The following is a 57,671-nucleotide window of genomic DNA, read 5'->3' as shown; positions in this document are numbered from 1 at the left end:
CGCTGTTTACCATCGGTAGAATCGATGTAAGCAGTAGCCTTTGTTTTACTGAACGCAACTTCCGTACTTTCGATCAAATGTGCTTTTGCAAAATCGAGAATAGGCTTTGCAAGATCAATACCATTCTGTTTTCCCTCTTCGCCAGACAGCTGCTCATTTCCATTGTACGCATAGTTCAGCGCAAATGTAGTTCGAATAATGGCTTCTTCCTGTCCCATACCAGCAAGAGGACCTTTGCTGAATCCCTGACCGCTCTCTCCATAGTAGAGAACTGTACGGGCAAGGTTGTTATCAAATGGATTAGCAACACCGGAGTTGGTATATCCATTATGATCCGGCGTATGTTTTTCCTGCTGCATACAGAAAGCTCTCTTATTATCGATGATAAAAATCGGAACCGATCTACCACCGTAATGTGCAAATCCCATTGTGCTGATTGTTACTTCTTTGCTTTCAGCTCTGGATCTTGACAGATCAAACAGTGCAATTTCGGATACATCCGGAAGTTTATAGGCTTCTGGACCAGCCGCAGGCTCGTCGGCACCTGGGTCGGTGGATAAAATTGAATTATCAACCGTATCCGTTGTCTCTGCTGCATTTTCCGAAGGATTCGATGTTACTTCGCCTGCCGCATTCGACGCAGATTCATTATCCGCACTCCTCTGGAATGCGATTTCAAGAATCTTGTCTCCTTCCACAGCAATATCATTTGAATACTCCTGTGTTTTTTCCGGCAGATCAACATCATCTGCTCCTGCATCTGTAGTTACTCGATACGTTGCGATATAATTTCCGTCATCGCTCGTGACTTTGGTTTTAACAACAGTACCTTTATCGGCTTCAAGGACAAGATCATAACTATTTTCCGGTTCTGCAGTCGTCACATTGCCGTTTGCATCGGTAATTGTTGTTTTGTCGTTCTCTTTTCGGATTGTCTGCGTATTTTCTTTTCCATCACTACTCTGTGTTGTGACTACAATACTTCCGCCGGCATTATCAATCTGGATTGATAATGTACCACGTTCCACTGCTTCCGGAATAATATCCGTAGTTGTGGATGGATCGTTGTCATCATCTGTTGCGGCGCTGACGGTATTTACGCCAACCGAACCGCTACTCATTGCTACCAGCAGTAATCCGGCAGTGACTTTCCGAAGATAGTCCTTCATTTTCTTCATCATCACGCAATCTCCTTTTCTATATTTTTTTATCCAACCCGGGTGACGAATCCGGAGTCGAATAAGGGATATTTATTTGTCCCTGTATATAGTATTGTAAATCCAACTATTTTTTTTGATCGTTTTTTCAAAAGTGCTTCGGCGGGTTGATTTTTGCTATATGCTGTACGCAACGAATGCGAAAGAAGAGGGAAATATAGAGGATCAAATGATGCGGAGACATATGGTAGGCAAGTGGTAGACGATCTGGAAGCGCAGAATAGAAAGAAAGGACCATGAAATTTCCATGATCCTTTTCAACACTATAAAGTAATTCACGAGGTAGTAATAACGGATTTTCCGTTTACCAAAAATGAGGAATCGACTTTTTCGATTGCGGGAAACAAGTATACTAACAAAAACAGATCAAACAAAAACAGTGTAAAAAATAATTGTTGTGCATCTGGCCCGGATGACACGAAGCATGAATTCGAAGCGGCAGAGAATATCAAATCATCAGTCAGCCAAAAGAAGGCATCTGCTCCAAACCGAAAGGAAGCAAATGAGCTATTCGAACATCTTTGGGCGCTTTATTCCTCAAAGAGGGGGAAAGGACAAGTCAGCGACTAGAAATATCAATTTTTAGTAGCTCCGCAACCACTGCACTTATAGCCAGTCAATCTTTGCTCAGTTCTGGCTTGCTCGTCTACAATTGTTTCGTCATATGCTTCGCTAACCAATCTCTGTTCATCATATGCGTCCTGATCCATAACCGTTGTGCTTCCAACACAAACTTTTTGTGAACTATAGCTATGATCCGTAACAGCCGAATGATCACCTACAGCTTCGATTGCATCTGGACCATATCCAAAATCTTCCCCACATACATTGCATACCTGATGGTATTCATAAATTGGTTCCTCATGGGTAACCGCGTCATGGTGGATTGTCTGATATACTGCATCGTGATGGACGGTATGGGTTTTCGCTGGGATGTTTACGGTCGTATACTGCTCAACCCAATTATGTTCATGAGGAGCCTTAGTTGGAGCAGGTGTGGCGGTTGGAGCCTTAGTTGGAGCAGCAGTCGTTGCCGGGGTACTTGGCTTCTTGGTTGGAGCAGGCGTTGATGTTGAAGAAGATTTCGGGACACTCTTGGTCGGAGTCGGGGTCGTTTTAGTGCTTGCGCTGGTATTCTTTTGGGACTCCGTATCCTTTTGGGCTTCTTCCTTTGGCTTATCCGTAGGTGTAGGCGATGCTTTCTTTGTATCTTCTTTCTTTTCGGAAGTATTTGATTCCTGTTTTTTGTCAGAGGTTGTTACCGTATTTGAAACTTCTTTTCCCGAATCAGCCGAAACTGATGTAGTTCCCTTTTTTTTACAGGACTCCGGAATTTCTGTCTTTTCTTCAACCTCAGTTCCATCGCTCTTTTTGCAGATCTCATCTTTGGACCCAATTACTACCGTATCTTTATCAGCCAGCTTTTCGGCTTCTGTTTCGGAAACAACAGATACTTTCTGGGTAATGGTAATAACAGGGTTTGTATTGGTGGTATATTTGGCTCCTCCCGGGGTTGCCTTCGGGTTTTCTTTTGAGGACAAATATTCAGCCAGCTTCTCTGCATTTATCTCTACTTCATATTTTACTTCATATTCCCCAACTTTTTCTAAATCAATCCCTGAACCACTGGCAGAAATGGAATTTACAATATCCTTATCATAACAAATTCCATGCAGCAGGTTTGGAGAATCAGCGCTTTGTAAAATATACAGATCATGAATTCCAGATACTGCATCTTTGATATCTTCCTCAGTATAATTATCCTCAGTGATAATATCTTCAGAGGAATCCACAACGGAATGGCTTTCTTTTACAATGGAAGAACTGGAAACACTCTGGGATTCAGAATTACCTGTTTCTGGAGCAGTCTGCGTTTTCGGAGTCCCGCATCCTCCCAATCCGGTACTCAATAATCCTGTCATAACCAATAAGGACATTTGCGTTCGTTTTCTCATAAAAAGATCTCCTTTCTTTTCTTAAGGATGTATTTCGGTTATATATGGTATTCCAAAAAAGATTTCTATTGCGTTTTCACGTATATGAAAAAATTGGGATATCTCGGATAACCCAAACTGTTCTTTATTATACCGCGGCTACAACGGAACTACAATCATCTTATTGTTTTATAGTACAAGATAAGACTATTATTGTATCGTAAGGGACGATAATTGAATCACTTGGGACAATAAAGCAGATAATTATTTGAAATTCGCTAATGAATTTCATGTACCAGATCTCAAAAATGACCTTTTACGGTCCGCAGATAATCCCAGGTAACAAAATTAGGGAAAAATATAGGCCAGAGGTCGCTAAATAATGCTTTCGTGTTGGAAAGTGGTAGGATAATATATTTTTTTAGGCTATTTTTACTGGATTTTTCTTATTTTTTTGGCATATTTAGAGGGAGTCCTATATTATCCCTAATAAACAAGGTCTTTCAAAAACGTCTATAGATAAAGCAAATTCTTGCTTCAGTTCTAAATTCAAAAAAATGGTCTAATATAAGACTATTGTATTATTTTAGACTATAGTTTTTAGTAGGACTATAATCAAAGGCAAAAAAAACAACCTGGGAGATTTCCCAGGCTGTCATGTATTTCACTTAATTGCGTTTTGCTTCCATGCAAACATCATTCCCAGCGTAGCCATCTGGTGGCAAATCCTCCTCAAAGATTTTCTAAGCGCATATACGCCTACATGCACGATCAAATTCAAATGTAGCAGCAGCAAGCATATCTACGCCAAATTGCCATTTTTCTGTTTGGATTCCACGATACTTCTGCCACAAAGCTTCCAAGCCATCATATGCCATCTTACAAAACGATTCACTGGATTGGCAGCTCGTGAGTACCCGTCCAAGCATGTTCCGGAATAAAACATAATATTCCTTAAAAAAGTCAACATACTGTTCCAGGCTAATTGTCTTCCATGTTTTCTGCTCCGTTACTCGCCCAAGTGCAAATAACAGATCAAAGGAGAAGTCTCCCGGGTAGAACTGGATAAACTTCTCTGAATATTGGGAGAATGAAGCATTTGAATCTTCGGAAGTATACATTTCACGAAAAAATTTGTTAAAATCCTGAAACAGATTGAAATAAAAACTTCCTTTTGAAAAATTGTAACAATCCATAAAATTCCTCCAATCATTCATGAATACATTTTTCGTAAAGCATCACAATTGAGTAACCGATCACCATGATCAAGATAGCTTTAAAGATCTTATCCGCCTCAATAGCTACGGTAATCCACCACATAACGAAAAACGCACCCAAGATCCCTAATAATTCCAAAATATCATCCTTGTTTTCTTCGATGTATCTTTCGAACCGTACACCTAACCAATATCCAATTTCTCCTAAAGTATCCAATGTTTCATTAAATTTTTCATTGAATTTTTTCATTAAAGTCGTCCTCTCTTTGACAAAATGTATTTCAGATCTTATAGGTTTCGATACTCCTTTCATCGTTTATTTGATCTGATATTCATAGAATTAGAAAGGCGAAAAAAAATAAGCGAAACCTTTTACAGTCTCGCTTATTTGGATATCCATTATAAATAATCTCTTAACAATGCTTTTCTTCGCGGAGAACGCATTTTCATGAGGCTTTTGCCTCGATCTGACGGATTCGTTCTCTGGTGACGTTCATTTTCGAGCCAATTTCCTCTAATGTCTGTGGCTTTTCGCCGTTAAGACCATATCGCATTTCCAACACGGCTCTCTCACGCTCTGTTAAACTATCCATTGCTTTTTCCAATGCATCACACAACGATGAATAGACAGCGGATTTTTCAGGATTTGACTGCATATTTGTAGCCGGGACAAAATCTCCGATCGAAGTATCTTCCTCCTCACCAATTGGTAAATCCAAGGATGCCGGCTGTTGCTGATAATTTCTTAACGCAGCTAAGGCCTCTTCAGAAATTCCAAGAGCTTTTGCAATTTCGCTCTCTTTTGGATCTCGCTGCAGTTCCTGTCTCAATTTAATTTCCATCCTGCGAGCTTGATTAAATTTATCAAAGAGATGGACCGGAATACGAATTGTACGACTGTCATTACAGATAGACCGTGTAATCGCCTGTCGAATCCACCAAGTCGCATAAGTGGAAAACTTATATCCCTTCCTGTAATCAAAGCGGGTGACCGCATTCATGAGTCCCATATTTCCTTCTTGAATTAGATCCATAATGGAAAGATTCGAACCTCCAACATAGCGTTTAGCAACACTTATGACCAGACGTAAATTAAAACGAATAATCCTATCCCTTGCCTCAGCGTCTCCGGCCTCATACCTTTTAAAAAGTTCTTGCTCTTCTTCCAGACTCAAAAGAGGATCATTTCCAAGTTCGTTCAGGTACATCTTAACAGAATCAGTGCAATCTAAATCAAAATCGTCCTCTAATAAAGTATCATCAGAAGAAGCATTTTCCTGCTCCACAAACTTAAAGTAAATAACCTCGGCCTGTTTTTCATCAATTCCCTCTTTGATACAGCTTTTCCTAAACTGTTCAAAAGAAGACTGTTCTTCATAGATCTTCTGCAATCTTGAGGTGATTACCATATTTTCCTTCGTTTCCATAATTTCTTACCACTCTTCCGTTTCAAATTTTGTCTGCTTGCTATCCCTGTCCAGTACAATTGCTGCACGGAATTTATTTCCTTTTTTCGACACAAAAGAAATATAATTAGCCGTTCGGCCATCAACAAGGATCTGACGAACCTCATCTTCTGTCAGCTCGTGTTTACAAACGTTTGTTCCTAAATGAAAGCCGCATCCGGAACGATCTGGGCAAGCATATCCCCAATCATACTTTTTCAACGACTTGTTGCAGAATGGGCAAATTAATTCAGTTTCTTCTGCCGGCGGGAAGTAGAATTTTACCTTTCCGGATTCACGATCAACGATCAGCCGTGCATTAAATTTTTTCTTTTCTTTTGACACAAATCCTCTGATTGTCTGTGTCTGTCCCTCCTTGAATAAAAGTTCCAGATCTGCGGTTTTTAATGTTACTCCGCAAACCTTTTTGGGAACTTTAAAATCACAAGTTTTTTCTTTATGGCCGGAGCAGCCATACATATTCAAGTATTCTTCCATTTTCTTACCGCATATAGGGCATGTGTAATCTGTCATTTTTCCTTCTTTCCCAGCGCCTAAAATAGGATTTATAGGGGCTGTTATAACTTGATTTGTCCAGTTTCGAACAGATGCTTGTAAGTCACTGAGGAAAGATTCATAAGAATCCATTCCATTTTCTATATCATCAAGTCGTTTTTCCCATTGCGCTGTCATAACGGCCGATTTTAGTTCTTGAACAGGAAAACATGCAATCAAATTTATTCCTTTTGTAGTTGGAATGATTGTCTTGCCTTTCTTTTCTATGTATTGTCTATCTTCCAGCGTCTGGACGATAGATGCCTGTGAGGAAGGTCTTCCTAATCCTAGCGGACGTTCCCCGGGCTTCCCAGCCATGAGCCTACGCAGCTCTTCATCCTCTAATGTTTTTCCGCAATTGATCATTGCGTTCAGCAGAGTTGCGTCTGTATAACGTTTAGGCGGTTCCGTTTCTTTTTTTAACGCTTCGAAATCAGCGGTAACTATCTCACCATTCTTAACATTTGGGATAATTTTATCTTTTGGAACACCAAGAACAGCTAAAAAGCCTGCCGACACCAACGTCATTCCTGTTGTTTCAAATACTTCATTCTCAACAACTGTCTGAAATTTTGTTTTGTTAAATACCGCATCCGGGAACAGCATGCAGATTACAGACCTCGCAATTAAGTCATATAGTTTTCCTTCATCACCAGTAGGCATTCCCGCTTTGGGGGTTGGTACAATAGCATAATGGCTGGAAACTTTATGACTATCGAAATAATGTCTGTCTAAGGGATCTACTCTTCTTCCAGTGTTGTACTCAGAATACACTGTAAGAGACATCAAATGGTCGATGGTCCGCTGCATTTCTTCCCCCATATCATCTGGCAGATAGACGGAATCTGTACGTGGATATGTTATATATCCGTTTTCATACAACTTCTGTGCCAACGAAAGTGTCTTAGACAGTGAAAATCCATATTTTTTATTGGCATCCATCTGCAGTGTGGACAGATCGTACAAATATGGCTTTTTCTTTTTGATCTGCTCCGTGTGCAGATTGGATATCACACCAACATGTGATCCATTCTGCAGCTTACTTAATAATTCATGTGCTTCCTGAGCGTTTGGAATTTTTTGTGATACATGGGTTCCGATATATTGGATTCCCTTTTGTGTCGCAAATTTTCCCTGAAGGACAAAATAAGGGGTTGGCTTAAAATCATGTATCTCATTTTCCCGTTGCACAATCATATTCAGGACCGCTGTTTGTACACGCCCAATTGACAGTACCCCATTGTTCGGATATTTAAGTGTACAGGCGACTGTAAGATTCATTCCAACGATGAAATCTCCTGTTGAACGCGCTCTTCCGGACTCAATAACAGATAACCGATCTGTACTGCTAACCAGATTTTCAGGTAAAAAAGCCTTTTGAAAAGATTCCTGGGACTGTTCATGAAAGATAGCCCGCGAGTATGGAGTATTACACTGCATATAGCGATACAAATAATCCATAATCAAATCACCTTCACGATCACTATCTGTCGCACAGATAATATGATTTGCTTTATTGAAGATGTTTTTTATGACGTTGTACTGTTTCGTATTGTTGCCAAGCAATTTAAGCTCATAATGGTCTGGAATATATGGTAATGGAATATTTTTCCAATTCTGATACCGTATATCAATGTCCGGAAGTTCCTTGAGCGTACACATATGCCCATATCCCCAAGTAACATAAGCTTCCTGCCCCTGATAGCGGATTTTAAAATATCCATTTTTAGTCCGTCGGGCCTTGATCTGACGTTCGTATTTTTCCAATTGGCTGAATGTTACCACTACACCATTTTCCAACGGAATCCCGAATAATGCCGCCGCGATTTTAGTACCCATATCTGGTTTTTCTGCATAAATCGCAATCATTTTGTTTCCTCCGTTTCCAAAGAATCAACCAAAACCAAATTTTCACATAAAAATTTACGAACCATTTTCCGAGCTTCTTTATTTTCTTCTGTTGTGATGCCAGTAACATCGATCCAGATCAGAAAATCAATATATTTTGCTGGATTTTTTTCAATGTATTCTGAAAAATCCCACAAAGTCGGAGCGTAATCTTCTGCTTGAAACCTCATGATTCGAAATTTTTCGCACATTTTATCGTAATCTTCATACGTGCAAACAATTTTTGACATTTTACACCTCCCTATTAGAATGAGAAATTCAAAGGAAAATAGCTATTTCCTTAATTTAGAATTACAAAATTTATCAAATTCCAATTTTCACGTACGAAAAAAAAGCACTAACAATCAAATCGACTGTTAGCGCTTTTCCTTAATTAATAAAACCCGTGATGGATTTCTTTCCACAAAGTCCCCACTTATCTTTTTTGTTTGCTTCTACATTTGATTGCAGTGCTTCTTTTATCTCGTCTTCGGATTTTGCAGTTACATTATTTTTTAGTCTATTCCAAGAATCAGATGCCGCATCTGTAATCGCATTGACTTTTCGTGTAATCTTACCGCTGGCATTGGTAGCCTGCTTGATTTGTTTTAGCTGATTTTTAGCTGCCTGTTTGTCTGATCCGGCAAACAACACCGACGAATCGGTATCTACAATCTTTAATAGCTCTTTTTGGGTTTTCTGAGTCAAATCGGTATTCAGATTGTTATAAATGTTCTGATTGGCTTCTGTCGCCTTGTCGAATAAATCTTTCTGGGTTTTCTGTGCTTCCTGTCCGCCGCTATTCATTTTACTCAATTTTGAATATGATTGTATTGAATACGCATCGGGTCCAGAAGCCGCCTTTTGAAAAATCCACTGTGTATTGATACTGTCTTTGACACTAGAAACACCAGAACTTGACAAAGCATCCTTATAGATATCGCTCACATTGGAGGCTGCACTACTAACCAGATGTGACATATCATAGCCTTCTGGCAAGGTAGGCGTTGATAAAGATAATTCTTTCGTTACATCTCCAAATTGACTTTGAAAGAGTTGCATGCTATTTCCGGATTGCCCGCTTGCATCCACATAATCACTATACGTATTCATGCATTGCGAAGCCAGAGAAATATACTGCGCATTTGTGGCCGAACTATCATAGCCACTTGCGATATCTACATCCGATAAATCATATAGATTCTCGGTTGGAAATGTAATTTCATAATTTTGAGCATAATACTCAGCAAGATCAAGCTGTTCTGTCGAAGCCATCTGATTCTGAACCTGTTGATACATGGACTGAAAATCATCCGTATCCACAATAGTATCCATATAGTCTGCCTTTAACGTCTGCAATGTTCGTGCTATTTCAGTGCTATCCACACTTGATACATTAGCAGAAGCTTCTTGGTTAAGTGCATACACATTAGATGTTTGCAACACCGTTGCAATAATTAATACAGAAGGCAATATCCTCGTACTTTTCATAAATCTTCCCCTTTCCTAAACTACTATACCGCGGTTAACACTTTTCGATTATAGTATCATAAATCAATCCCATAACAATTTAGGGATTTCCGGCGGCAATGGCCGTTTGTGCTGCTGTATATTTTGACATGGAATCAATGATATTTTGGTGTAACGCCAAATATTTGTACGCGAGTGTGGTAACATCTCCACTATTTTCACGAGCCATATCTAAGATCTCCTGAAGATGCGTCAATGTCTCCTCAACACCTTCACAAGCATATTTCTGATTATATGTATAAGATCCAGTTCTTACAGGATGATTTTCCTTTTCCTGTTGATAGCTAACCTGAATTACGCTTAATTGATTTTGCAGCAAACTAACATGATTCAAGAAATCGTCCTCAGAAATGCTTTCGGCAATATAGAGAGAAAAAATGTCATCCATTTCACCCGCATATACAGATAAATCATTAATATAGTCGCTTTGCCGTTCATACCATTGTTTTCCAGTATATTGTTTCTGGTATTTTTGAAAACTTTTAAATGCAAAAATCCCCAAAATACTTAATGCGATTATTGTGACACATAAAATAATTTTCTTTTTCGTCATTACTCAAATTTCCTTTCTGTCGTACGTGAATTCGTTTTTTGTTTTTTGTTTTCTAATACTATAAGTTGAAGGGAAAAAACGAAGGAGGTTTCATAAACTATGAATTATGCACTTTTTGTTGAGTATGAAGGCATTTTATTAGGGAATACTCAAAAATTTTCTCAATTATCCCTAACCCGTTTGCGAGAAAAGACTACAGCAAAACAAATTTTACGTTTCATCTTTGAAGAGCTTTTAGAATGGACGCCTGAACAAGTCCGTGACTATTTAACCCCTCAGATAGCCGAACAGTTGCATTTAACCAGAATTGTTCATCAAATCGACTTTCCATCCGAATGCAATCCAGAGACAGATCTTTTCTACCTTGCTGCTTTTGTGTATCCAGAACAGATTCGTATCTCCAAACGGAAACAGGTTTTGTTTGTCTACGAAAAAGTATTACAGGGAAAACTCAAAAAATTTCCCAAAAATTTTTTCTTATCTGGAGACGCAGAATACAATTTGGAAATTTGCCTTGCCTATGCGTTAAATCACTTTGGAAACTTTCATTCAGTGGAAGAACTGTATGGTTTTTTCGCAGACAAACGCAAATTCTGCCATTTTGCCAAAGAACACAAGTTAATAGAGCCTATTCGTAATCTATACGAAAATCCCGTAGAACTTCTTCATAATACACTTCCTAGTGAAATGCAGAACGACTTTTTCTATGAGTATTATTCGTACCAATACAGTTTGAATAGTGGAACATAACGGAGGAAATATATGATCATTCATCTCAAGGACACGGCTATACAGCTTAATCCAAGTGAAGTGCGGGCAGCCAAAAAGTTAATTTCTCGTTTCATCACTTCTGTAAGTTCGGCATCAAAACGCACAGGCCAAATTTCCTTTTACTTTACGGTTCTGATTATTATGCATATTATGTCTCAACAACTTTTGGAAACGTTCGACCCGAAAGATTTACAGGAAATCATGAAAAAGTACCAAAAATAATGCCATATGACTTCTTTACGTCAGAAACATGTTCTGATGGATAGCTATAGTAGAGAAAAGCTCCCTAATTTAAGCGTAGGGAGCTTTTCTTTTACTATCCATTTACAGAAAACCAGATGGCATGTAAATCAGCATTGCGGACATATTGTCAGGATATTTAACAATATTTTTAGCTGCATTAACAAGTGCATTGGTAGCTTCCGTCCCCTCCGGTGGCGAATTTAGGATGATCTCAGACATTGCATCCGGGCGCAATGCATAATGGATTCCATCTGTAGTCATCAATACCAAATCCTGCTCCTGCAATTTTCCGGAAATTGTGTCAATCCGCGGGTTAATGATCTTTCCAATTCCACTGGTTAGCTTTAATCTTCCGTCATGCACATAATATGTCTCGCTATCAATCTTCCCTTCCTGTAATAGTTCGTACGCTTGCGTATGATCATGAGTAATCAGATTGACTTTTCCATTGCGGATAATATACAGCCTGGTATTACCGCTATGTCCAATTGCTATTTTGCGGTCCGGCAAAAACAAGCAGCATGTTACACTTGCCGAATAACCGGAAAACAATTCTTCATTTCCCATTTGAAATGCTCCCAAAATCCGATTCGCATCATTCATAGCCTTTTCGAGGAAAAATTTCGGATACTTTATTAGCAAATCCGGTTTTTTCCCAAACGAATCCTTGATGTTTTCAATTATGTCCATAGCAACAATAGATGCTGGTTGCGGTCGCTGCGGCATAGAACCTGTTCCATCCGCAACGATGCACAACAATGTTTCCTCATCAAGCTCGCAGAATTGCACAAAATCCTCCTGCTGCTCTCGTCCAACCCCAATGTCTGATGTCGCACCACATATATATTTTGGCATATTAAGAATCCCCTTTTACATTTTTCGAGTCATTCATTTTTTCTTCGAGATGTAAAAGATGTTTCTTCTTTCGAGTAAAGTGTAAAAACATGCCTATAAGAACTGCAATTCCACAGCCGATAATCACAAGTAATATTAATAATACTTGTATTCCTCTGTTTTCATTTACCGTTTCTTCTACAGCATCTTTTACTTTCTCTGGGCTTGTCTTTTCAATTTTTTCTGCCGGGGCTGTTGTAACTCTTGCAGCGTCAGAAGAACTTTCAGTCTTTTCAGAAGTTTGCTTATTCGAAAAATCATCTGTAACTGCAGTTTCCTGTACCGCAGTAGTAGCAGTCGGACGCAATTTATCCACAATATCGTTTGTTTCCTGCTTCTTTTCAGCTTTTAACGTATCACCCGATGTTGTATTTGAAACTGATACATTTGGTGTGAGTGGCTTCAGGTTTGCAGCCTCTTTTTTGACAGAATCACTTTCGCTTGGTACTGTTGTTGGTTCCGGCGTAATCGTTGGTGTTGGTATCGGTGTAGTTGTCGGGTTTGGGGAAGGTTCCGGAGCCTGTGTCGGAGTCTGTGTTGGTTCCGGCTCTGGCTCTGGTGTTACCGTTGGCTCAATTGTCGGCTCTGGTGTTGGAGCCGGCGGGGTAACAACCTTCTGTAAGGTCAACTTTTGAATGTTAGATTCTACCGTTTGGACAAGATTATTTGCATAATATCCATTTGCAACAGCTTTGATTTCAATCTCTTTTTCAGAAGAAGTTTGATTGCTTGCAGTGATTACCATATCTCTGCTTTGCGAAAACGTGCCATCTTTTGTATATACGACCATTTGAAAAGAACCTATTTTATCGTATAAAAAAATGGTTTTGTTCAAGATACTGGGATGTTGACCATTAATTGTAATCAAACGTTCTACGGAGTTTCCCTCTGAATCAACAAATTCCGGGACACGTATTGTTTCCACTGTCAAATCAGATGGAATATAAAAATCTACCACATAACCCGTGACAGATGTTGTCGCTGTTGCATTCATATTATTAAATGTAAGTTGTACATCATCCTGTCCAGGAATTATTGTGGCTGAACTGGAAACTTTTGGACTTTCCATCTGATATTCACAAATAAGCTGTATCTTTTGAGAGGCTTCTGTTTTTACTTCCTGATCATCACCATAGACCGCTTTTACGTATGCCTGGATCAAAACATCCTCACTTTTTGCATCCTGTTGAATGTTTTTTAATAACAGTGACAAACTTTTTGTTTGTTTGAAGTCATATGCAGGACTATCGTTGTCTTCATCTTGACTATTGTCGTCTTCAATCAAACTATTATTGTCCTTTTCGAGACAAATTTGTAACAGAACTTTGGAATCAGAGGTAATGATTCCTTCCGTATATTCTTTCCCATCAACAAATAGTGTACTTGTTGCATGTTCAAATTCTGGAAGATCAATCTGCTCAATTTCTGTTCCTTTTGGGATGATCAGTTGACATTCATAGCTGGAAAGTTCTGCTGTTCCGGTTCCAGCCAAACCATCCAATGTCACCTTGGCTGTTTGACCGTAAGAAAGCTTGTCCTGCTCTGTTTTCCATACTGGTGTTTCAATTTTATAACTCGTTTTCAAAACCGTTGCTGAGACTGTTTCGTCTACCTTTGATGTGAAGTTCTCCCCGTCTTCTGATTCCCGAATAGTCCCTTTTAATTCTACAGTATCAGACGCTTGTGACATATCAATGTCGCCATCAATTACCATCCCTGACATTGAAGCATCTGAATTTGCAATTTCACCTGCCGGCTGCAATTTGATGCTTGAAATTTCTCCATAATCAGAAAGTTCGACTTGAGCGTTTTCGGTCGTTTGAAGCTGATATTCCATTCCATCATCTTTAAGAATCGAAACAACGACATCTCCATCGTAGTTTTTCCAATCTCCAACGACTAATTTCTTAGCCACGAAAGCGTTATCCCACGACGTTTCGACCTGCGTAAATTTTTGATCGTTCCCATCTGATTGATAATCATATTGATATGATTGATCTAACGCTTCGTCGCTTATTATCTCTGTCTTCTGCATAATCTGCAAATTTGGCGTGAGATCCGCATTGGCCCCTGCCGGAACAGTTATTAGTCCAGAAGCCAAACTGACTGCCGTTATTGATGCTATTTTGCGTGCAATTTTTTTCTGCATTTTAACTCCTTTCTAGTATTCCTCTGTTGAGTGATCACGCCTGCCATTCAGATACCTGCGGTCCGCCGTAATCTTCTTAGAAACAGGTTCTGACTTGAACTGATATTTTTTCTTTTTTCTTCGAACTTTTAAGTATGCCACTGGAGACACAATTCCCAGCATAAGACCTGCCGCGCCAGCCGCAATTAAAGTTGAAAAATCATTCAAATCAATCACTCCTTTTCCATTCGCTGATTCAATGTATCTACGGAAACAGGGGTTAATACCAGCTCCCCGTTTTTAAGATATATAACCGACATAGTTTTTTTCCCATTTGTATAGTCGTATATAAGCCCCTGTTTTCTTTTGATACGAACATCTTTCCGCACAGCATTACTATCATATGCTATGTATAATTTGATGTTATCTTTTGGAATATAACAATCTTTTGATACCTTAATGTTTTGCATACCAGTTCCTCCTTTCTATTCCGATATATATAGTATTGAAAATTGTTCTCAAAATTAGATACAAAACTGGACCAGACAATGCTGGCCCAGTTCTATTTTAGTCATCCTTTTTAGGATAATGATATGCAGAATCTTCTTTTTCACGGGCATGTTTCACATGAGCTTCTGAATTCTTTCCTTCTGTCATACATATAAAATCAGTATATGGTTCCCGGCGTGTAAAACGGTTATGTATTGATCCTCGCTTATTTCGGTATCCCTTTTCTTTTTGTTTTCGCTTTTCCATTCTACATTTTTCAAAATGAATATTAAATCGTTTCGCATCTGCAATTATTTTTATAGAGATTCCTGCGCCAATAAAGAAAAACACTAGAAACACAAGTACAAAGAGAATCTGAATCATCATAAATATCGCCTCCACTCGTCTGCATCCAAACTATCATCCACCTCTGGCTCTATGGAACTTTCAGGGATATCTTCCGATAAAACAGGATCTGTATCCATAGTCTCTTGGGCATCTCTATCATCATCCGCCGTGCTTTTGACTTCCGCTTCCATTAAATCAATTGCTGATTTCAGGCTATCTACGGAAAAACTGGAGCCAACAATATCCGATAACGCGGTATCCGGAACATCTGTTCCTATATTTTCCGCATGCTCAATAGCCTGAACATAGGAATCCAAATCATTGCTCATTTGATCTAAAAACTGGTTTGGTTCATAAAAGTCCAGTTTCTGCTGTGCATCTACGGATGATGATTGCGACATATCTACCCTATCTACTGAATCTGTCACACCAGAATCCAGATCCATAAAGCCTTCATATGGATCTGGTTGCTCAAACGGTTCTTCTGGAGATGCATATCGGTCGCTTGCCAACTCATATAAATGATCGACATGTTCTGCAGAAAGTCCATTTTGCTGTAATTTTTCAGCCATCGTATCCATATTATCCATTGGCTTACCGTCCAAATCAGTAACCTCATATACGAGATCTGCACTCGATTCAGCAGCTTCGGAATACGGCGTATCTGAATTATAATGATCTGTGATTGCATCCGCGGCTGCGTTTACAATATCCATATATCCAAGATTTTCATCTGAAAAAACGTCTTCTATTGCTTGTGAAAGGACATCATCTAATGCATTTGCCGCATTAAGACAGTCAGAAAATTGTGCTTTGTACTCTTCATGGAAACTATTTGCATTTTCAGATCCTATCGTTGGGCTTTCCGCCTGTGATTCCCCACGTTCTAATGTTGCATCATCAGTTGTTGGTTCAAACGTGTCATTTTTAGCATCCGCCATTGAAAATGAATCACTATCTGAATGATTTTCACCAACACTCCCTATTAACAGTTCCTCCTGTCTATCTTGAACATCCAGGCTTTCTGGCATTGCACCAGAATCAGATTCTGGCTCATCTCTTGACTGACTTATTTCGAAATCTGCTGTCACATCCTCATCCGCGCTGCTTATTTCAGCAGTTTCCAATACATCAGATTCCGGGATTTCATGAACTTCTTCACCGTTCACTACGGATTCGCTATTATCCTTTGAATTTGCAGCCTCGGTCATATTGTCCTGATCGTTATCCTGACTTTCCATTCTGGTCTGCTCCGCAACCATAGCATCGTCTTTTGTGTCCTGATTCTCACGCTCAATCGCATCTTTTAAATCCATATGCTGCTCCTCTTCTGCTTTCTTTTCATCCGCTAAAGCTCCAGATTCTTCTGAATTTTTCGAGTCCATACCATCAGCAGCTTGATTCTCCGTCGTAACGCCTCCCTGCGCTCCTCCGCTTACCATTGAGGAAGTATCAACGGGATTTTCCTCGGGCTTTTCAACTGCAGGGACTGTTTCGTAAGCAACTTTTGCATGAGGATCACGATCAATCGTTTTCTCAATATTGCGAAAATACGGGCGAAATATCGTAGATGCAAAAAAGTTTCCTACCTTTTCCCAAGCACTAAGATCATATTTAGTGCCATATGTATAGGACTTTCCGTTTTCGGTTTCATATTTTTCAAGCCCCTCTTGTCCACCCGAAAGAATTCTTTGCTCAAGACTGGTATAGTAGTTCGTTTTATAATACTCCTGCCGATCCATTCTTAAGTCATTATTGGATATATAATTCTTAATAACCTGATCCTTTCCATAGGCTGCACCAAGGTCAAGTGCCTTTTTAGCACAAAAATCATATTGCATTTTGTAATCTTGGTAAAAAGTATTGCTTCGGAGTAAACGGGAATCTCCAATTCGATCCTGCATTCCCTCCATTTTCCCTTGCAATTCTTTTAGCCCGGACAAATACGGCTTTATTTTTTCGAACGTTTCCTGAATCAAATTTCCTTTTTCTACTTCAATACTTGTTCCTTTGGACGATGCTATTTTCTCTGCCTGAACTTCTAACGCTTCAACTTTCTCTTGCGTCAAATGTAATTGACCTTCCAAATTCACCTCAGCCCGCGTCATCAGATTATACTGTCTGTTTTTTTCTATGCCAGATTCACTCTTCTCGGAGTCCGCCGTGGAATTTTCTGGTGTATTTTTTTCAACTTTATCCATGGTGTTTTCTTTTAAGTCCATGAATTTTTCTTTGATTTCGTCAAATGTATACGATTTTTCGGATTTTAGTATATCGTCAATTATCGGGCAATAACGTTCCACCGGATGCCCAATAACATCCATATCCTTACGAATGTAATCGTATTGATTTGCTGATTTACTTCCCAGAAAATCTCTTCTTACAGACTCTAAAATATCTGCCATTGTAGTATTCCCGCTCTCCGGAAGTGTATATCGCAGCGCATTCCAGGCATTGGTATAATCAACGCCGACCTCTCTTCCAATTAGCGGGGCATTCGAAGAGACGGGAATATGTCCATTGCTGACATCTGTCGTTATCTTGTTTTCTGATTCTTTGTAGTAGTATGTTGGCGCATCAATCTGCATATAGGTGTTGCCGTCTTCACGCTCTGTATAATAGTGCATTACATTTCTGGTTGTATCATGATAGTCATAACTGATACGATAGCCAAAACTGGTATATATACCACCGTCATCACCAATATGAAGCTTATACGCAGAATCTGTCTGCCGTTCGTTATAAGCATCTACCTTTTCTTGTACTTCCAGCTTGTCCACATCGCGTAAAGAGTCTTTCAATGCAGAAGCATAATCTCTCATATCACATCCCATGGGGAAACGAGCCTCAAAGTATAAATATTCCCGCAAAGTCTGCATCGGACCATGATCCGCCAAAAATTGTCCCATATCTCTTTTTGAAAAAGCATCCTGTTTGGTTGCACTTGATATAATTGCATCGCACAAGTCAAGATATTTTTCAGCTCTTTCTATCGTTGGCTGCACTCTCTCCACATCCGCGCAATCTTTTTTATATGCCGCGTATTCTTCTCTCAATTCGCCAAAGGCTGCAACTGCCTTTTCTGCATCTTCAAAACGCCCAAAATCAAGACTGTCAATGATATTGTTTCCTTGATTTGTATAACGCTCTTGAAAATCATGGATTCGATCTAGCTTTGTGTTTCGATATTCGGTCAGTTTATCACGGATATCCATAGTTTGATTTCTCTGATCCAGATAGAAATCAAATTTTTTCTCCATGTTTCCGCCGAGCATAACACTCTCTTTTATTTCATCGACCGCATTATTAACAATATCTCTAACCGCTGCTGCAAATTTTGTTTCTACAATTTTTTCAACGGCAGAAACTGCTTCCTGATAATCATGCACGGCCAAAGCATATTCTTTCTGCTTTTCCGGAGATAACTCTTCAATAGCCTTATCTCCATCTGCTTTTGCAGAATCCACGAGTGTTTTTGACTCCTCTAATAGTTCCTGTATTTTCTGATAATTTTCATAGCCTTTATACATAGGCGTTTGTTTGAATTGGTCCAGCCGCTCTGGTGATCCTTTTTCTAACCGTTCTATCCTAGCCTTTACATCATTTGCAAACCAATTTTTTCGATGTGATAAGCTTAGGCGATCAAACGGAACCATCTTCTCAGGAGCATCATTTCCAGTAACAATTCTGATTTTGTGCGAACTTGATACCTGATCCTGACCGATTGAATACACATACACACCATCTGCCCGGATAGCATATTGAGCATTGATATGTTCTTTTTCCCCATCCTTTTTCGTGATGTCGCCATCAAGATAAATACGGTCTGTAATACCGAACTTTACGCCTTCTATTGAGATATAATTTCCGTATTGAGTAGACACGGACATACGATCTATAGTGGCATCTTGATAGGATTCTCCCAAGAGGTTTCGAATCGTTGCATTATCCACATGGATTGGAATTGTCTTACGTGTCATATCAATTCCATCCACTATGCCATAATAAGGATTGGACGCTCGTATTTCTTTTACTTCATCTGCATCCATATTCTTCCGAACTTCTGGAGGGAAAAAATTAAATAACGAATTGTAAGTCGGTAACTCTTCTCTTGCTGGCAGCGCGTACATATCGACGGGAGCTGGATCTGCTGTTTTAAAATATCCGATGTCTTCCAGCTTATTATACATAGAATCTATATCATATTCTTTTCCAGCTTTGTCCCGTATAATGGGAGATCCATCTCTATTTCCATCTAAGGAGAAATCTTCCTGCCCGTTTGTGCCATGCATATGCCAAGTCAGCGATCCCATTCCGCGCAAACCACGTTCCATTGTTACCGCCGATATAGTTGCTTTGGCTGATGCTTTTTCCATAGTCTGCATATGATCTAACTGCGTGTATTCATCTGAAGTAACACGATTGGAAAGCGACACATCTGCAACGCCAATCCGGGAGGCTTCTTCTTGTAACTGTTCGATATTCAAGACTCCATGGTTCGCTTCATATGCCGTTATTTCATGCGTATCAGGATCTCGTGTCAAAATAAATGTCTCTGTTTCATGATTTCCACGAATTGTCCATGTAATTGATGCATTTTCATCAAAATCAACTCCATTCGGCTGAATCTTATCATCAAAAAGGAAATTCACTTCCATACGCAGACGCGCAGGATTATCTGCTGCTGCATCAAGAATACGATTAATTCGCTCATCTGATGTAGAATCCTCTTCATGATCCCAAAATTGCAGTTGTTCCAATGTTTCCTGAAATTCTTTCAGTCCGATCGATGTACCTGTCTGGCTATGAAAAATCTGTTCCCGTCCTCCACTCACATCAAATGCGAAAAAATCCTTTCCGTCCAAAGAGCCTGTCTTATTAGGTACAGACAAAATAGTTACGTCCAAATGGTAATCTTTTAAAGTCTGAAATATGTTAGAAACACAGTCTCTTAATGCTTCAGGTGCGTTCTCAAGAAACTGCAGACGATGCTGGGCATACTGATCACATGCCATCTGACGATCTGAGTGTTCACTTAGTAAAAATTCAGATGGACTTAGATAGCTTTCAGATTCGGTATCCCATATGTTTATAGTTCCGTCTGAATTATTATATGAAAATTGGTAATCATGCGATCTATCCGGATAGTTTTCCAATGAATTCCAGTTAAGCGTAGAAATATCATTCTCTGCAAGCTCTTGAATTGCGTTTTCAACCTTCTGAAAATCGGTATCTGTACCAAGCACATAATCATTGATAACTTGTTTGGCATTTGAAGTAAGGATCTCTATCTTATTATCTGCCATATCTATCACCTCCGTACACTTAGTAGAATGGTAAATTTGCTTCTAAATAATTTTTTCGTACATGAGAATTCTTTTTTCAACTTTTTTTTTCAATACTATAACTATGAGTTTGTCTTGCGGACACATTCTCGGTTCAAAATTAAAGGTACTAAGGAGGTTTATCTATGGAAACAATTATTATTTCTAGTGAATTTTATTTCAAAGCACCGTATTGTGAATTAACTTCCGATGCAAAATTGCTGTATGCGCATTTGTATACACAAGCCCTTACAGGTCAGGAATACATATCATGCACGCAAAAAGACGCAGCCAAACTATTACACTGCACAGAAGGCACTGCCGGTAAAGCGCTTCGCAGCCTCCAAGATATAGGATTAATTGAACGTTTCGTGGCACGCAGAAAAGAAACCTTAATTTCTGTTTATGGCACTGATGGGAAACCGATTCAACCCCAAGGTGATATTTTACCATCCACATTGGCAGAGACTAATTCAAAGGCAAACATAGAAGTGGATTCTGCAAGCTCTCACTCAGAAAACTTTACAGAAGTGTCAAACGCCACGAAAAATTGTTTGTCTTTGCAACGACCTCAAGCAGATTTTATGCAAGCTTTTATTCAAACCTTTATGGAAACTTTTTCAAAATTGTATTCTTCTACAACATCTAACCCCAAAATTCAAAAAGAAACACCTGTAAAACAACAGGACTCGGATATCACCAAAGTTGACGAATATCCTGTTCTTGATGGAAACCTTATAATTGGCAACGATGGTCATATTTTGCCGTTGGAGGATTACAAAATGCTGGTAGATATCTACGGTGCAAAAGTCATAAAATACCAGATTGAAAAAATCCGAAAAAAAATATCCACCTACATATATGAATCTCAAAATAATTTCCAGATGGGCAAATGATTATAATGCCTATCGCCGCCGTCATTCGAAAAAACATACCAAAAGAAGCAACACGGATAATGCCATAGCAGACACTACAGTTCATACTTTAAACGACAGTGATTGTTCCACAAAAGAAACTGCTTCGTCTGGTACTGAAGAGACAGAGCAGCCAGCTATTACTGGAATAGAATATAAACTTCAGGATTGCATTGATGAGAGCAATAAATTCAACAACTTCTACCAGAGACAATATAACATGGGATACATGGAATCGCTCCTTTTAACTGCTAACAGATGATTAAGATTCGTGTATCTTTCTATCCAAACTTCGCTTTAATGATATAACGTGATAAAGTTATGCTTTTGAGAAAAAGAAGTGAAACAGAATGGAAGTCGAATTTTGACTGCTAAAATCGACTTTTAAAATTAAAAAAACAACTTTAGTAGTTAAAATTTATATATTATATATTATTACACTAAAACATGACAATATAACAATATTACAATAGCAATTTTAGAAGTCAAAATTTAACTGCTAAAAAATTGAATTTTGTATTTACAAAACGTTTAAACATACACTCTATTTAGCCATGAGGAGGAACGATTATGCAGAATGGCTTTTTCAAAACCTATGGAAAGGTAATTCTTTTCGCCTTTTTAGGCATATCTATTGTTGCTGCAGTCATTGGGCAAAACAAGCAAAACAATACTCTGGCCGTATACACTTCGACAGATGTCGTCCAACAGGAAACGCTTTCTGACAGCTCAAGTGAAGAAGACAATATCGAAACGCAAATCTACGCAGATAATACATATCATTTTTCAATTAGCATTCCGAAAGATTGGACACAGGTTATAGACCACGATACTGTATCTTACATCCACAAGCCTTCTGGAGCTACGATACGCATGGAGGTTTTCGCGTATGATCCCGCGATTAATAACGTTGCCGCAGATACTCTCTCCGCGTCAATCACACAAGATGGAAAAACTTTTAAAAATTTCACACGAAAAAGCGCATCCAGTTATGAAGTGATGTATCAAGATCTTAAGAATAGCACTTACGATTATATTGAAGAAGTTTATTGGGACAGGGAGCATATTATACGCTTATCCTGCATATTTAACGATGAAATTTACGAAAAAATCCTTCCTTATATAGAAAAAATGCTGAATTCTTTTTCATGGAACGCAGAAAATCCCATTCCAGACGGCTATGCATTGCAGTATTTATCAGCCGATCAATTTGAATTTGCATACCCGGACACATGGGTCTTAGGAACATCATCTAATTCGATCGTCACAATGGATCAATCGAGCAATGCGTCCATGACAATAACGATGCAGGATTATGACAGCAGTCTGTCCTCTATGACCGCAACAGATATGGCACAGTTAATTGGAAGCGACAAGCAAAATTTTATGATGAATAGCTTTCAGGCTTCTGATGCAAAAGCCACTGCAAAAGCCACGTATGTTGTAGATTCTGTGCAAATGCAGCTTGTTGAATGCCTTATATGGGATGGCTCACATCTTTTTTCTTTAAATATTGCTTACGAGCAGGGAACGATATCCGATAACCTTCCGGAAACATGCATTTCCCTGTTTCGAAGTTTTGCATCACAAAATTAAAGCCCCCGTTTTCTCACGGGGGCAATCTGTTTACTCATTCAGTTCTATTGGTTGACGGGCTGACCGTTTCCACTTTTCCCAGATTGTTGACATGGATTCGAAATACATCACCAGTGGCAACATAACCTGTTTTTGTAACTGTGTCCAAACTCAAGGACTTATTTGTTCCATTTTCGACCGTCTGTTCGTTGAAATAAATAAGACCATTCGTAACTGGATCGAAGAGATATTCGCATATATCATATTTCACACTGGTTCCAACTGTGTAAGTTACTTTTTGATATGCTGTAACAGTATATTCACCTGGATTCATTGTCGAAAAATCAAATTGATGTTTTGGATCATCCGTTTGAACAACCACTTTAGATCCTCCATCCTTTTCCACTACCCACCGTCTGACATTCGACTTATAATTTGTCTTCAATATAACATTTTTTCTTATACTGTCAACATGAATATCTTTGATATAGGCCAGGGTACAATAATTATTCATTGCATTGCTGCCAGAAAATCTGGAGAATAGTTCATATGTATCCGTTATTGTGTAAAATGCATTCATGCCTCCATCTACAAGGTCATCACGCACTCCCGGCATTGTCGTAGTAGAGCCATCTTTGTAGTCTGGAATCTGCGTAACGGAGGAAATATTGTCAGAAGAAGAACTATTGCTTCCAGTGTTGGAACTATTCTTGTCTGAACCGCTACTATTATTACCATTATTTGAAGTTCCGGTACTATTATTTGATGAATTTGTGTTCGAGTTTTGGTTTAGACTAGAACCTTCTATCAGTTTAAAAGGTGGATCTTTCTTATTCTGAAATATCAGCAAATAATTTCTACCATCTTGTTGAATCAGTTTCGTAAGAAATTGATCGTCTGAAAATGAAAATCCCATTTTCTTTGCAATAGCATCCATAACCTGCCGAAGCAGAATGTCGTCTGCACTATTTCCTGTAAGATAAGAGCTATTTTGATTGTCTCCCTTATTACTATCTGATCCGTTCTGACCATTTGTATTCTTATCCGTTGAATCTTCAGCATTGCTTGAAGATTCCGAATCTTGCCCTTTATTTCCATTTTCTTGATCTGTCTGTAGACTTTTCTCATATGTGGCTAATAAGCCATCTGACGGCGCATCTGACGCACTGACAATCAAGGATAAATCTCCATTTTTATCCATAAGCGCAATTTTCCCGCCGCCATCTTCTATTGTAGGTTCACTAAAGCTCTTCTTTGGCATGTGCATATTATCGAAAATCGGATTAGTGACAGAACTAATAACATCAAAATCCTGACGATTATTATCCTTATTTAAAACGGACTCAAAGTCTTTTAAATAATCCAAATCTGATCAATTTGATCTTTCTTGACATCAACGGTTCCATAAGAATACCCAATATCCTTGATGGACGAATTTGGACTGTGAAATATTCCGTTTTCGTCCGCATTTTTCCTGATCTCCGTTAAAATTGAACGTAATTCATAATTCAATTTCTTTTTTGCGTCCATTGCTTTCAACTGCGCTTCTGTGTAATGTACAGTTGTATCACCCCCAGATGTTGTATCTGAAGAATCCTCTTGACCGTTGGTCGTTTCTTTGTCACTTCCGTCTGATTTTATGGTCGTTTTATCGCCAACATTGGTTGTGACATCTTGGGTATCAGCATAGGTTGATATAGGTGTCCCCAATGATGTACATATCGCCAATATTCCTAACCATATTTGGATTTTTTTTCTCTGCATATAGTATTCCTCCCAAATAAGACCATAGCTCACAGCGATTTTACTGGAACTATGGTCTTGTTGTGCCAAATCAGGAATCAGAATTCGCATCTCTGAGGATGCCCTGCATCTCGGTGTTTGCATTATCATTGGCTTTACTGATGTTCTCACGAACCGTGTTCATCAACTTCGTCATTACACCGATTAATCCTACTGTGATTACGACAACAATAGCAAGCTGCAACAATTCCATTCCGGATTCATCTGTAAGAAACTGTTTGACATATTTTTTAAACATGATAGTGCCTCCTTTCCAATCTATATGTCTGTCTATAGTATTGTGAAAGAAGAAAAAAAATAAAATTATACTGGATTTTTTTGTACGTGAATCCTTTCTCCAGTTTTTTCTCAATACTATATAAGAAGAATTATGCGCAAAAAAATAAAACGTATTAAAAGCTGTTGGCGCAGCAATTTAATACGTTTTATCAGCGGCTATTCACATTCCTCGACCAAAATAATTATAGCGTATTCTTTCCAAAGGTGCAATTCGTAAATTACATAAAAGTGAATTGTTCTATTAGATACACGATATCTGTTTGTCCATCTTCAATTACTTTAATAATTGTTGATAATATAATAATGCAGCTGAAGCACGTTCACCTTTTTCACGCTCTATATTGGCTGGCTTTTCATATTGTGTCAAAAAGGCAGTAGATGCGGCTTCCACATCCTGTATGGATTTTAGGGTATTAAGCAATGCAGGCTCATACTGCTGCAAATACGCCATCAGCGAATCCAATTGCCCCTTTAAGTCTCCAATGCTCTTTCCCTTATCTATTGTATAACGGCACAAATATTCCTTAATTGTTGGATCTGTAAACTGGACAATTCCATATCCATATCTTCCACCGGAATAAAGGCCAAATCTGGAGCTGCTAATAACTTCTGCTCTTGATATTTCACCGGAATCTACCATTTGCGTATACATTTGCCCCGTAATCCTTGTTCTTCTAACAGCCCGTTCTTCTAACAAGGTAGGATCTAAGTTTGTACTGGATTCATTCGCCATATTTCCAAGTATACCGGCTGCTCCTGCGGGTGTAATTCCATGTGACAGAAGATAGTTCCATATTTTCTCGGCATTCCCATTTCCAACTAATTCGTCAGAATCTTCTATAGTAACCATATGTACAATGCTTCGTTCACCGGACAAAAACGGAGACATTGTTTTTACGTAAGCGGATACGGTTATAATAACTTGATTTCCAGTAACCCATTTATTACAATTTGAATCTGCATATTCAAGTACAACCTTAATATCTGATATATTCTGATTTTCAATCGACGCTTGCGCCACTTCCAGTGATAGTTTTTCGGCATTTGTCTTTGTTGCACACACCGCTACAGCTCTGGACGATGATACTATGGCTTTTGACAGATTATTCATTGAGAAATTGATCTGCATCACTGCAATTATCAATATCACCATCGAAGTGATAAACACACTCATAAACGCAGCCGCGAGAAATTCTCCATTTCCTGATCGTAATCTTTCCATCGCTTATTCCTCTAATCTGTTGTAAATCTTCGAATCGCAAGAATTGGGCGACAATCTGCGCTTCGATCATGTGTTATTCCCGCTGTTTCATTTTTCGCCTCCACAATCATACCATTTCCATCATAAATTGCGACATGTCCAGCATAACATAAGACATCGCCAGCTTTTGCGTGCGCCAAATCTGCGACAGGCTGACCTAAAGATCTCCACTCACCTGATGTCGCATATGGACCATTGTATACTCCACAATGCGTAAGACACTGCCATACAAAATGCGAACAGTCAATACCATTCGTAAGTGAATTTCCTCCCCAAACATAGGGATTTCCTACCCATTGTAATGCAAATTGCACGATAGCTGTTCCTTGCGCTGTTGCACCTGTACCACAGCTGTTTGAAGAAATAAATTCTGTTGTCGCTGTTTTTTGAATTTGATATTTTGTCTTGTCCTGATCCCAGTGAATGGATGCCAAACTAGGTAAATACCACTGTCCTACAGATAATGTCACTCTGATTTTGTTTTTTTCAAATGCATCTGCATCCATTTGTAAATCGACAATATCTATATTGGTTTTGGACTGCAATAATTTCTTAAGCTTCTCAGCTTGCGTATATGCTTCCTGATAGGACGCACCATCATTCTGAATCATATATATTGCAACCCCATCAGCGATGGAATCCACTGCATTTTGAGCTTTCAATGCCATCTGACGAATTGCATATGTCTGAATAACGCCAATGACCAGAGCGTAGATAAGTAACAGCATAAAGCAGCCATAGATAAAAACCCCATTGCCTCGTCGTAAACGCTTCAGCTTCAAGAACTTTCACCCCCGTTTTCAATCATCATGATGCAGCGGACTGTTTTCGGCTTTTTAAACCATTGTGTAAATCCATGCACATCTGCAGTTACAGTCACTTGAATAAATTTTCCTTTTTTCCAGACATGATCTTTACTTTCATAGCCTGGTGCATAATCGACCGTTGCCTGAATTGATGAATGATCAATGACCCGAGTTTCGCGTTCCAGATAGTATTCCGCAGCATCCTGCACTCGCTCCTGTGCCTGTTCCAGTGAGTCGCAGATTACAACCTGCCTTCCGACACTCAAGATACATTCTTCCATCACGTTTTCGGCATTATTAAGGATCAATGAGTTTAGGATGATGATATAAAAAATCGTAAGGAATAGGATTGAGATGCTGTAGCCGATAAACTCTCCCGCCCCCTTCCGAAATCGTTTTAACATACGTGAAGGCTCCTCAAAATACCATATAATACGCACGAGGCAAAAATGAACGGGGCAAAGGGAAACTCCTTCTGTTCAAATACCTGTACATTTTTTAATGACAACTGTCGTAAGGTTAATTTTATTGTCTGCTTCGAACCGGGTACAAAAAACCATGCATATCCCAATAATAGTATAGCTGCGCCAACAATGATGAAACAGCTACGGGAAAATCCCACAAATGCTACAATTGCCATCCATAATTTGAGATCTCCCATACCCATAAGCTGAAACATTCCAAAAAGAAATACAAATACTATACCAATACACCGGATTAAAATTGTCTTTGGCTCCTGGCATAAAAACAATCCGCAAAAAATGCCTGTTGCAATTACGAGGTTAGGGATTTTTCTGTATTCCAGATCAAATACGGCTGCAACACCGCTTAAAACAATGAGTAGTATTTCTGCTATCATATGTATTTCCTTCCTTTCAAAAAAGTGTCCCTGTTAATTCTGATAGTATTGGAATTATTAAGAATACGATCATCGGCATAAGCTGGAAAATAGCCATCGGCAGTAAAATTGTATTTGTAACCTTTCCAGCTCTTTCTTTAACCGCCAGTACATGGGTTTCCCTAATATCTTCCGCTTTTCGGGATACGGTTGCTGCAATCGAAACACCTTTGGTATAAGAAGTCGAAACGTTAAGAACAAAATCACTTAATGTTTCTTCATCATATCGCGCTGCGACATCTTCCATGGCCTGCTGCCAGCCGGAGGCTCCCATTTGTGATTCACTAAGCGCCCTCAGAAATTCTGTTGAAATTAATGATGGAAATTTCTCACAAATAACCAGCATTGCATTTTCAATAGGCATTCCGATCTGCAGTTCTGCTTGAAGCAGATCCAGAAATCGTGGCAATTCATCTGCTATTTGAGCTTTCATAGATTCCGCCTTTGCATTTAGGGTCATTTGTTCATAGCCAACTAGAATAAAAAATCCCAAAATCCCGCAAGGCATAAAGTACATGGACGATACAATAGATAACACTCCACAAATCGTAAGCAAAATAATTGCATATGTATATCTCATTACCATACGCTTCATATCTGGTTGTTTTCTTACTAAACTGCAACTCTGATAATATTTCTCCGTTTTTATTCCAAATTTATTTGCTACAGTATCTGGCTTTTCATATCCGTAAATTGCACTATACATTTTTGAGTCAAAATCATGGAATAGCCAATCGTCCGGGTGTTCGCTGGCATAACGAGTCCCTTTATGTTCCAAATTATAGAAGATCGCTGATATAAAAATAATAAAAAGAAAAATAGCTATCCCCAGTAAAATAGAAATAGAAAGTGCATCAAATTCCATAAAATCACACCCCTTTCTGTACTCGTTTAAGTGTTTTATGGTTGATGATAGATCCTACAAATGGCATACACAAGATTATCACAAACATCAAAATATGAATAGAGTCTTGAAAATAAGTGTCAATATAGGATGGACTGGTAATGCAAAAGTACAAAATAGTACCAGGTGCAATAAAATCAAACATCCAAACCATCGCACTTGTTGCAGCAAAAATACTTTTAATTTCCCTGCGCATCATAATTCTTTCTTCAATGTTTTTAGCAATGGACAACACCACATCTGCTTCGTGTCCACCAACTGTATCTTGTACAGCAATTGCAAGTGCAACATCTTGTGCATCTTCATTACCACAATCATCCGCCATTCTTTGAAAAGCTTCCGATACAGGAAGCCCCATTTGGAGATCAGCTGACAACTTAGCAAAACATTTTTGCATTGACGGATGGACAAATTTACATTGAGCAACATCTTCTACTGCTCTTGCAATGCTTAACCCCGCTCTTAGAGAAGATCCCATCTGGTTTAAAGCTCTGGCATAACGCTCCTCATATTTTTTCTGTGTGCTATTTCGAATTATCATAAGAAGAATGTCCGGGATCAGAAATCCCATAAATGCCATTAAGATAGAAAAAAGGCCATTTTGAGAGAAGAAATATACAAATGCGCCTACCGCTAATGGCGAAATGCCCAAAATTAGCAAATATGTACTAATAGCCATCCGAGAACCTGATTTTTTTATCACGCGTTCCCGATCTTTTAGGAATACGGTAATGAAATCATCACCTACATTGACGCGACTTTCCGAGCAGTGAACTTTCGCAATAAAAAAAAGCGAAAATAACATAATGGAAGAGCAAAATAATGCGATAACAATAGAAAGACTCACGCCTTAATTTCCTCCTTTGGTACATTAATCTGAAAAATGGTTTCGTCTACGGAAATACCATGGTCCCTAATTTTCCTAATAGCAGTCTTAGGAACGTTACCAGTTGCATGAAAGATTTTTTTCTGTCGATCATACAAAAAAATATCATTAAGTCGTAATTTTCCAGAGTTTTCCAGTCCATCAACCTCTGTTATTGCTGTTATTTTCCTGCTGCCATCAGGAAAGCGTGATAGCTGTACAATTATCTGAACAGCTTCCGCAATTTGCAATGCTATAGATTTTTCGGAAAAATCTGCATTCTTATCGTAGGAGTACAAGATCGGAATTCGCACATCACACATGTTTCTGGGGCTGTTTGCATGTATGGTACTCATACTCCCTTCATGACCAGTTGACATAGCAGAAACCAGATCTATGATGGATTCATCACGTACTTCACCTAAAATAATCCGATCTGGACGTTGACGCAAAGCAGCTTTAACGAGCGATTTCTGGTCAACCATTTCCATATCCTTTGTGCTTGAAAGCCGAACCTCCATTCTTCGGACATTTTTCTGCTGCAATTTTAATTCCAAGGTATCTTCTATCGTAATAATCAGATCATTTTCTGCAATATAAGACGATAGCATATTCAGCATTGTGGTTTTTCCTGTACCAGTACCACCAGAGACAAAAATATTTAATCTTCCCTTCACACAGAGTGTCAAAAAGTACAGCATCTGTCTATTCATAGATCCCATTCTTACGTAGTCCGCCCCAGTAAGTGCAGATTGTGAAAATTTACGGATTGTAAGTGTTGCGCCATCCGGGGAAACCGGTGGAATGGTTGCATTTACACGGCTTCCGTCCTGAAGCCGTGCATCTACAATTGGATGACCAATATTTATCTGGCGATTTACCTTTTGGACAATTCGCTTGATGATGGTCTGAAGGTGAGCCTCGCTATTAAAAATAGTCGGAACTGGTTCTACTTTTCCATGACGCTCGACTACTATATTGTCATATCGTTGTACAACAATTTCTGTAACTTCGGGATCTTGCAGATATTCTTCAATAGGACCATTGCCCAGAACCATCATTCCGACCGTTTTTTCAATGCGTTTCTGAACTTCAAAGGTAACTTGCAGCTTTTCACATTCGGCTGCGATTGCCCTCCTGATAGGTGCATCCAGATCATCCAAGTTTTTTGTAATCAGATCCTCGGAAAACTGTTCAGAAATAATCTTAATAACATCTGTAGCATAGTCCTGTTCTTCTTTTGTTGGCTGCACATGTTCAGATCCAACTTTTTCAATAATGCGTTGTTTTTCATTCTCCTTTTTCTGATACTGTTCCTTCATCAGTGTCGGAGAAGAAGACTGTGAAAATGACATATCTATCCTCGCTTTCCAAACAACCGTGCAAACAATCCTTTCTTTTCCGGTTGTTCAAGAGCATGCTCTTCATCAACAATTTGGGATACGATCTTTCCAATACTTTTCGTAAAATCGTTATTAGGGCTATATACAAGCGGTTCTCCATTATTGCTCGCGCGTCGAATATCATTTGTATCTTTGATAAGTGCAATGCATGGATAGGGCTTATTTGTCAACGGATTAATAAATGTTTCTTCCAGCTCATCCGTTCCCAACCCTACTGATTTTTTAGATTGTACTTTGTTGATGATGAGGCCGATTTTATTCATATCAAAATGCAGGGCATCCAACATTTTTAACAGCGAATTATTGCAGTTGGCGGTATTGAAGTTCTGCGTAAGTACAAGAAATACCTGATCTGCTTTGAGAAGCGTCATATAAGACGAATCTCGGGTGTTGTTTCCCGTATCGCAAATAACAAAATCGAAGCCTCCGTTTTCAACAATGTTATTCAGCATAATTTCAAGTTCTTCACCTGAAATATCCATACTGTCTTCATTCGAGGTCGGTGCCAGGAGTGCATACAGTCCGGATGCTTCATTCTCCTGCAGAAATCGTTCGATCTGTGTAGCAGAATACTGAATCGAATTCAACTGCTCTTTCGTGTGGCGGCCATGCTTGTTTACAGGCATGCGTTCCAATTGCCCACGAATTTCGTCAGCCCATAAGGTCATGCACGCTTTATTTGGATCATACAGCAAGGTTCCCATAACATCCCCAAAGTCAATGTTATAATCGACAATGCAGACCTTAAATTTATCGCGGCCATGCTCCGTAAGCGCAAGGTATGATGCCAATTCGCAAGAAATTGTTGTTTTTCCAACGCCGCCTTTCGCGGAATACACAGTAATTATTTTGGCACGTTTTTTGGTATCTCCAACTTCCTGACTTATCTGTTTTTCAAGCATTGACTCCTGTTTCTTCTTCTCTTCTTCTTTTCGTTTCTGTTCGGCAATTTTTTCCTGTTCCCGAACTTTCGCCATCCTGCTCCGTAAGTCAAGTGTATAATCATCCTCTTCCTGATTCGAATCATCTGTATCGTCTTCCATGACAGGCGTTTTCCTTGATGCCGGTATTTCCTGATAATATCTGGTATTTTCGGCATTCCGAGCTATTGGTTCAGAATGTTGAACTTGAGAAGGGCGTTTTACACGAGCAGGTTCTCTTGATTCGATAATATCTTCGCCTTCATCTTCCTCTTCGTACTGTACTGCACCAGTATAGATATCATCAGATAATACAGATTTTTTCTGGGCAATAGAATCTTTTCTATTGTCAGGCACACGTTCTGGACGATTGTCCCGAAAGCTTTCCGAATTTACCGATGGCATTCTGGATGTAGAAAGTGTTTTTTCGCGGGAATTTTCAACTTTGCTTCTATCCGGTTGAATTGTGATAACTGAATTATTATGGATAGCATCAATAAGTTGTGATGCCGACTTTACAATGCCATAACAGGAGATTCCTTTTTCAGCAGCAAGTTTTAATGTATCTACATTTCTGGCATAACATGTAACAGGAATATTATAATCCCAATCTGGATAATACTGCAGAATATCCGCATTCAATACAATTCTATCCGGCGAAAACATTTTAAGCTTTGCCTGTGTCTCATTGACATTATTCAACGTAATGATTTCTGTTTCAAAATCATCACTCAAAATCATTCGACTTTCAATATCCGTTGTGAAAGAATAATTCTGGTCAATTAATAATATTTTCATCTGTAAATAGCTCCTGTTAAGAGGTAGCTTCTCCTTTCTATAATGTATCAACTGCCCAAATGGGCAGTTGATATGTATTATTTGTTTGGATTATATGTAGGTGTTTCCTCATCCGTATATTGATAATCGGTACTATCAACAACAGCCAGATTCAATGTACTATTATTCTGTGCATTAATCAGTTTTAAGGATTGTTCTGCGTCTACTTCTATTGTGGCTGATGTTAATGTTCCTTTTTCGCTTCGTTCTACGGCGATAACGCTCATGTTTTGAAACAATAATGTTGTTCCTACGCTATCATCATAACCTGTGGCATATATGTTAATATGCGACCCTTCCCTAATGCCATCGGCAGCCCCTGTCACAGAATCCAATGGAATTGTTACCGCTATCATTCCAGCATGAATATTTTTTTCAATGTCTGATCCACCATTCACAAAAAGTTCTGAACGTGTCAATGGCATACCTTCTGCCACATCCATGCGAAGGTGATCACCGGAATTTAACACTTCTGTCAACTCTGATCCAGTGATGAATCTTGATTTTACATCTGCCGTTTTACCAGCCGTAACAATTTTGGAATCGCAACGAATAGGAGTAAGCATCTTTTCTGTCAATGCCGTACCTGATTCGTAATTCGAGTTAAAGACATATACGGTTGTCTTTTGTGGTGTCAAATAGAGGTATAACGAAACACCACCTGCTGCCGCTACCAAAATAGCGATAATAAGGATAATAAGGATTTTTCTGTTTTTTGAATTCATGTTGGTTCCTCCTTCTCTTATAGTATTGTAAAAAAAATTTTAATAAGTGAAAAAATATCCTGAACAGGAATCACTGCTCAGGATATTTAGGTTTTGTTGCATTCCCCATCTCTGCTTTTTCTATAGGAAACATCAAGCTGACATAATCGTTTTCGCCTTTTTCTGAATCAGGATCTCATCAAGCTCGATATTAGATGGTGGATTAATGTTCAATCTGCTGATCTGTACAAGAATGGGTTCCGCATCTTTAAAGTCAAACGTTCTCGAGGTTTGGCAAACAAACCATCCGGTAGGACTTCTTGGAAACCATTTGACCAGATCACGATCGTCAATGCGTTCTTCACGGCCAACCGTTCGTACGACAACATTAATATCATCTGTCCGTTTGAGTCGCCCAGCAAATACAAGTCCGCTATTAGCAATAACTGAAGATGGCATATCTGCTATTTTCTGCGTGATTGCAAAAATAAACAATCCATATCCGGCAGACTGATCCAAAATCTGTTCAAATTCGGATTGTCCGGACATGCCAAAATTTTGTCCGCCGCCAGTACCTGCACAATCATTTCCAGTTAATACTTCGTTGGCTTCTTCCAATACAAGAACAGTTTCGTATTGATCATCTGCCAAATATCCGCCTTCATGCGCTAATGCAAACTTAAAGAATCCACTTGTAATAACACCAAAGATGAAATTTTTGAACGTGTTTTCAAGACCTTTCGACTCTAAAACAGTAACCTCATCAGCTCCTATCAAATCATCAATAGCAATGCCTTCTGAGCTGCCGTACAGCTTGGATTCGATGGAATATTCTCTTGAGAAGCAGGAAAGACGCTCTATCAATCGTGCATATGCATCTTTCGTGTCGTTTCCTGATTTTCCTGCCCCTGTGAGTTTGTCTCGCTTTTCCTCCATTCTACGGTATATAGACTGAAAATTAACTCTTGATGATAATTCAGCCACTAAATCCTTACTTTCGCTATCCGATCCTGAAACATCGAATACTCCATTTTCCTTATACAGTTCGTAAACAACGTCTGCAATCATTTGCTTTCCACGCTCTAATAATCCATAAGCCCGGCAATAAATATCAATAACTCCGTCTATCCAAACCTGCGGATTAACACCATGAGGCACTTTCCAAGGATTAATATGAATTGGGTTAAAATTAGGATTTCCCATAGAATAGAAGTTAAAGCGTTCTGGTTCCACAAAACGTGCCAAGGTACGCCAATCCTGTTTCGGGTCCATAACAACAATTCGTAATCTCTTTCCTGTCTTTTTTCGCCGGATTTTTGATAATTCCGCGATAAAACGCATAGCTGCCACAGTTTTTCCTGACCGCGATGCTCCTGTAAAAAATCCATGCATTAAATTGTTTTCATCGATTCTATAGTCAAATGCTGTTCGATAACCATGCTCAAAAGTAAAACGTTCTGGATTAAGAATGGTTCCCATATATATGTCTCCCTGCATACGTGCTGGAACTGAGAATTTAGGAACATCTTGTACAATCGAAAATACGCCTCCCTCTGAGACACGCGGCAGATGCGTGTATGCAACATATTCTTCCGGGAGCAGGACTGTACAGTATTTATACTCTTCTGCTCCAAATACATTTTCTCTGGTTACGTCTGCAGAAAAAGCTGAAAAGTGATATAACAAATGTTTTTGCTCTGTCTCAGTTAAGTCAAGAACTTGAACTGGGTTTACCATCGCATACTCGTTTTGCCATGTTGACTTTGCAACTGCCTGTGCGGTGGAAAGAGCGTCCAAACTCGGACACGCAATGTATACATATGTATAAAAAGCTCCCTGTCCGCGCAATGCTTTTTTTATACGCTCATTTTGATATTCCATCAATTCAAGCAGATCTTTGACTCCCTGATCCAGCCATTGATATGATTTGCTGTATCCAATAGATGGTCCCAAGCCCATAGAACTACTGGTTCCCATAGAAGATGTTCCGGTTGTTCCGTTGCTGGTTCCTTGTGAAGACCCATTGGAAGTTGTATAGCTGTTTCCATTGGACACGCTTTCTGTATTTCCAACGTTTTGTCCATATCCTGTGGAAGCTGACTGTGACACAGAATTTGTGAGTGTCTGTCCTACCGATTTGCCAAACGTCTCACTCTGACCAACAGATTCAGATTGTCCATAGTTTTGAGACTGCGAGTAGCTTTCGGATTGTCCATAGTTCTGACCATAGCTTACACTATCAGATATTCCATAATTCTGTCCTACATTCTGGCTTACGGATTGGCCATAATTTTGACCATAATTTACACCACTGGATATTCCGTAATTTTGTCCAAAATTCTGACTTGCGGATTGTCCATAGTTTTGACTCATATTTTGGCTTTGTGACTGTCCAAAATTCATGCCGAAATTCTGACTCTGCGATTGTCCAACATTCTGTGATGCGCTGATACCCGTTGATACTCCATGACCATAAGACATTCCCATGCTATCCGAAACACCGACAGAATTACTAATGCTACTGCTTTGTCCATATCCATAAGACTGCGATAAGCCCGCACTTTCCGATATACCATGGCTTACGGATTGGCTTACACCATTTCCGATGCTGTAAGAATCGCTGACTGATTGATTAGCTCCCCAGCCTTGGCTGATGCTCTGACCAATATTAGTTCCATAACTTTCATTGGCTCCATAGCTGCCGCTAATGCCCGCAGAACTGCCATATGACAAAGACGCTCCTTGAGATGTACTTTGTCCATGTGAGACTCCGCTGCTCATAGAGGAACCAGAGGATGTCCCAAAGCTTGTACCATGGCTTTGTCCAACGCTATTGCTGATGCCATTGGATGATGATTCTCCAAATGACGCTGAATCGCTGCTGCTACCGGAAATAGACGCATTTCCACTGGCTGTTCCAAACGGAAGCCCCAATGAACCGCCAAAATTGCCGCCAAATGTTGAACTATGTCCTGCTGAAGATGATTGTCCGTAGTTAGCAGAACTTCCATGGCTGCTATTAACACCTTCACTCATACCAAATGAGGATGAGGATGAGACTCCCTGACTCAAACTTGAAGATGAAGATTGTCCAAAGGAAGCAGATTGTCCCCGATTCATACTCTGGCCTTGGCTCCAGCCATAGGATTGACTATTCCCAACGCTATGTGATTGCGAAGTATTTTGGCCATAACTCATATTATAGCTATTTCCTTGCGATACCGAATGTCCCTGAGAAATATTGGTGCTTTGGGAAATCCCTTGATTCTGAGAGGTTCCATAGCTATGAGAAATTCCTTGATTGAAAGATTGGGATTGTCCCTGAGAAATTCCTGTATTCTGGCTTACACCATGATTCACAGAAGTTCCAACGTTTGTCGATTCATTTTTCGATACGCCAAAGGAAGATCCCGATGAAGTTCCATGACTCTGCCCAAAAGAAGTTCCACTCGAAGTCCCCTGACTCTGCCCAAAAGAAGTTCCGCTTGAAGTTCCATGACTCTGCCCAAAGGAGGTTCCACTCGATGACCCTTGGCTCTGTCCAAAGGAGGACCCATTTGAAACCCCTTGGCTCTGCCCAAAAGATACTCCGGAAGAAGTTCCGTGCGACTGATTTATGGAAAATCCGCTGCTCTGCCCAATTGAGTGACCAAAGGTCTGACCAAAGCTTACCCCCTGTGTATGTGATACTCCTTGAGAGTAGGAATTAGAAATAGACTGTCCCTGACTCTGCCCCATAGATTGTCCATAAGTCTGAGATAATGACTGTCCACAGACTGTCCTTGGGATGTCGTAAAAGACTCTCCTCGTGCATAACTTACTGTATTGGCATCCGTATATGCTTTGCTCCATCCCTGACTTTGGGATGCATTAGCCATATACATCATCGGGATTGACAAATTTAGGCTTAAGGATTTCGTTCCCTGCAGTTGTCCATACCAATCTGTCATTTCAACCTGAGATTGGCGCTGCCAGCTCATCAATGTATCTGTATGTACAGGAGTTGAAAGGATTTCCAGAACGTACTCATAATCTGCCATACCTGTAATAATTTCTTCCAAGGTACCTTGTGAATCTGGGTTTACATTAGATCCGCCCATTCCTTTATTTCCGGCATCCTCCCCAGCTTTATTTGCTTTGGGAATACCGCGGACTACGGTGAGGTAATCCATATTGTACATCTTTTCCCTCAACCATTCGGTTTCTTCGGCATTTGCACATCGCATCTCTAATACCCGAAAAGTTCCCTGCATTGATCCGACAAAGCCAAGGAATCCGTGTTTTGCCTTTTCTTTTGCTTTGTTGATCGTAGACGCTACACCTTGAATTCCATAGATGTATAGCAATCCAACCGCTACTGGTTTTAGTACATTGGCGATAATTGTAATTAAGTTGGCATTCTGCTGATTGACTGCAGTTAATACTTGTTCCTGCATATCCATTAGTGCTGTTGACTGTTTGGCATCCGCCGGCAGCCGGATTACTCGTGCCATTTTTATAGCCTTATAGCAATGGATACGTTCGCCAGTAGATGGATTCATAACTTCCATCTCATAACACAGATATTGCAGATTGCGTTTTTCTGGATCTTTCGAGGAGTTTTCATCATATTCAGCCCACGAATCCAGAATGCGAAAGTCATCTGTCGGAAGAGTCTCTGTAACCGGATGTAATATTTGCTTGATTTGGAATAGTGAAAGCACATTTTCACCTCATTTCTCATTTTATAAAATATTGCTGTTGCTTCGCCCTCCATTTCGAAGGCCACGCTTTTGTGCAAAGGTTTTTGCCAATGTCTGTTGCTTTTTAAACTGAAATAATCGTTTCAGTTGATATCCAATCTCGCCAAGAGGAACTAAAACGCCAGTAAACCACATCATCGTCTGTAAATACCCAGGAATAGCATTTCCTGTTGATGTCGGAATGGCTTGTTCGAAAGATGCTGCTATCATTTCCGATGAGACTCCAGACACAACGCTTAATACTGCGTGAACCGTAATCAACGTGCCATAATATGTCGCGCATACAATTAACATGTGGTTTAGAGCATCCTTTCTCTGACTAGGCATTAAAAGCGCGACTAAAACACCAACATCCCACATAGCGCCCGATAATGGACAAATCAATTTTTTTCCGAACTCACCAAACATGTTGATCGTAAATAATCCAAGACAAAACACTGCTATCGGGAAAGCAATTGCTTTCAAGATATGCACTGCTTCATTTCTCGTCATGTTTTGGCGATATACGATTTCGTTATCGTTACGCATAACGTGCCTCCTTTCAAATCACTCCATGTTCATCTCTGGCAGCAATGTCATATTCTTCTTTGAGCAGCAATAATATGGTTCCAAGGACTCCAAACACCAATAAAAAGGAAAATCCATTACTACTCAACAAATACAAAAAATTGCTAACAGCATTTTGATTAAATGCTAAAAATGATTTCACGTAGTTCACCTCCCAGTTAAAAAGTTCTTTAACAATAGAATTAAAAAAAAGGGGAAAAATAAAAGAGCCTTGTAGTCAGCATGCTTTTCATGACTACAAGACTCCTTCTCGACTCTTTAGACTCAAATATTTAATTTACTTCTGGGATTTCACGCTTAGAAAGATTGTATACAAAATGCCAACTTGAATCCTCTAACAGATTCACATCTTTTATAATTGCAGCAGATGTTACACGTATTTTACGTAATTCAGTGCTTCAATTCCTTTATTATCGATCCACTTGCGTACCTGTGAATTAATAATCTCTTCCCCTTTACGATTTGGAACAATAAAGTTCAATGTATTGGTGAAATTCAACATTTTATTGCATTTTCCATTAAAATTTGTCTGGGTATGATTTCCACATTCATACTCAATGTACATTTGTTTGCCATCTAGTGTAGTGCAGATAATATCTGGAATATATGACATACCTTCGCGTATTTTTAATGGATGTTTACGGTTCCATATATTCACATTACGAAATCGTTCATTTTCTTTAAGAATTTCTGCTGTCAAAAAGATTCCATATCCATGAACAAGATTGTCATGTTCTGCAATTAATTTTTCAGCCATAGACATAATTGGCTTCTCTTGAAATAAAATTTCAAAAATTCGGCTTCCCTTTATTGAAAAATAAAAAAAACTGACTGTGGTTTTGACTTTCACCTTTTCTTCTTGTAAAATTTGACATCCAACTAAAAACTTTAACGAACTCCTTGTCTTTCCGTTTGTAATTTCCGGCATTTCTTTTGAAATTTCAGTATAAATATCACTGTAAAGAGAATATCCTTTTGTCCCAATAATACGAATTAACATTTTATCCTCATCAGATAATTGTTTTAACGTATCGTCATAATCTTCCAATGCATACTTATTGGCGCGTTCCTTCCGCTTACTTTTAGCAGCTTGAAATGTCCTTCTATGATCAGTTCCAGGAATAGAACTGCTCATAAGTTTTTTTCGAATCAATTCATCCTCCATATCCTCTGCATCGACGACAACATCCATTTCTTCATTAATTACCGGATCATTTGCTTCCGTTTCAATCAATTCAATTTTCCCGCTTGCCACTTTCTCTTGCATTTTAGGTGATAACTTAGTCATCATTTCTTCTTTTTCTTTGACTTCATTACACCTTTTTTCCAATTCCTCCATTGTCAGAGTTCTAGCAGTTGGCTCTTCAAGTAATTTTTGTATCTGCAGTTTCAAACTTTCTATTTGATTTCCGCGTTCTTCACATAAATCTGCCATTCTCTCCAAAATATCTTTCCGGGCGCTGATATATACATGAAATGCACTTTTGCTTTTCCGGATAAGCTCCAATAACTCGATTTTATCCCAAGAATATTCAATTCCAAGTTTCATTTCTTTAGGATCTTTGGCAAGTATATCTTCGCATAATTCCCGAACATTCTTTTCTACAACATCAAATTTAGATAATAATTGTTGGTTCTTCTCTTGAGAATTTTTCAGCTGTTCTTTCAAATCTCTTGTCTGTGCCAGAAGAATGTTATATTTATTTAATAGTGTATCAAATGATTTATCTGATCCCATGATTACTCTCCATTAATCTGTTCATCAACATAGTCTTCGGGTGTCCATTGCTTTACATCAGTTAGGTCAACTCCTTGCAGATTTTCTCCCATAGCAACCAAATTCTGCGTTATCAGCGAAAAATCAGAATATACCCTGTCTTTATCCTGTAACGCATTCTGAGCCGTTTCGGAATTATTTTGAGATATAGCCGAAGACATGTTTTGCAAATAGACTGCAATATCATTTTTGATCCAAGATAGCAGCATATCCTTCACTTTGGAATATTTTGTCTCAACTGTTAAAGCATCTGTTTTTATGGATAATGAGGATACCGTATCCAATTTTTCCTCATATAGCGGTGCCAAGGTCAAAGGATCTTCCTCTCCCTTCCCTAATCTGTAATCCAGCATTAGCACTTCTTCATATAACGATCGGCATTGTAAGTATTGATACAGAATTGTATCGTAAGCTTTTTCTTCTTTGATGTCTTGTACCGATACAACTTCCGGTACAATTTCTCCATTTTCATTGTAATTATAATCGGTCACCATAACTCCATAGATAAGAATAGATACGTAAACGCATCCTGCAATCAATACACCGCTCATAATGTTTGAAAAAATCTTTTGATGCTTCTGACTTTTCTCTTCCTGCCGTTGCTGCAATAATTCATTTATCTCCAACGAATCCTCTGAATATAATTCTTCCGGCTCTGCAGGCTCCCGCCGGATCGAAGCTAACCTCTTTTCTTTGCTCCTTTTTAATTTCACAGATGTTTTATTTTTAATACGCCGGGATCGTTGAAAAGAGATATGAGAATCTCCCATATCTCTTTTCATTTCCGAAAGGTTACGTTCTTCGACGTTTTTGGCTTCAATCTGATTCGCTGTCAAACGATCCGCTAATCTCGTCTGTTTCATCAGACTCTTCTCCCCTTTCTTGTGGGTCTGGTAATGTACAATTTGCTCCATACTCAATAGAATACGGAATTACTTCAACAGCCAAATATGCTATTTTACTGATCTGACCGCAATATGGACACTCATATTCTTTCACATAAGACCTTGTTTGTATTGCCCCATTTATGCTCACATTGGAATGGATATGCAGCGCCGCGGCATATTCTGCTGCTTTGAGACCGTAGGCTTTAATCCATACATAATCTGTCTTTTTGTCTACGCCATCCTCAACAATCCGGCGTTTACGGTTTGAAGCAATCTGAAACTGAATCATGGATGGTGGTTTCCCTTTTTCTCCGCCAGGCTGAAAAACAGGTTCCCGACATAACTGACCATCCAGGAATATTTGGTTTGAAAATTCAATTTCTTTCTCCAGATGTTGCCAAATATCACGTTCTGAAAGGGCAAAGAATCCCGTACTTAGTAACATGTTCTGCATATCATGGTCTAAATTGTTTTGCTCGACAAATTCATGGAAGGAGACTTCACCACGTTCCATAATATTTACAGCAATTGGATTCACATATACCTGAACACCATCTTCAATATACGGTTCCATTACTTCATGACAGTGCATGCATAAAGGTTCTCTTTGGTATTCTTTCGTGCATAATGTGCCTTTGATCTGGACAAAATCTCCTTCATTGATAAGCGTATATACATCCCGAATCATCTCTTCATGTTCTGTACGGACAAGAATACTATCTCTACGAATCTCTCCTCTAAGCAACAATTCTTCTGTAGCATAAGATTTTCGGTTCGTATCGACAACAATCTTTCCCAAGACATATTGTCCTGCTTTATTCTTGTATATCCGAGGTGGTTGTTTGACACGTCCATATAGATATACTGTGTTCTCTTTCGCCATAATGCCCTCCTGTTTCTATTGATTATATAGAGAGGCCATCCCCGTCAGCACATTAATGTCTGTTTCGAATATATGGCTATAATTCGTCAGATCGGTTTCTCCACTTTCAACAGATTCCTTATACTCTTTCATATGATCGAGTGCTGTTTGCATCGCTGTTATTAAGGATAATCTATCATCCTCTTTACCGACGGACGGCTGCATAGCAGTTACATTATCCAGTGTTTCCTGTAGTAACTGTATACTCTGCTCCGTGGCTTCAGTCTCGTTCTCATACACGCCATCCGTTGAATGTACCGCTTGGTTAAGACGCGTAGATAGTTCATTAACAAACACAGTGATCTGTTTGTTAATATAGATGCTATATTCCAATGTTGTCTGCGGATATTGTGTAGCATATTTACCAGTCGATGGATCTGCTGGCGTGACCGTACAACTGGTCAACCCGACTGCCATCACCAAACATGCGATTATTATCTTAGGTTGTCTCTTCATAGTAATTGTTCTGCGCTCTCTGAAATGGATACTGCATCTGAGCATTAGCGGTTTCCACATGTGCCGGATTGTTCTCAGAATGCCGCTCTTCATAATTACTATTTGCCGTTTGCAGCGTTTTCTCAGAGAAAGCGTCAACGCCTGTTTCCGGATTTGCTGGAACAGCAGGGGGATCAAAGGACTCATTCTTGTCATTATTCGCCTCTTCTTCTGGCTGAAGACTTTCTGTCGGCTCTTCCGGGGCTTTCGGGGCTTCGTCACTTTCTCCATAAGAGAACAGATCTGTGCAAACAAGGCTCTGACGGCTTTCCCTTTGGGTATCGTCAAGTACAGATACATAGCATGATACAGCAACATTTTCTCCTTCCTTCAAATTTGCTGCTGCCCGCTGAAATCTGCAAGCACGTTACTCTGCAATTATAATCTCTTCTTCCAGAGGGAATGCGAATATTCAGGAAGGTAACTTTGTCCGTAGGCGTTCTGATCGATGTTACGATACCGGCAAGCACTCCCCAGTTTTCATCAGCCTGCGCACCACCGCCTTGCTCCGGAATTGATTCATCAAGAATCTGTGTTAATCTACGTTTGGAAACAGCGATGCTGTCTCCAACAATTGTTGGTGTGGAATGATAATTTCCTTCCGCATCCTGTGTTCTACGGTTCTGCATATGCCCAGCAATTCGGACATGATCACCAACGCGGAAAATAATTGCCTGGTTAATGTCATAGAATCTCAGTTGAATATTCCGAATCTGCCTTTCTGCATTGGAACGAATAACTAAGATGCAGTTTCCGCGTTCTTCCATACGCATAGACACTACTGTGCCTGCGATATGGATTTCATTTTTCAGAACAGTTTTTGTGTTTTCCATGTTCTTCTTCTCCTTATCTGATTTTGAACCTCAAAATAAGGTCCTTACTATTAGTATTGTAAAATGTCCGAAAATTTTAGGCCGAAACATTTCTGTTTCGGCCCATGAGTGGATTTCAAAAATTCAATTTTCGAATATTACGTATAGCATCTGTTTTAGATGCAATACATCGTCATTTAAAAAGATTTCCTTTCCCTTAAATTGTAAGTGTTCACGAATAGATCCATTGTCGCATTCGTAGAATATTACAGGATGTCCCTGCTCAACCAGATACGGTTTCAAACTTTGGCATACATCCGGCCATTCTGTCCTGGATTGGAAGCTGATAAAAACATGGTTGCTGTAAGGATGACATGGAAATATCTGCCTTGCAATCAATTCGTTTGAAAAGGATTCTTCGTCTTGTTTATTAAAATACCCGTATACTTTGATAACATTTCCATCTTTGATATATTTTTGGACTTGTTTGTAGTGTTGGGCAAAAACAATGCATGAAGCCAATCCGTCCCAATCCTCCAAATCAAATGTAACACCTATTCCGTCATTCCGCTGCCGAAATTCCTTAATATTGGATATAACCCCCATATAAATTTGTGGTTTTTCGGCTTCAGCATGTGATAAAGGTGTAATTGATTTATCTGCTTTTAAGAGTTTAAATTGTTCCAATGGATGTCCAGATATATAAGCTCCCAAAAGCTCCTTTTCTTCATTTAATTGGAGCAGCCAATTTTCTTTATCTGAGCTTTGTGAAAGGGAAATCTCTTCTTTTAATTTTCGGCAGATTTCTTCTGTTGTATAATCTTTGATATATTTGTTTTTTATAGCAAATGCCGGAAGAATTGCATTTTTTAGTGCAGTGCGTGAAAAACCACATTTATCTAATGCACCACTAACGATCAGTTTTTCCATGTCGGCTTTTCCAATAGAAACTCTTGCAAGCAGATCACAATAATTCTGAAATTTTCCCTTTTTCCTTTCTTCTATCATTTCCTGCATACTGGCACTTGATATTCCTTTAATTGCAGCCAACCCATACAAGATTTTTCCATTGTAATCAGAAAACTGCATTTCTGAACGATTAATATCTGGTGAAATCACCGAAACTCCCATTGTTGAACATTCCTTAACTGCAAGCGAAATCCTGTCTAATTCAGAAGCATTCAAAATCGCACACATAAATTCTACTGGATAATGGAATTTAAGCCATGCAGTCATATATGAAATCAGCGCATAAACCGCAGCATGCGACCTGTTAAATGCGTACCGCGCAAAACCTTCCAAAGATTCCCAGAGTGCTTCTGCATCCGTTCTGTCGGCACCATTTAAAATAACACCGTCTACAAACTGGGATTTATACTTTAGAAACTTATCTACTTTCTTTTTCGACATATATCGTCGAATAATGTCTGCTTGTCCGAGAGAAAAGCCTGCACATTCATGGAAAATGGACATTAACTGTTCCTGATAGATACATTGCCCATATGTTGTCCCCAATATTTCTTTCAATTGAGGGATAATATAGCGAGTTTCTTTCTTTCCATGCTTTGCTGCTATAATATCCGGAATAAAATCCATCGGGCCGGGACGATATGCGGCAACCAGTAAGATCAAGTCTTCAAATGAGTCTGGTTTAAACTCACGCAGCATTTTTTTCATGCCATCAGACTCAAATTGGAATATAAAGGATGTTCTGCCCTCTGCAAATATGTGAGAAAAAACCTCATCTTCAAATGGAAGTTTCTCTGGATCAATTTCAATTCCATAGTTTTTCTTTATTCTTCGAATAGATTCAGAGATGATATCCAGATTCTTTAAAGCAAGAAAATCCATTTTCAATAACCCAATCTCTTCTGCTTCGACCATGTTGCAGGATACTGCCCATTGCTCTTTCTGGGTATTATAATACATTGGAATATAGCTGGAAAGGGGCTTTCCATCGCCGATAATAATGCCCGCCGGATGTACAGAAAATGCTGTAATAGTACCTTCTATTGATACGGCACGATCCAAGATGATTCTATGTTCTTTCGAAGTTTCATAGTCTTTTAATATATCATCTCGATTTTCTGACAATGTGCCTGTTTTATTTGAAATATTTTTGCAGAGTTCTTCTCCGATCCTACGGATCTCTTTTCTTCCCTGCTCACAGATTTCTTTCGATTTTTTCCCTTGTTCTTTTTCTGGCATTGGGTACATTTCATATCCCCTGACTCTTGCCATATTCTGTATACAGGCTTTTGCAAGCTGCGTCATAACCGTCCGAATATACGCAACCGCAGAACTGCCATATTTTTTCTTCACATATTGAATCAAATTGTCTCTAATTTCATTTGAAAAATCCACATCAATATCCGGCATGGAAACTCGCTCTTTATTTAAAAATCGTTCGAACAGTAAATTATATTGCAACGGGTCCAATGCAGTTATTCCCATACAATAGTTCACAAGAGATCCTGCTCCCGAACCGCGGCCTGGACCAACCCCATATCCCATTTTATATGGATTATTCATCTTGGCAATCCGTTTTCCCTCCTGCACATAATCGGCTACGATCAGAATATAATCTGCATATCCCATATCAATAATCGTATTAAGTTCATATTCCATTCGATCTATATATTTCTGTGAAATTGTACTTACTTTTCTTTTCAATCCGCAATAAGCCTTTTGCCGCAATAATTTCGGAGCATCGACACGCTGTCCCATTTCGTCCAGAAAAACCGGATAATGCTGTGCTTCAGGCACACGCGGAATATCAACATTGCATTTGTCACATATTACCCTGATATTAGCGATAGCTGACTTTACAATGTTTTCTGGAATTATCTCACACAATTTTTGAGATAATTCCGTATCTGATTTTAAATACAATTCCCTGTCCGAATCCGTCACTGGTTCAAACTTTTCAAAACGCAATGACTTCAGGTAGCTGCGTCCCTCAGCATCTTCTGGCCGAATGATATGCACATCATTTGTTGCGACAACGGAAACGCCATTCCTATACGCTAATTCAGCAAGAATTGGCATCACATAGGCTTCATCTTCCATACCATGATACTGCAGTTCCACATAGAAATTCCCCTTGAAAATCTTCTGAAATCGTAGTAATTCCTTCTCTGCCATTGAAATCAGTTTCCCATCCGGTTCTATTTCCCGATTTTTTTCTTGAATTTGGCTTTCATATTTGTACCATTGATCGAGACTTTTTTGGGCTTTTTTCACACGTTCCTTGTTTCTGGTCACTTCAGATGACTTTCTTTTGAGTTCGGCAGAGATATGCTGCAGCTTTTCTTTCGCGTTTTCGGTTTCTCGCATTTCGTTTTCCAGTTTCTGTTTCGTTGCTATGTATACCTGCGAATCCGCTTGCAATGACGCTAACCCTTGCAACCTCTTTTTATACGTCTTTTTTGCCAATTTCTTAGTCTGCTCTTTTTCAGATCTCAATGCTTCTACTTCAATAGACGTTTTTTCAATTTCGAACAATAATAATTTCATTTCCAGCGTATTTGGATCTGGATATTTTTTCTGTCTCCTTTTTAACAGATCAATTTCATGTAGGATATGTTTATTATGCAACAGAATACAGCTTAAAACTCCATTTACGCAAGCACTTGACGCAATTACATTTCCACTTGCAAAACAAGACTCTAAGATTTCGTAGTTCATAACGGGCGACGGAATACGTCCAAGAGTAAGCATATGCTGGTTTGATAAAGTGACCGCTTTGCATAGCTCCTGATATCCTTCATAGTTCATGGGAAGCAGTATTAAATGTGCATGATCTGCATAATCCGTCTGAACGTATGCTTCTACGCCGGGGATTCCTTTTATCCCTATTGCGTTGCAGGCATTTAAGAATTCAACATGTCCCGCACACACTCCATGATCTGTCAGTGTAATCGCTTTTGCACCCATTTCCTTTGCTGCAAGGCACAGTTTTTCAATCTTATTCGTCGAATCCTTTAATGAATAGTCTGAGTGACAATGAATAAATCCATATGCTTTCAAAGTAAATCCTCCATTCTAAGATTAGTATCATTATTTTCTATTTTTCAGAAATCCACATATAAAAAAAGTGGGTTTCATTTTCTCAACCCACTTTTTTGCCTAAGCCAAAACACTCTGGCTATTTATAAGTTCTTGTGAATTATGGATTTTTCCTCCATTTCTACGATATACCTTTTGGCATTCACGAAAAATGCCATCTAATTCTCTTAACAACTCATTTCTTCCGTATTGATCAAAATATTGAAAAATTTCCTGTGTATCGGTTGAAACAAACTCCGATCCTGTTAATTGGCGTGCCAAACGTCCAATTTGAATCATTTTTTCTTTCGACTTTTCTCTCAAAATCCACTGTCGGGTTTCTAAATCCAAATCTATCCAAGGGTTCCATTTGGGCTGCTCCATAATCAGATAGGAGCCATTCTCGCATTTTCGAAAATAACATCCCGCTGGTTCCTCGAAAGTACAATTTTTTACCAGATTGAAGCTCGGATATGTCGCAAGACTAACAATTCTTTGGTTTCTTTAGCTACAGGATCTTTCTTTTTCTTTATTTTTTTTGAAGATTGATAATAATCTACTTTTCCAGAAATCTCGATCAAGGCTTCGATGGATTGTCTATAGGAAAGAAATTGCTTTAAGATGTCGTAGCTGTCATATGACATATTGCAGCAGTAGCAATGACATCGGCTGCCTGCTCTTCCATCGTAACGATTCGTTGATATTTTGCAATTTCCAAAATTCGTATCATTGTGATCCGGAGATGGACATAAGATATCTACTGTACTTTTTCCTAAGTTTCTAACCTGTATTGGATAGCCATTCATCAATAACCATTCTACTGCCTGTAACGGTGTGACACTGTTTACAAGATCTTGAAATTCTTCCTTATCGTATTTAATCGATTTCATTGTGACTCCCTCCATTTCTTTAATAATTGGCGGGCATGGATTTCAAATTATATTGTTTGCTCCTTTCGTCATCCATCCCAGTTATGGATAGAATAGAAAATATCTGCAAAAATAAAAGAGGCCAAAAGCCTCTCTTATTCTTCCGGATGATCCGCCGAATCATCTTCCATCTGATCTATTTGCATCTGTTCACGAGCTTCTTTTGTCGTCAAATCGCTCTTTTCTGAAGTTTTCGTCTGTTCTGATTCACTTAAAACGGGCTGTTCAGACACATCAGGTGATGGTGTTGGCGTTGCGGACGGAGTAGGTGTTGCTTCTTTTTCCGCATCTGTATCATCCTGTTTTTCTGAAATTGCTTCTTTTGAGAAGTTACTTTCTGATGTCTGTGATCCATCAGCGGAAGCGAAAAAGCTGATTCGATCTCCGGATATTGAGTTGAAGCCAAACCCTTTGAAATCAAAATATGAGATAGATACAATTTCTCCAGATTTGTTTAAGATTTTTTTCGCTTTTTCCGTGATTTGGATTGTTCCAATTCGTTGTCCCGTTGAATTATCTGCGCAAAGTAAATTTCCCTCGTAATCGTATCCATAAATAAGAACTATGTACTCTCCTCGTTCAGCGCTCATAAGTGATGCCAAGATGCATGCATTATCCTCGGCTATGGATTGTCTTACGAACTGAAGGTCATTTAATGTATTGCTGTTCTGTGTGTATCTTTTTGTGTCATCTGCGTCATATGAAATTTTCTTGATGTCTGTGATTGTATTTGCTCGTGTATCTGGATCAATATCCATTGCTGTCTTTTCTGTTCCAGTTATAAAGCCCGTATCTGGAAGAATCGTTGTTAAACCCTTGAAAAAGAGATTGCTATCTGGATATATGGAATGTCCGAAAAAGGAAAATTCAGAAATCTGCTTTAACTTTGTATCATACAGCTCAACAGACATATCTCCATCAATGCGCCACGCATTTTCTTCCGTTTTTTTATCCAGCAACGTCCGGACTCCATTTATGTTCTTGTAGACGTATTTGTTTTTCGAATCTGGAAACTGAGCGTATCCTGTAAATCCACAAAACCTATACCCTGTAATAGTTTCCACAACAGAACCATATGATTTTGATGCATAATCGTCTGCCCAAAGGATTACGTTTCCTATTTGATAAGGAGATCCAACTTCCTTCCCATTTTCCTGATCCGTCTTTTTCTGTTTATCTGCCAGAACAGTTTCAGCTTTTAACGGATTCGTATTTGTAACTTTCAATTCACAATAATCTGTAGCGCCGTCTCCATCTGTATCAATATTCCATGGATCTGTTCCATTCGTCTCTTCGTCTGCATTTGATAACCCGTCCCCATCATAATCGCCAGAAGGATCTTCTCTTAATACCGTATTTGCCTTTCTGATCGCTGTTATGTCTGTGCTGACATTAACGGTTTGTGCCGTAGGCACATAAAAATACTGCGGCAGATAAATAAATGCGAAAATTCCGGAACAGATGATCAAAGTGATCCCCAGCTTTTTTTGCTTCTGCTTTCTACTGGGTGTTATATTTTTTCCACGACTATTATATACGGGAAGTCCGGTCTGCTTTTTATGCTCTTTTTTAGGGGTGCGAACCTGTTTTTGCTGTGCTTTTATTTGCTTTAATCTGCTCATTCTGCTATCCATCCTTTTTTAATCATTTGATTTTAATTATAGTATTATAAAAATACATTTTTTTTCGTACGTGAAAATGGGAAAAAATATTTTTTGCTATTCTATACTCATAGAAAAAAGAAATTTATTTTTTTCTGATTTCTATATACTATATTTGAACATTAAATCGGGCGAAAGGAGAACCACAAAAGACTCCTTTCTGCCTCCATAAGAATTAGGAGGACAAGTATGAATTCAGTTGTATTAATGGGAAGATTAACGAGGGACCCAGAAGTGCGTTATTCGCAGGGAGAACGGCCGAACTGTATTGCAAGATATACTCTTGCTGTAGATCGCCGCTACAGATCGCAGAATAGCGATCAGCCAACAGCCGACTATATCAGTTGTTTGGCATTTGGAAAATTTGCAGAAATCGCGGAAAAGTATTTTAAACAGGGAACAAAGATTACTATTCGTGGCCGCATTCAAACCGGAAGCTACACAAACCGCGATGGTCAAAAAGTATACACAACCGATGTCGTTGTCGAAGATCAGGAATTTGCAGAAAGCAAAGCATCTGCGGGACAGGCAGCAGGAGCTGCTTATTCTCCACAGCCAACAGGTTCAGCTCCAAGCGGAACTTATCGCCAGCAGTCAACTTCCACAAACCCAAATGGAAATTACCCGAATCCGCCAGCAGGCACACCACAGCCTCCGACCGGAAACTTCCCGGGTCCACAGGGGAATGGCGCATCCATGAATTACGGAAATTCTGCAAATTCCCGGAACTCTGGATCTGCACCAACATACAACAATCCAACAGGCTTCATGAACCAGCCGCCAGTTGGCAACAATATGCAGCAGGGTAACAGTTACAATGATCCCACAGTTGGGATGAACAGCGGTTTTATGAATATCCCTGATGGAATTGACGAAGAACTTCCATTCAGCTAATCAGAAAGGAGAAAAAACGGGAAAGCTCTCAAGACATGAGGGCTTTTCTGTTGTATGAACCATGATAAGAAAATTTTTCAGATTATTAAGCATCTTAGTTTTATGTGCAGCATTGTTTTTCGGATACCAAACACTTGAATGGTCTAATAAATACAAGCAAGGACACGATGAATATGAAAAACTCCAAGCTCAAAATACACCGGAAAACGAATCTACGCCGGAAAACGACTCAGACTCAACGAAAGAACTTCCTTTTTGTCCAGATTGGACTGCTTTAAAAGCAGAAAATCCTGATATTGTTGGCTGGATACGCATGGACCCTACCTGTGATTATCCTATTATGCAGGCACAAGATAATGATTATTACCTCTATAAAGGATTCGGGCGCAGTTATAATATCAACGGAAGCATTTTCCTTTCTTCCGTGAACAGTTCCGATTTTTCGGACAAAAATTCTATTGTTTATGGTCATAACATGCGGAACGGAGATATGTTTGGTGATAATGATTATTACTATGAAAAATCGTATTGCCTTGAGCATCCCTATTTCTGGATCTATAGAGAAAATGGACAATACACCTATCGAATTTTTGATGTCATGAGGGTAACAGATGCAACGGAAGCTTATGATACTCAGTTTGCGTCGGATGATGACTTTGAAACGTACTTAAACGATATGAAAAATCAATCTTCCTATACGATTCCGGATGCCTGGCCTTCCAAAACAGATCATATTGTTTCCTTATCGACCTGTGTTGCTGCCCACGGATCTACCCGCATGATTATCCAAGGGAAATTGGTTAATATTACGGATTATTCTGGTGATGATATTCCGCTTACATCCCTGACCACACAAAACCAAAATTCTAACGATACGCCAGACAGTTCTGAACAACAATAGTCTCATAAGAAAAAGCGACTCCCTCAAACCGGAAGCCGCTTTTCTTATTCTGATTTCAAATATTCTGCCAAATTGGTGAGCCTTTTCCCTGCTTTGGCAATACGAATTGATGTTTCCATAGCATAGGATTCATCAATCACATATACCTTTTTCTTTGCCCTTGTCACAGCTGTATAAAACAAATTTCGCACCAACATGTTCGTTGGTTCTGCCGGCATAACAACGATAATGCAAGAAAATTCAGATCCTTGGGATTTATGGATCGTCATAGCATAAGATAACCCCAAATTATCCATAAGATCTCTGGTAATTTCGTAATGTGAATTACGTACATTAACCGTAAGACCACTTTCTGACACCTTTACAATTTTTCCAATATCTCCATTGTACAAGCCAATTTCCCCTTCGTAGGAAGAAATAGAATAATTGTTCTTATAAAACATCACTTTATCGTTCAAACGATACTTTATTGAACCATATGTGATTCCCTTCGTTTGAGGGTTTAGTAACGCTTGTAAAGCAATATTCATATTTTCAACCCCAGAAATACCTTTCCGTGCAGGGCAAAGAATTTGGGTTGAAAAAGGTTCTTCTGGATTGTATAACTTTTTCATTAGGGATTTAACCTGTTCTAAAGACTCTTCCGCAGATTTTGTATGAATGACTTGGAAATCCGGTCGTTCATCCAGCGTAGTGATTCCGGCATTAATCCGGATAGCATTAGAAATGATGGAAGAATCACCTTTCTGCCGAAAAACATCTGTCAACATAGTCCGCGGAATCAAAGATTCTGGAGCCTCCAACAAATCGTGTAACACCGCTCCGGCACCAACGGATTCCAGCTGATTAATATCTCCTACCAGAACCAATGTTGTTCCGGTTTTGATTGCCTCCAACAGCAGATCGAAAACTTCAATATTAATCATGCTCATCTCATCAACCACAATAAGATCTGCATCTATTGGGTCGCTAGAATCTTTACATACAGTTGTATCTCCGTATGGCTTCAAATCAAGCAACCGATGCACCGTAACTGCTTCCATATGTGTCGATTCTGCCATTCTTTGGGCAGCGCGTCCGGTTGGAGCACAAAGACGTATCGTATCTTTCGGATGCATTCTTTTATAAGCCAGCAATATGCCCAAGATCGTCGTTGTCTTGCCTGTACCCGGTCCGCCGGTAAGAATCTTAACTCCCTTTTTTCGTAAAACCATAGGGAAGGCAGATCTCTGCTGTTCTCCATAGTTCATTTTACATGCACGCGCAGCATATAGAATAAGATCCGGTGAAAAGCTTTGGTTTTCACATGATGCAGATGCTAATCTACGAATATTTTTGGCAATTCGTTTTTCCACAGTCAAATATTTTTGCGGATGAATAATACAGTTTTGTCCGTCTACTTCCTGCAAATAATCTTTCCCAATTGCAGTTAAGATCGCGGACGTTGGAACATGTTCTGCATAACATCCAGAATTTAAGATCCGCTGAATATTATAATGAAATAGTTCACCAGTATAATAAGTATGTCCATTTGCACTCAAAATATTAGCTGCCTCGAAAGCAGCTAATTTGATCCGGCCGAAAAATTCAGCAGGCTTATGAAATTTAACCCCTAATTTATCGCATGTCAAGAAACCAAGCCCAAGCTTTTTTCCATAAGAATACGGATCTTCCATAATCTTTTCTTCTACACTGCTTCCATACAATTTCACAGCTTTTGCACACGCTGCATAAGAAACTCCGCAGTCATGCAGCAATTCAAATACTTTTCGCTCCTCCGTTGTAGATGCAATGCTTTTACACAGATTTGAAATTACATTGCTCGGCAATCGTGTTTCTGCAACTAGCCGATTAACAATGCCTGGCTGATGGACCATTCGAAACATATCCGTTCCATGATTTTTCACAATAACAACCGCATCCGAAAAATTGATACCTGGAAAAGTAATCAAATACTCCAAAATCGTCATTTCTTCTGCATCAGTTTCTTCTACACGCGTTACTATGAAGTCATAGGCAACACCATCCGGCATGGAATCCAAGGAAAAGTATCCATATACCTTAATTGGAGTTCTTTCCTTAAAAAAGGAAATACCTGCTTGTGTTGCATCACAGTTTATGACATTCCATCGGATCTCTTTGTTATCTAAATTGTTTTTAACATATGAATCTCGAATCATTTCTTTCATTGGCATTTCCTGCCTCGTTTCCAAGCGGAAGTAACACCGTCCGGAACGTTCATCTCTCCACAGATAGGTTTGCATACATCCTATCAGAAGAGATTCCGGGGCAGGGACACATTGTCTTTCATTCATTTTTGTCTTCTCCTTAGCCAAGGACTCCATCAATTTGTGAAATATCGCGGCATACTACGGATTGCCGAAACTCTACGCGATCATTAACAGACCGCGTATTGCTGGTTATATATCCTGCCGCAGCTACTGCATCTCCTATTTTCAGATTACGTGCTGCCTCTGCCTGACTCGCAAAGCAGCAAATCTCTACCTGATTTGATTTGTCCTGATTTGGTATTTTGATTGTTAAAATAGTCAGCTCATTGGTCGGACAATACACATGCCGAACAGTACCAATATAAAGGACAACATTGGTGTCTCGTGGATATCCGCCTGTTGCGTCAATAGCTTCATTGGTCACATACGGGGCAAGCATCCGTTTCTGCTGTTCGATTTTGTCTCCGACAAATTCTTTAACATAATATGCATTTCCGAATCCATCTTCAGATTTCCTGTTTTCTCCATGCGCTCGGATTTTTACTTTCATTTTGGGAGTAATCCCCTTCAAAACTGACGTATCATAAAAAACAAATTCTACATTTGCTTCTTTTGATTCGCCCTTACTTTTTACAATCAAAACAGTATTCTTCTTATTTTCCCGAATACTAAGAATTGTCCCTGAGAGGACAATTAAATTTTTAGATTTTTCCATCTTTATAGTCCACCTTTCTGCGAAAGATACCAACGTGTCGTAAAACACGTTGGTTATCCTTCATTTTTTGTTTTTGAAATATTTTATTTATAATAAAGTCGGCTATGAATTTCACTATACGGAAAATGTTTTCTTATCAACCTTGTTATTTTTCTCCCATAAGCTTTTAATTCGCCTATTTCATCACAATTACTCCTTGTTTGTGCTGAATAGATATAAATAACTTTATTTTGTCCCAAGTGACAAGCTTCTTCTTCATTCACTGAAACTACCACTCTTACTTCATATTGAGACATTTCCCATATTTCTATCCAAATCCAATTAGGATTGGAATATGATTTTATTTCCTGTATAACTTCGTTATCAGATAACAATATCATGGTTTAGAATCCTTTCTTGATACTCCCGCAGCTAAAACAACGGGGTTATGTCGCATTGGATAGTTATAGTTCGATAATTTCGACTTCATCATACTGGGCTATTGTGGCGCAAGTATCATCATGATTTACGGCAGCAACAAATACATTTTCGTATTGCTTCTCGTTCTGCAGAAGATCAATCAATGTCTTGAGATTATCATTATCCAGAGAATCGAGATTATCTAATACAAGCAATCTCGTTCCTGTAATCTGGCTGATAAGGGACATTAAGGTAAAGGCAACAAATACAAATTCACCTGTAGATACCTTTTTCATTGGAACCATTTTGCCACCATTTTTCTCACAATACAGCTCTACGCCACCATCGTATATGAATTTGATCTTGGTATTCCGCGATAATTTCTGCATGCATGCTGTGCAGGCTTCTTCAAATGGATGTAAAATTCGCTGTAAAATGATGCCTTTTACGCCTACTTTCGCATCCAGTGTTTTTGCCGCAAGGGAAAGCATATCTACTTTATCCTGCTGCTCCCTGCATAACTTACTGTATTTACGGGTGGTTTCATATTCTTCTAATGTCCGCATACGCTGCTGAATTAACTTCTGCTGCTCTACCAATAGACGCAGCTCCTCTTCGTTTGGAACATTTGTCTGCTTTTCTGGAAGCTGCGGAATAACAAACTCTTTAAGTTGTTTCTTAAGAGCCTGTTTTTTCGTAATTTCCACCTGATTCTTCTGATACTTTTCAATGATTTGATCTCTTTTAGCGATCTGTTCATCACAACGTACCAAAAAATCCTTATTTTGTTTAACCACATCTTTATTCTTTTGTACAAGTCCCTGCCCCTGCCTTACGTATGCTGATAAATCTGCATTACAATGTACTGACGGGCATATTGGACAACTGTGATTGTTCTGCTCAAAAGAACTAATATTATGTAAGATTTGTTCCTGAAATTTTATGTTGGCATTTGCAGCCGCGATATTTTGATTCGCTATTCTGCTGGCATTTAAAAATTTCTGGCGGTCACTAACTGCCTGCTCATATACTTCCCTCGGAATCTCAGCCACATTACTTAATGACTCAAGCTCATGTTGGATACTTTCTTTCTTTTTTAAAGCCTGCTCTCTTTGCTGGATAAGGATCTGATACTTCTGCAATGTTTTCTGGATTTCTTTCCACTCGGCCTGCTTTTGCATGTTCTCAGAAAGAAGCTTCTCCAGTTCTTCTTTTGAATCCTTCGGGATTTCTCCTTCGTATTTGGACTTTTCTGTATACGTCACCAGAATCTTTTTCTCTGCTCTGTTTGCATCTGCCACTTTAGAAGCAACTTCATCGATAGTCTCCAACCCAAAAACGCCCGTTGGAAACATTTTCTTCAGGTACTCCTTGACAGCTTCCGGCAATGTATCCATGCGACTTTCTGCAGCTTCGATAATTTTTTTATAATCAATCTGCACCTGCAGCATAGATAGCAAAAGAGCCGTAAGATCTTTTTTGGAAAGTTCCGCAAAATAGTCGGTGCCAAACATCGTTTCATAGATGGAAAGTGGAACGCCGAGCTTTCCTACCAAAAACTCATTGGCAGATTCCTGACTCGTAGTCTTATCGTTCACCTTAACAACGGAACGATCTTTTCCACGAATTCGTTCGATGCTTGTACCGTCATCGAATACAATCGTCACATGCGCTTTTGATGCTCCAACTCGAATATCATCTGGCTCCATCTTTCCAATGAAAGCCCTCTTGATGGCAGTTAAAATGGTACTTTTCGATGCCCCATTTTTACCTAACAGGCAGGTGATCTTTTGCGGTTCGATTATCTGTGTTTCAATTCCTCCAAAGTCTTTTACAATAATTTCTTTGATTTTCATGTTTATATCCTCCTGACATATTGTTTTTCAGATTATTTTATGTGAAAACTCCTTTCTTTGGATTAATCTGATACATAAAGTATTGCGAACGCAAAAAAAAATAAATTTCCATTTTTTCTTGTACGTGAGAAT

At 39.1% G+C, this 57,671-nt stretch carries 49 protein-coding genes and 1 pseudogene (1 of these 50 running past the window's edge); 6 read left to right on the top strand and 44 right to left on the bottom strand.

All coding sequences use genetic code 11. The features are described 5' to 3' along the window. The 9 genes from DXA93_RS12285 to DXA93_RS12245 form a co-directional block, all read right to left on the bottom strand. Nucleotides 1-1,181 carry the 5' end (the start) of a VaFE repeat-containing surface-anchored protein gene (locus tag DXA93_RS12285; RefSeq protein WP_119208463.1) on the bottom strand. It extends 4,636 nt beyond the left edge of the window, so the window shows 1,181 of its 5,817 coding nt (coding positions 1-1,181); it begins with the start codon at nt 1,179-1,181; its stop codon lies off the left edge, out of view. Between the two features lie 611 nt (nt 1,182-1,792). After that, entirely contained in the window at nt 1,793-3,172 is a 1,380-nt protein-coding gene (locus DXA93_RS12280; protein WP_119208461.1) for a hypothetical protein, read from the bottom strand. 722 nt (nt 3,173-3,894) lie between these two features. Continuing rightward, nucleotides 3,895-4,347 carry a hypothetical protein gene (locus tag DXA93_RS12275; RefSeq protein ID WP_119208458.1) on the bottom strand — a complete coding sequence of 151 codons (453 nt, stop codon included), beginning with the start codon at nt 4,345-4,347 and terminating at the stop codon, nt 3,895-3,897. Between the two features lie 13 nt (nt 4,348-4,360). Continuing rightward, the gene (locus DXA93_RS12270) at nt 4,361-4,618 is read right to left on the bottom strand and encodes a hypothetical protein (protein WP_117802216.1); all 258 of its coding nucleotides are present in this window, start codon (nt 4,616-4,618) and stop codon (nt 4,361-4,363) included. A 196-nt stretch (nt 4,619-4,814) separates the two neighbouring features. Further along, complete coding sequence (locus DXA93_RS12265) at nt 4,815-5,795, bottom strand: sigma-70 family RNA polymerase sigma factor (protein ID WP_119208456.1); 981 nt, start codon at nt 5,793-5,795, stop codon at nt 4,815-4,817. A gap of 6 nt (nt 5,796-5,801) precedes the next feature. Next, a complete protein-coding gene (locus tag DXA93_RS12260) occupies nt 5,802-8,237 on the bottom strand; it encodes a type IA DNA topoisomerase (RefSeq protein WP_119208455.1) in 2,436 nt (811 codons plus the stop codon). Next, entirely contained in the window at nt 8,234-8,506 is a 273-nt protein-coding gene (locus tag DXA93_RS12255; RefSeq protein ID WP_117802219.1) for a hypothetical protein, read from the bottom strand. The genes DXA93_RS12260 and DXA93_RS12255 overlap by 4 nt, the downstream gene beginning before the upstream one ends. Before the next feature lie 139 nt (nt 8,507-8,645). After that, nucleotides 8,646-9,746, bottom strand: a complete 1,101-nt coding sequence (locus DXA93_RS12250; protein ID WP_117802220.1) for a hypothetical protein — start codon at nt 9,744-9,746, stop codon at nt 8,646-8,648. Between the two features lie 79 nt (nt 9,747-9,825). Further along, nucleotides 9,826-10,338, bottom strand: a complete 513-nt coding sequence (locus DXA93_RS12245) for a hypothetical protein (protein WP_117802221.1) — start codon at nt 10,336-10,338, stop codon at nt 9,826-9,828. Between the two features lie 99 nt (nt 10,339-10,437). On the opposite strand from DXA93_RS12245, the gene DXA93_RS12240 reads away from it, so the two are divergent. Together DXA93_RS12240 and DXA93_RS12235 are read left to right on the top strand one after the other, a co-directional pair. After that, on the top strand, nt 10,438-11,088 hold the full coding sequence (locus DXA93_RS12240; RefSeq protein ID WP_117802222.1) for a hypothetical protein: 651 nt from the start codon (nt 10,438-10,440) through the stop codon (nt 11,086-11,088). Between the two features lie 12 nt (nt 11,089-11,100). Further along, a complete protein-coding gene (locus DXA93_RS12235) occupies nt 11,101-11,331 on the top strand; it encodes a hypothetical protein (RefSeq protein ID WP_117802223.1) in 231 nt (76 codons plus the stop codon). Between the two features lie 102 nt (nt 11,332-11,433). On the opposite strand, the gene DXA93_RS12230 is transcribed toward DXA93_RS12235, so the two are convergent. From DXA93_RS12230 to DXA93_RS12205, 6 genes are all read right to left on the bottom strand, one after another. Continuing rightward, on the bottom strand, nt 11,434-12,207 hold the full coding sequence (locus DXA93_RS12230) for a PP2C family protein-serine/threonine phosphatase (RefSeq protein ID WP_117802224.1): 774 nt from the start codon (nt 12,205-12,207) through the stop codon (nt 11,434-11,436). A 1-nt stretch (nt 12,208) separates the two neighbouring features. Next, nucleotides 12,209-14,395: a hypothetical protein gene (locus DXA93_RS12225; RefSeq protein ID WP_119208453.1), complete on the bottom strand. Its 2,187-nt coding sequence runs from the start codon at nt 14,393-14,395 to the stop codon at nt 12,209-12,211. A 12-nt stretch (nt 14,396-14,407) separates the two neighbouring features. Then, on the bottom strand, nt 14,408-14,602 hold the full coding sequence (locus tag DXA93_RS12220; RefSeq protein ID WP_117802226.1) for a hypothetical protein: 195 nt from the start codon (nt 14,600-14,602) through the stop codon (nt 14,408-14,410). Between the two features lie 5 nt (nt 14,603-14,607). Then, entirely contained in the window at nt 14,608-14,844 is a 237-nt protein-coding gene (locus DXA93_RS12215; protein WP_117802227.1) for an extracellular matrix/biofilm biosynthesis regulator RemA family protein, read from the bottom strand. A gap of 97 nt (nt 14,845-14,941) precedes the next feature. Beyond that, nucleotides 14,942-15,250, bottom strand: a complete 309-nt coding sequence (locus DXA93_RS12210; RefSeq protein ID WP_117802228.1) for a hypothetical protein — start codon at nt 15,248-15,250, stop codon at nt 14,942-14,944. Then, nucleotides 15,247-20,517 (bottom strand): hypothetical protein, encoded by a 5,271-nt coding sequence (locus tag DXA93_RS12205; RefSeq protein WP_119208451.1) that lies wholly within the window; start codon nt 20,515-20,517, stop codon nt 15,247-15,249. Before DXA93_RS12205 ends, DXA93_RS12210 begins: the two co-directional genes overlap by 4 nt. A 164-nt stretch (nt 20,518-20,681) precedes the next feature. On the opposite strand from DXA93_RS12205, the gene DXA93_RS12200 reads away from it, so the two are divergent. Together DXA93_RS12200 and DXA93_RS12195 are read left to right on the top strand one after the other, a co-directional pair. Next, on the top strand, nt 20,682-21,431 hold the full coding sequence (locus DXA93_RS12200) for a hypothetical protein (RefSeq protein ID WP_119208448.1): 750 nt from the start codon (nt 20,682-20,684) through the stop codon (nt 21,429-21,431). Nucleotides 21,432-22,019: 588 nt separating this feature from the next. Next, the gene (locus tag DXA93_RS12195) at nt 22,020-23,045 is read left to right on the top strand and encodes a hypothetical protein (RefSeq protein WP_119208446.1); all 1,026 of its coding nucleotides are present in this window, start codon (nt 22,020-22,022) and stop codon (nt 23,043-23,045) included. A gap of 34 nt (nt 23,046-23,079) precedes the next feature. Here DXA93_RS12195 and DXA93_RS12190 read toward each other — a convergent pair whose 3' ends face one another. The 26 genes from DXA93_RS12190 to DXA93_RS12055 form a co-directional block, all read right to left on the bottom strand. Further along, complete coding sequence (locus tag DXA93_RS12190) at nt 23,080-24,390, bottom strand: hypothetical protein (protein ID WP_119208444.1); 1,311 nt, start codon at nt 24,388-24,390, stop codon at nt 23,080-23,082. Continuing rightward, complete coding sequence (locus tag DXA93_RS12185; protein WP_119208442.1) at nt 24,378-24,788, bottom strand: hypothetical protein; 411 nt, start codon at nt 24,786-24,788, stop codon at nt 24,378-24,380. Before DXA93_RS12185 ends, DXA93_RS12190 begins: the two co-directional genes overlap by 13 nt. A 70-nt stretch (nt 24,789-24,858) precedes the next feature. Beyond that, nucleotides 24,859-25,065 carry a hypothetical protein gene (locus DXA93_RS12180; protein WP_117802233.1) on the bottom strand — a complete coding sequence of 69 codons (207 nt, stop codon included), beginning with the start codon at nt 25,063-25,065 and terminating at the stop codon, nt 24,859-24,861. 315 nt (nt 25,066-25,380) lie between these two features. Next, the gene (locus tag DXA93_RS12175) at nt 25,381-26,328 is read right to left on the bottom strand and encodes a phage tail tip lysozyme (protein ID WP_119208440.1); all 948 of its coding nucleotides are present in this window, start codon (nt 26,326-26,328) and stop codon (nt 25,381-25,383) included. 11 nt (nt 26,329-26,339) lie between these two features. Then, a complete protein-coding gene (locus DXA93_RS12170; RefSeq protein WP_119208438.1) occupies nt 26,340-27,149 on the bottom strand; it encodes a C40 family peptidase in 810 nt (269 codons plus the stop codon). Further along, the gene (locus DXA93_RS12165) at nt 27,146-27,577 is read right to left on the bottom strand and encodes a hypothetical protein (RefSeq protein ID WP_118640140.1); all 432 of its coding nucleotides are present in this window, start codon (nt 27,575-27,577) and stop codon (nt 27,146-27,148) included. The genes DXA93_RS12170 and DXA93_RS12165 overlap by 4 nt, the downstream gene beginning before the upstream one ends. Then, nucleotides 27,571-28,032, bottom strand: a complete 462-nt coding sequence (locus tag DXA93_RS12160; RefSeq protein WP_117802237.1) for a prepilin peptidase — start codon at nt 28,030-28,032, stop codon at nt 27,571-27,573. The genes DXA93_RS12165 and DXA93_RS12160 overlap by 7 nt, the downstream gene beginning before the upstream one ends. A gap of 16 nt (nt 28,033-28,048) precedes the next feature. Continuing rightward, nucleotides 28,049-28,936 carry a type II secretion system F family protein gene (locus DXA93_RS12155; protein WP_117802238.1) on the bottom strand — a complete coding sequence of 296 codons (888 nt, stop codon included), beginning with the start codon at nt 28,934-28,936 and terminating at the stop codon, nt 28,049-28,051. Between the two features lie 4 nt (nt 28,937-28,940). Then, nucleotides 28,941-29,822 (bottom strand): type II secretion system F family protein, encoded by an 882-nt coding sequence (locus tag DXA93_RS12150; protein WP_117802239.1) that lies wholly within the window; start codon nt 29,820-29,822, stop codon nt 28,941-28,943. Next, complete coding sequence (locus DXA93_RS12145; RefSeq protein ID WP_119208435.1) at nt 29,819-31,195, bottom strand: CpaF family protein; 1,377 nt, start codon at nt 31,193-31,195, stop codon at nt 29,819-29,821. Before DXA93_RS12145 ends, DXA93_RS12150 begins: the two co-directional genes overlap by 4 nt. A 2-nt stretch (nt 31,196-31,197) precedes the next feature. Then, complete coding sequence (locus DXA93_RS12140; protein ID WP_119208433.1) at nt 31,198-32,961, bottom strand: AAA family ATPase; 1,764 nt, start codon at nt 32,959-32,961, stop codon at nt 31,198-31,200. 77 nt (nt 32,962-33,038) lie between these two features. After that, nucleotides 33,039-33,725, bottom strand: coding sequence for an RcpC/CpaB family pilus assembly protein (locus DXA93_RS12135; RefSeq protein ID WP_117802242.1), 687 nt, complete (start codon nt 33,723-33,725; stop codon nt 33,039-33,041). Between the two features lie 132 nt (nt 33,726-33,857). Further along, entirely contained in the window at nt 33,858-37,064 is a 3,207-nt protein-coding gene (locus tag DXA93_RS17655) for a serine-rich protein (RefSeq protein WP_147399551.1), read from the bottom strand. A gap of 308 nt (nt 37,065-37,372) precedes the next feature. Next, nucleotides 37,373-38,407: a hypothetical protein gene (locus DXA93_RS12110; RefSeq protein ID WP_119208431.1), complete on the bottom strand. Its 1,035-nt coding sequence runs from the start codon at nt 38,405-38,407 to the stop codon at nt 37,373-37,375. Between the two features lie 21 nt (nt 38,408-38,428). Next, nucleotides 38,429-38,974: a hypothetical protein gene (locus DXA93_RS12105; protein ID WP_117802248.1), complete on the bottom strand. Its 546-nt coding sequence runs from the start codon at nt 38,972-38,974 to the stop codon at nt 38,429-38,431. Nucleotides 38,975-38,987: 13 nt separating this feature from the next. Next, on the bottom strand, nt 38,988-39,155 hold the full coding sequence (locus DXA93_RS17870; protein ID WP_158568362.1) for a hypothetical protein: 168 nt from the start codon (nt 39,153-39,155) through the stop codon (nt 38,988-38,990). A gap of 228 nt (nt 39,156-39,383) precedes the next feature. Further along, nucleotides 39,384-40,751, bottom strand: a complete 1,368-nt coding sequence (locus DXA93_RS12100; RefSeq protein ID WP_119208429.1) for a hypothetical protein — start codon at nt 40,749-40,751, stop codon at nt 39,384-39,386. Between the two features lie 2 nt (nt 40,752-40,753). Next, nucleotides 40,754-41,653, bottom strand: coding sequence for a hypothetical protein (locus DXA93_RS12095; RefSeq protein ID WP_117802250.1), 900 nt, complete (start codon nt 41,651-41,653; stop codon nt 40,754-40,756). Next, nucleotides 41,607-42,560 carry a single-stranded DNA-binding protein gene (locus tag DXA93_RS12090; protein WP_117802251.1) on the bottom strand — a complete coding sequence of 318 codons (954 nt, stop codon included), beginning with the start codon at nt 42,558-42,560 and terminating at the stop codon, nt 41,607-41,609. The genes DXA93_RS12095 and DXA93_RS12090 overlap by 47 nt, the downstream gene beginning before the upstream one ends. A gap of 15 nt (nt 42,561-42,575) precedes the next feature. Further along, the gene (locus tag DXA93_RS12085; protein ID WP_118640135.1) at nt 42,576-43,055 is read right to left on the bottom strand and encodes a hypothetical protein; all 480 of its coding nucleotides are present in this window, start codon (nt 43,053-43,055) and stop codon (nt 42,576-42,578) included. Beyond that, the gene (locus tag DXA93_RS12080; RefSeq protein ID WP_119208427.1) at nt 43,039-43,428 is read right to left on the bottom strand and encodes a hypothetical protein; all 390 of its coding nucleotides are present in this window, start codon (nt 43,426-43,428) and stop codon (nt 43,039-43,041) included. The genes DXA93_RS12085 and DXA93_RS12080 overlap by 17 nt, the downstream gene beginning before the upstream one ends. Beyond that, entirely contained in the window at nt 43,379-43,927 is a 549-nt protein-coding gene (locus DXA93_RS12075) for a hypothetical protein (RefSeq protein WP_119208425.1), read from the bottom strand. Before DXA93_RS12075 ends, DXA93_RS12080 begins: the two co-directional genes overlap by 50 nt. A gap of 123 nt (nt 43,928-44,050) precedes the next feature. Next, a complete protein-coding gene (dnaE, locus tag DXA93_RS12070; protein WP_119208424.1) occupies nt 44,051-47,935 on the bottom strand; it encodes a DNA polymerase III subunit alpha in 3,885 nt (1,294 codons plus the stop codon). A gap of 99 nt (nt 47,936-48,034) precedes the next feature. Further along, complete coding sequence (locus DXA93_RS12065; protein ID WP_119208422.1) at nt 48,035-48,337, bottom strand: hypothetical protein; 303 nt, start codon at nt 48,335-48,337, stop codon at nt 48,035-48,037. 68 nt (nt 48,338-48,405) lie between these two features. Then, the gene (locus tag DXA93_RS12060; protein ID WP_119208420.1) at nt 48,406-48,843 is read right to left on the bottom strand and encodes a hypothetical protein; all 438 of its coding nucleotides are present in this window, start codon (nt 48,841-48,843) and stop codon (nt 48,406-48,408) included. 134 nt (nt 48,844-48,977) lie between these two features. Beyond that, entirely contained in the window at nt 48,978-50,504 is a 1,527-nt protein-coding gene (locus DXA93_RS12055) for a thrombospondin type 3 repeat-containing protein (protein ID WP_117802257.1), read from the bottom strand. A 228-nt stretch (nt 50,505-50,732) separates the two neighbouring features. Here DXA93_RS12055 and DXA93_RS20965 point away from each other — a divergent pair. Both DXA93_RS20965 and srtB read left to right on the top strand, forming a co-directional pair. Beyond that, nucleotides 50,733-51,122: pseudogene (locus DXA93_RS20965) on the top strand (single-stranded DNA-binding protein); the annotation flags it as partial. A gap of 376 nt (nt 51,123-51,498) precedes the next feature. Further along, complete coding sequence (srtB, locus tag DXA93_RS12045) at nt 51,499-52,338, top strand: class B sortase (RefSeq protein WP_117802259.1); 840 nt, start codon at nt 51,499-51,501, stop codon at nt 52,336-52,338. A 44-nt stretch (nt 52,339-52,382) separates the two neighbouring features. Here srtB and recD2 read toward each other — a convergent pair whose 3' ends face one another. From recD2 to DXA93_RS12030, 3 genes are all read right to left on the bottom strand, one after another. After that, on the bottom strand, nt 52,383-54,527 hold the full coding sequence (gene recD2, locus DXA93_RS12040; RefSeq protein ID WP_158583296.1) for an SF1B family DNA helicase RecD2: 2,145 nt from the start codon (nt 54,525-54,527) through the stop codon (nt 52,383-52,385). A 139-nt stretch (nt 54,528-54,666) separates the two neighbouring features. After that, on the bottom strand, nt 54,667-55,284 hold the full coding sequence (locus DXA93_RS12035) for a hypothetical protein (protein ID WP_117802261.1): 618 nt from the start codon (nt 55,282-55,284) through the stop codon (nt 54,667-54,669). Between the two features lie 443 nt (nt 55,285-55,727). After that, nucleotides 55,728-57,539 carry an AAA family ATPase gene (locus DXA93_RS12030; RefSeq protein WP_118640129.1) on the bottom strand — a complete coding sequence of 604 codons (1,812 nt, stop codon included), beginning with the start codon at nt 57,537-57,539 and terminating at the stop codon, nt 55,728-55,730. Nucleotides 57,540-57,671 lie beyond the last annotated feature (132 nt).

It is taken from the genome of Blautia sp. OF09-25XD, assembly GCF_003482095.1.
Lineage (GTDB): Bacteria > Bacillota > Clostridia > Lachnospirales > Lachnospiraceae > Fusicatenibacter > Fusicatenibacter saccharivorans.
This window is presented reverse-complemented; position numbering and strand designations above follow the sequence as displayed.

Bases quoted from the DNA above. Each gene is read 5' to 3' on its own strand.
- DXA93_RS12140 (WP_119208433.1), bottom strand. From the start codon at position 32,961: ATGAAAATATTATTAATTGACCAGAATTATTCTTTCACAACGGATATT.
- DXA93_RS12055 (WP_117802257.1), bottom strand. From the start codon at position 50,504: ATGAGCAGATTAAAGCAAATAAAAGCACAGCAAAAACAGGTTCGCACC.
- DXA93_RS12270 (WP_117802216.1), bottom strand. From the start codon at position 4,618: ATGAAAAAATTCAATGAAAAATTTAATGAAACATTGGATACTTTAGGA.
- DXA93_RS12240 (WP_117802222.1), top strand. From the start codon at position 10,438: ATGAATTATGCACTTTTTGTTGAGTATGAAGGCATTTTATTAGGGAAT.
- DXA93_RS12215 (WP_117802227.1), bottom strand. From the start codon at position 14,844: ATGCAAAACATTAAGGTATCAAAAGATTGTTATATTCCAAAAGATAAC.
- DXA93_RS12195 (WP_119208446.1), top strand. From the start codon at position 22,020: ATGCAGAATGGCTTTTTCAAAACCTATGGAAAGGTAATTCTTTTCGCC.
- DXA93_RS12095 (WP_117802250.1), bottom strand. From the start codon at position 41,653: ATGAAACAGACGAGATTAGCGGATCGTTTGACAGCGAATCAGATTGAA.
- DXA93_RS12225 (WP_119208453.1), bottom strand. From the start codon at position 14,395: ATGCAGAAAAAAATTGCACGCAAAATAGCATCAATAACGGCAGTCAGT.
- DXA93_RS12205 (WP_119208451.1), bottom strand. From the start codon at position 20,517: ATGGCAGATAATAAGATAGAGATCCTTACTTCAAATGCCAAACAAGTT.
- DXA93_RS12090 (WP_117802251.1), bottom strand. From the start codon at position 42,560: ATGGCGAAAGAGAACACAGTATATCTATATGGACGTGTCAAACAACCA.
- DXA93_RS12060 (WP_119208420.1), bottom strand. From the start codon at position 48,843: ATGAAATCGATTAAATACGATAAGGAAGAATTTCAAGATCTTGTAAAC.
- DXA93_RS12230 (WP_117802224.1), bottom strand. From the start codon at position 12,207: ATGCCAAAATATATATGTGGTGCGACATCAGACATTGGGGTTGGACGA.
- DXA93_RS12200 (WP_119208448.1), top strand. From the start codon at position 20,682: ATGGAAACAATTATTATTTCTAGTGAATTTTATTTCAAAGCACCGTAT.
- DXA93_RS12185 (WP_119208442.1), bottom strand. From the start codon at position 24,788: ATGCAGAGAAAAAAAATCCAAATATGGTTAGGAATATTGGCGATATGT.
- DXA93_RS12085 (WP_118640135.1), bottom strand. From the start codon at position 43,055: ATGAAGAGACAACCTAAGATAATAATCGCATGTTTGGTGATGGCAGTC.
- DXA93_RS12210 (WP_117802228.1), bottom strand. From the start codon at position 15,250: ATGATGATTCAGATTCTCTTTGTACTTGTGTTTCTAGTGTTTTTCTTT.
- srtB (WP_117802259.1), top strand. From the start codon at position 51,499: ATGATAAGAAAATTTTTCAGATTATTAAGCATCTTAGTTTTATGTGCA.
- DXA93_RS12030 (WP_118640129.1), bottom strand. From the start codon at position 57,539: ATGAAAATCAAAGAAATTATTGTAAAAGACTTTGGAGGAATTGAAACA.
- DXA93_RS12275 (WP_119208458.1), bottom strand. From the start codon at position 4,347: ATGGATTGTTACAATTTTTCAAAAGGAAGTTTTTATTTCAATCTGTTT.
- DXA93_RS12180 (WP_117802233.1), bottom strand. From the start codon at position 25,065: ATGTTTAAAAAATATGTCAAACAGTTTCTTACAGATGAATCCGGAATG.
- recD2 (WP_158583296.1), bottom strand. From the start codon at position 54,527: ATGAAAGAAATGATTCGAGATTCATATGTTAAAAACAATTTAGATAAC.
- DXA93_RS12165 (WP_118640140.1), bottom strand. From the start codon at position 27,577: ATGTTAAAACGATTTCGGAAGGGGGCGGGAGAGTTTATCGGCTACAGC.
- DXA93_RS12250 (WP_117802220.1), bottom strand. From the start codon at position 9,746: ATGAAAAGTACGAGGATATTGCCTTCTGTATTAATTATTGCAACGGTG.
- DXA93_RS12135 (WP_117802242.1), bottom strand. From the start codon at position 33,725: ATGAATTCAAAAAACAGAAAAATCCTTATTATCCTTATTATCGCTATT.
- DXA93_RS12160 (WP_117802237.1), bottom strand. From the start codon at position 28,032: ATGATAGCAGAAATACTACTCATTGTTTTAAGCGGTGTTGCAGCCGTA.
- DXA93_RS12235 (WP_117802223.1), top strand. From the start codon at position 11,101: ATGATCATTCATCTCAAGGACACGGCTATACAGCTTAATCCAAGTGAA.
- DXA93_RS12065 (WP_119208422.1), bottom strand. From the start codon at position 48,337: ATGGAGCAGCCCAAATGGAACCCTTGGATAGATTTGGATTTAGAAACC.
- DXA93_RS12255 (WP_117802219.1), bottom strand. From the start codon at position 8,506: ATGTCAAAAATTGTTTGCACGTATGAAGATTACGATAAAATGTGCGAA.
- DXA93_RS12265 (WP_119208456.1), bottom strand. From the start codon at position 5,795: ATGGAAACGAAGGAAAATATGGTAATCACCTCAAGATTGCAGAAGATC.
- DXA93_RS12175 (WP_119208440.1), bottom strand. From the start codon at position 26,328: ATGGAAAGATTACGATCAGGAAATGGAGAATTTCTCGCGGCTGCGTTT.
- DXA93_RS12075 (WP_119208425.1), bottom strand. From the start codon at position 43,927: ATGGAAAACACAAAAACTGTTCTGAAAAATGAAATCCATATCGCAGGC.
- DXA93_RS12260 (WP_119208455.1), bottom strand. From the start codon at position 8,237: ATGATTGCGATTTATGCAGAAAAACCAGATATGGGTACTAAAATCGCG.
- DXA93_RS12035 (WP_117802261.1), bottom strand. From the start codon at position 55,284: ATGGAAAAATCTAAAAATTTAATTGTCCTCTCAGGGACAATTCTTAGT.
- DXA93_RS12245 (WP_117802221.1), bottom strand. From the start codon at position 10,338: ATGACGAAAAAGAAAATTATTTTATGTGTCACAATAATCGCATTAAGT.
- DXA93_RS12280 (WP_119208461.1), bottom strand. From the start codon at position 3,172: ATGAGAAAACGAACGCAAATGTCCTTATTGGTTATGACAGGATTATTG.
- DXA93_RS12100 (WP_119208429.1), bottom strand. From the start codon at position 40,751: ATGGGATCAGATAAATCATTTGATACACTATTAAATAAATATAACATT.
- DXA93_RS12145 (WP_119208435.1), bottom strand. From the start codon at position 31,195: ATGTCATTTTCACAGTCTTCTTCTCCGACACTGATGAAGGAACAGTAT.
- DXA93_RS12105 (WP_117802248.1), bottom strand. From the start codon at position 38,974: ATGCGTAACGATAACGAAATCGTATATCGCCAAAACATGACGAGAAAT.
- DXA93_RS12155 (WP_117802238.1), bottom strand. From the start codon at position 28,936: ATGGAATTTGATGCACTTTCTATTTCTATTTTACTGGGGATAGCTATT.